The 57,671-nt window shown below is 42.3% G+C and carries 44 protein-coding genes (2 of these 44 running past the window's edge); 28 read left to right on the forward strand and 16 right to left on the reverse strand.

Annotated features, from left to right (window positions below):
- Nucleotides 1-160: the 3' portion of an HD domain-containing phosphohydrolase gene (locus PNC201_RS19680; RefSeq protein ID WP_102058132.1), read on the forward strand. Its footprint begins 1,163 nt before the window's first position; only the last 160 of its 1,323 coding nucleotides appear in the window; its start codon lies beyond the left edge, outside the window; the stop codon is at nt 158-160.
- 267 nt (nt 161-427) lie between these two features.
- On the opposite strand, the gene ydiJ is transcribed toward PNC201_RS19680, so the two are convergent.
- Nucleotides 428-3,466 carry a D-2-hydroxyglutarate dehydrogenase YdiJ gene (gene ydiJ, locus PNC201_RS19685; RefSeq protein ID WP_102058133.1) on the reverse strand — a complete coding sequence of 1,013 codons (3,039 nt, stop codon included), beginning with the start codon at nt 3,464-3,466 and terminating at the stop codon, nt 428-430.
- A gap of 139 nt (nt 3,467-3,605) precedes the next feature.
- Here ydiJ and PNC201_RS19690 point away from each other — a divergent pair, with 139 nt between their 5' ends.
- Complete coding sequence (locus PNC201_RS19690; RefSeq protein WP_102058134.1) at nt 3,606-3,812, forward strand: hypothetical protein; 207 nt, start codon at nt 3,606-3,608, stop codon at nt 3,810-3,812.
- Between the two features lie 34 nt (nt 3,813-3,846).
- Here the strand turns inward: PNC201_RS19690 and ppsA are convergent, their stop codons facing one another.
- Nucleotides 3,847-6,222: a phosphoenolpyruvate synthase gene (gene ppsA / locus PNC201_RS19695; RefSeq protein ID WP_102058135.1), complete on the reverse strand. Its 2,376-nt coding sequence runs from the start codon at nt 6,220-6,222 to the stop codon at nt 3,847-3,849.
- A gap of 143 nt (nt 6,223-6,365) precedes the next feature.
- On the opposite strand from ppsA, the gene ppsR reads away from it, so the two are divergent.
- Complete coding sequence (ppsR, locus tag PNC201_RS19700) at nt 6,366-7,175, forward strand: posphoenolpyruvate synthetase regulatory kinase/phosphorylase PpsR (protein ID WP_102058614.1); 810 nt, start codon at nt 6,366-6,368, stop codon at nt 7,173-7,175.
- A 31-nt stretch (nt 7,176-7,206) separates the two neighbouring features.
- Here the strand turns inward: ppsR and PNC201_RS19705 are convergent, their stop codons facing one another.
- A complete protein-coding gene (locus PNC201_RS19705) occupies nt 7,207-8,562 on the reverse strand; it encodes a class II 3-deoxy-7-phosphoheptulonate synthase (protein ID WP_010605527.1) in 1,356 nt (451 codons plus the stop codon).
- A 2,251-nt stretch (nt 8,563-10,813) separates the two neighbouring features.
- Between PNC201_RS19705 and PNC201_RS19710 the strand changes: the two genes are divergently transcribed.
- On the forward strand, nt 10,814-11,680 hold the full coding sequence (locus tag PNC201_RS19710; RefSeq protein ID WP_010605528.1) for a DNA replication terminus site-binding protein: 867 nt from the start codon (nt 10,814-10,816) through the stop codon (nt 11,678-11,680).
- 803 nt (nt 11,681-12,483) lie between these two features.
- Here PNC201_RS19710 and PNC201_RS19720 read toward each other — a convergent pair.
- Entirely contained in the window at nt 12,484-13,698 is a 1,215-nt protein-coding gene (locus PNC201_RS19720) for a hypothetical protein (RefSeq protein ID WP_010605529.1), read from the reverse strand.
- 702 nt (nt 13,699-14,400) lie between these two features.
- Here PNC201_RS19720 and PNC201_RS19730 point away from each other — a divergent pair.
- The 6 genes from PNC201_RS19730 (at nt 14,401) to rmuC (ending at nt 22,816) form a co-directional block, all read left to right on the forward strand.
- Nucleotides 14,401-15,633: an AAA family ATPase gene (locus PNC201_RS19730; RefSeq protein WP_102058137.1), complete on the forward strand. Its 1,233-nt coding sequence runs from the start codon at nt 14,401-14,403 to the stop codon at nt 15,631-15,633.
- Between the two features lie 13 nt (nt 15,634-15,646).
- Entirely contained in the window at nt 15,647-16,609 is a 963-nt protein-coding gene (locus tag PNC201_RS19735) for a ParB N-terminal domain-containing protein (protein WP_102058138.1), read from the forward strand.
- Between the two features lie 170 nt (nt 16,610-16,779).
- Entirely contained in the window at nt 16,780-19,872 is a 3,093-nt protein-coding gene (locus tag PNC201_RS19740; RefSeq protein WP_102058139.1) for a DEAD/DEAH box helicase, read from the forward strand.
- 504 nt (nt 19,873-20,376) lie between these two features.
- A complete protein-coding gene (locus PNC201_RS19755) occupies nt 20,377-20,580 on the forward strand; it encodes a hypothetical protein (protein ID WP_010605534.1) in 204 nt (67 codons plus the stop codon).
- A 5-nt stretch (nt 20,581-20,585) separates the two neighbouring features.
- Entirely contained in the window at nt 20,586-21,272 is a 687-nt protein-coding gene (locus PNC201_RS19760; RefSeq protein ID WP_010605535.1) for a response regulator, read from the forward strand.
- A 62-nt stretch (nt 21,273-21,334) separates the two neighbouring features.
- Nucleotides 21,335-22,816, forward strand: coding sequence for a DNA recombination protein RmuC (gene rmuC / locus PNC201_RS19765; protein ID WP_102058141.1), 1,482 nt, complete (start codon nt 21,335-21,337; stop codon nt 22,814-22,816).
- Nucleotides 22,817-22,891: 75 nt separating this feature from the next.
- On the opposite strand, the gene PNC201_RS19770 is transcribed toward rmuC, so the two are convergent.
- Nucleotides 22,892-23,377, reverse strand: a complete 486-nt coding sequence (locus tag PNC201_RS19770) for a hypothetical protein (protein WP_102058142.1) — start codon at nt 23,375-23,377, stop codon at nt 22,892-22,894.
- A 356-nt stretch (nt 23,378-23,733) separates the two neighbouring features.
- On the opposite strand from PNC201_RS19770, the gene PNC201_RS19775 reads away from it, so the two are divergent.
- Nucleotides 23,734-26,277 carry a TonB-dependent receptor plug domain-containing protein gene (locus PNC201_RS19775; protein ID WP_102058143.1) on the forward strand — a complete coding sequence of 848 codons (2,544 nt, stop codon included), beginning with the start codon at nt 23,734-23,736 and terminating at the stop codon, nt 26,275-26,277.
- Nucleotides 26,278-26,326: 49 nt separating this feature from the next.
- Here the strand turns inward: PNC201_RS19775 and PNC201_RS19780 are convergent, their stop codons facing one another.
- Both PNC201_RS19780 and PNC201_RS19785 read right to left on the reverse strand, forming a co-directional pair.
- On the reverse strand, nt 26,327-28,375 hold the full coding sequence (locus PNC201_RS19780; protein ID WP_102058144.1) for an ATP-binding protein: 2,049 nt from the start codon (nt 28,373-28,375) through the stop codon (nt 26,327-26,329).
- A gap of 488 nt (nt 28,376-28,863) precedes the next feature.
- Nucleotides 28,864-30,468 (reverse strand): isocitrate lyase, encoded by a 1,605-nt coding sequence (locus tag PNC201_RS19785; protein WP_102058145.1) that lies wholly within the window; start codon nt 30,466-30,468, stop codon nt 28,864-28,866.
- Between the two features lie 247 nt (nt 30,469-30,715).
- On the opposite strand from PNC201_RS19785, the gene PNC201_RS19790 reads away from it, so the two are divergent.
- Entirely contained in the window at nt 30,716-32,893 is a 2,178-nt protein-coding gene (locus PNC201_RS19790; protein ID WP_102058146.1) for a malate synthase G, read from the forward strand.
- Between the two features lie 95 nt (nt 32,894-32,988).
- Here the strand turns inward: PNC201_RS19790 and PNC201_RS19795 are convergent, their stop codons facing one another.
- Nucleotides 32,989-33,504, reverse strand: coding sequence for a cysteine hydrolase family protein (locus PNC201_RS19795; RefSeq protein WP_102058147.1), 516 nt, complete (start codon nt 33,502-33,504; stop codon nt 32,989-32,991).
- A gap of 102 nt (nt 33,505-33,606) precedes the next feature.
- On the opposite strand from PNC201_RS19795, the gene PNC201_RS19800 reads away from it, so the two are divergent.
- From PNC201_RS19800 to PNC201_RS19850, 11 genes are all read left to right on the forward strand, one after another.
- Nucleotides 33,607-34,518, forward strand: a complete 912-nt coding sequence (locus PNC201_RS19800; protein ID WP_102058148.1) for a GlxA family transcriptional regulator — start codon at nt 33,607-33,609, stop codon at nt 34,516-34,518.
- Between the two features lie 304 nt (nt 34,519-34,822).
- Nucleotides 34,823-35,323 (forward strand): hypothetical protein, encoded by a 501-nt coding sequence (locus PNC201_RS19805; RefSeq protein WP_102058149.1) that lies wholly within the window; start codon nt 34,823-34,825, stop codon nt 35,321-35,323.
- Nucleotides 35,316-35,528, forward strand: coding sequence for a helix-turn-helix transcriptional regulator (locus PNC201_RS19810; protein WP_045988593.1), 213 nt, complete (start codon nt 35,316-35,318; stop codon nt 35,526-35,528). The genes PNC201_RS19805 and PNC201_RS19810 overlap by 8 nt, the downstream gene beginning before the upstream one ends.
- 214 nt (nt 35,529-35,742) lie before the next feature.
- On the forward strand, nt 35,743-36,594 hold the full coding sequence (locus PNC201_RS19815; protein WP_102058150.1) for a substrate-binding periplasmic protein: 852 nt from the start codon (nt 35,743-35,745) through the stop codon (nt 36,592-36,594).
- Nucleotides 36,595-36,893: 299 nt separating this feature from the next.
- On the forward strand, nt 36,894-37,484 hold the full coding sequence (betI, locus tag PNC201_RS19820; RefSeq protein WP_102058151.1) for a transcriptional regulator BetI: 591 nt from the start codon (nt 36,894-36,896) through the stop codon (nt 37,482-37,484).
- Nucleotide 37,485: 1 nt separating this feature from the next.
- Entirely contained in the window at nt 37,486-38,949 is a 1,464-nt protein-coding gene (gene betB, locus PNC201_RS19825; protein WP_102058152.1) for a betaine-aldehyde dehydrogenase, read from the forward strand.
- Nucleotides 38,950-38,958: 9 nt separating this feature from the next.
- Nucleotides 38,959-40,626 carry a choline dehydrogenase gene (betA, locus tag PNC201_RS19830; protein ID WP_199539721.1) on the forward strand — a complete coding sequence of 556 codons (1,668 nt, stop codon included), beginning with the start codon at nt 38,959-38,961 and terminating at the stop codon, nt 40,624-40,626.
- 151 nt (nt 40,627-40,777) lie between these two features.
- Nucleotides 40,778-41,995: a choline transporter gene (locus PNC201_RS19835; RefSeq protein WP_102058154.1), complete on the forward strand. Its 1,218-nt coding sequence runs from the start codon at nt 40,778-40,780 to the stop codon at nt 41,993-41,995.
- Nucleotides 41,996-42,007: 12 nt separating this feature from the next.
- Entirely contained in the window at nt 42,008-42,709 is a 702-nt protein-coding gene (locus tag PNC201_RS19840; RefSeq protein WP_010605551.1) for a TorF family putative porin, read from the forward strand.
- Between the two features lie 106 nt (nt 42,710-42,815).
- On the forward strand, nt 42,816-43,199 hold the full coding sequence (locus tag PNC201_RS19845) for a VOC family protein (protein WP_102058155.1): 384 nt from the start codon (nt 42,816-42,818) through the stop codon (nt 43,197-43,199).
- 461 nt (nt 43,200-43,660) lie between these two features.
- Nucleotides 43,661-43,969, forward strand: coding sequence for a cupin domain-containing protein (locus tag PNC201_RS19850; RefSeq protein WP_102058156.1), 309 nt, complete (start codon nt 43,661-43,663; stop codon nt 43,967-43,969).
- A gap of 12 nt (nt 43,970-43,981) precedes the next feature.
- On the opposite strand, the gene PNC201_RS19855 is transcribed toward PNC201_RS19850, so the two are convergent.
- Entirely contained in the window at nt 43,982-44,917 is a 936-nt protein-coding gene (locus tag PNC201_RS19855) for a LysR family transcriptional regulator (protein WP_102058157.1), read from the reverse strand.
- Between the two features lie 122 nt (nt 44,918-45,039).
- Here PNC201_RS19855 and PNC201_RS19860 point away from each other — a divergent pair, with 122 nt between their 5' ends.
- The 3 genes from PNC201_RS19860 to PNC201_RS19870 are packed head-to-tail and all read left to right on the forward strand — an operon-like array spanning nt 45,040 to nt 48,955.
- A complete protein-coding gene (locus PNC201_RS19860; protein ID WP_102058158.1) occupies nt 45,040-47,034 on the forward strand; it encodes a ligand-gated channel protein in 1,995 nt (664 codons plus the stop codon).
- Entirely contained in the window at nt 47,034-48,125 is a 1,092-nt protein-coding gene (locus PNC201_RS19865) for a PepSY-associated TM helix domain-containing protein (RefSeq protein ID WP_102058159.1), read from the forward strand. The genes PNC201_RS19860 and PNC201_RS19865 overlap by 1 nt, the downstream gene beginning before the upstream one ends.
- Nucleotides 48,126-48,127: 2 nt before the next feature.
- Nucleotides 48,128-48,955, forward strand: a complete 828-nt coding sequence (locus PNC201_RS19870; protein ID WP_102058160.1) for a DUF4198 domain-containing protein — start codon at nt 48,128-48,130, stop codon at nt 48,953-48,955.
- A 75-nt stretch (nt 48,956-49,030) separates the two neighbouring features.
- On the opposite strand, the gene PNC201_RS19875 is transcribed toward PNC201_RS19870, so the two are convergent.
- The 4 genes from PNC201_RS19875 to PNC201_RS19895 form a co-directional block, all read right to left on the reverse strand.
- Entirely contained in the window at nt 49,031-50,083 is a 1,053-nt protein-coding gene (locus PNC201_RS19875; protein ID WP_158299144.1) for a DNA topoisomerase IB, read from the reverse strand.
- A gap of 117 nt (nt 50,084-50,200) precedes the next feature.
- A complete protein-coding gene (locus tag PNC201_RS19880) occupies nt 50,201-51,736 on the reverse strand; it encodes an ATP-binding cassette domain-containing protein (RefSeq protein ID WP_233525294.1) in 1,536 nt (511 codons plus the stop codon).
- A 613-nt stretch (nt 51,737-52,349) separates the two neighbouring features.
- Nucleotides 52,350-53,105: a DUF3307 domain-containing protein gene (locus PNC201_RS19890; RefSeq protein WP_102058162.1), complete on the reverse strand. Its 756-nt coding sequence runs from the start codon at nt 53,103-53,105 to the stop codon at nt 52,350-52,352.
- 38 nt (nt 53,106-53,143) lie between these two features.
- On the reverse strand, nt 53,144-53,752 hold the full coding sequence (locus PNC201_RS19895; protein ID WP_102058163.1) for a hypothetical protein: 609 nt from the start codon (nt 53,750-53,752) through the stop codon (nt 53,144-53,146).
- 315 nt (nt 53,753-54,067) lie between these two features.
- On the opposite strand from PNC201_RS19895, the gene PNC201_RS19900 reads away from it, so the two are divergent.
- Both PNC201_RS19900 and PNC201_RS23325 read left to right on the forward strand, forming a co-directional pair.
- Nucleotides 54,068-56,197 carry a winged helix-turn-helix domain-containing protein gene (locus PNC201_RS19900; RefSeq protein ID WP_102058164.1) on the forward strand — a complete coding sequence of 710 codons (2,130 nt, stop codon included), beginning with the start codon at nt 54,068-54,070 and terminating at the stop codon, nt 56,195-56,197.
- Between the two features lie 13 nt (nt 56,198-56,210).
- Complete coding sequence (locus PNC201_RS23325) at nt 56,211-56,372, forward strand: hypothetical protein (protein ID WP_158299145.1); 162 nt, start codon at nt 56,211-56,213, stop codon at nt 56,370-56,372.
- A 56-nt stretch (nt 56,373-56,428) separates the two neighbouring features.
- On the opposite strand, the gene PNC201_RS19905 is transcribed toward PNC201_RS23325, so the two are convergent.
- The 3 genes from PNC201_RS19905 to PNC201_RS19915 all read right to left on the reverse strand — a co-directional run.
- On the reverse strand, nt 56,429-56,803 hold the full coding sequence (locus tag PNC201_RS19905) for a PH domain-containing protein (RefSeq protein ID WP_010605565.1): 375 nt from the start codon (nt 56,801-56,803) through the stop codon (nt 56,429-56,431).
- A gap of 344 nt (nt 56,804-57,147) precedes the next feature.
- Nucleotides 57,148-57,516, reverse strand: coding sequence for a nuclear transport factor 2 family protein (locus tag PNC201_RS19910; RefSeq protein WP_010605566.1), 369 nt, complete (start codon nt 57,514-57,516; stop codon nt 57,148-57,150).
- A 25-nt stretch (nt 57,517-57,541) separates the two neighbouring features.
- Nucleotides 57,542-57,671, reverse strand: partial view of a glutathione S-transferase family protein gene (locus PNC201_RS19915; RefSeq protein ID WP_102058165.1) — the 3' end only. It continues 506 nt past the right edge of the window; the window shows 130 of its 636 coding nt (coding positions 507-636); its start codon lies beyond the right edge, outside the window; it ends in the stop codon at nt 57,542-57,544.

Consider the following 57,671-nt stretch of genomic DNA (forward strand, 5'->3'; position numbering starts at 1 on the left):
AAAACTCAAGCCAGGCATGACATTAGGTTTAGCGCTTCACAGTAATCAAGGTATTTTATTGCTACCAAAAGGTCATACCTTTTCTGATAAGTCGATAGATAAACTTAAACAGCTGGAAACACAACGGCCAATCCCCTTTCGAATTATGGTCAAGCGATAATAATAGCTTACCGACTTATCGGCGACGGCACTATCGAATACTCGTTTGCTGGTGTTGTGTAGATGATAGTAAATATAGCTTTTAAGCCTTTAATTGGATCAATGTTATTGAGCGGTCAAATTATACTGGCTCGAGAATAACTGACTTGTATTCGCGCAACACACCACAAGGAACACATCATACTATAAAGTCAATTAGCTTAGTTTATCTTCAGCTAAAACTATTAATAAAAAAAGCCCAGCAAACTGGGCTCGTTCAACTACTAAACTAATCTAGTAGTTTATTAAGTGCTTGAAGCGGGTGTTTTGGTTTTTCTCCACTAAAGCGTTTAACCTGACACCGACAAGAGAAGCCAGTCACTAATATTTCATCTTGAGCTGCGTTATCAATATGATGCTGCCATGAGGATTCGTAGAGCGCTTTTGAGTTTTCTTGATTTTGCGCTTCGTGGCCATAAGTTCCCGCCATGCCACAACATCCTGTATTAACCGCTTCTAAATTAGAGTTCAACTTATTAAAAATACCTTGCCAAACATTTTTAGATTCAGGCATCGCTGTTGTTTCTGTACAGTGACTTATCAATGTAAATTTTGATGGACTGATTGTCGCAGCCGTTGGGATATCGACTGTTGCAAGCCATTCATGTGCTAATTGTACCTTAAAGTCTCCCCTGCTCTCTTTGAGAATATCATTATATTCATCGCGATAGCACATCACCAAAGAGGCATCGAGCCCAACTAAAGGTCTGTTATACTCACTGACAGTATTTAAAAACTCTGCGGCAGTCTTCGCGGTCGATTTAAATTCCTTTAAAAAGCCTTTAACGTGTTGTGGCTTACCGTTCGGTTTGAATGGTAACACGAGCGGATAAAACCCAAGCTTTGATATAACTTGCACAAAGTCCGATACTAGTTCTGCTTCATAGAAACTAGTAAACGGGTCTTGAACAACAAATACCACGCTTTGTTGTTCTTCATCGCTTAACATTTCAAAACTGTGTTCTGAATAAAAGTGTTTGCTTGAAACTAATTTGCTAAGTTGCACCTTACTTAGCGATGGGGAGTCAATATACCCAATCAGCCGTTCAACAAAAAAGTTGGATATGCGATTACTTTGTAGAGCGTTAACTAAATTTGGAAACTTAGCCATGGTAGGCAGTGCTCGCTCAATATTCGCAACTAAGTAGTCTTTAAATGGACGATTGTAACGGCTGTAGTAAAAGTTTAAAAACTTAGCTCGAAACGTAGGAACATCCACTTTTATTGGGCAAGCCGTTGTGCATGCTTTACAGGCTAAACATTCATCCATTGATGCTTTAACTTCATGGGAAAAGTCATATTCGTTTTTCTTTCGGGTATTGAGAAAGCGCTCCCACCAAGTAGTATCATTTTCATGATTGATTAATTGCTTTTCTGCAGCAATCAAATCTACTCCTTTATTGTTTTGGAGTCTTAACCACTCTTTAAATAACCCAGCGCGTCCTTTTGGAGAGTTTCTACGATCTTTGGTTACCTTGTACGATGGACACATTGGTGAGTTGTCATCATAGTTAAAGCAAAGTCCGTTACCATTACAATTGATTGGCGCTTCGTAGTTTACTTTTACTTCAGTTGGTATTGTACGGTCAAACCAAGCTCTTTTCTGTGCATCGACTGACACTAATTGATCGCTTGAATCCAGTGGTGTACAAATTTTTCCAGGATTTAGGCGATTGTTTTTATCAAACAAACTTTTAATTTTACGAAGTTCATTAAATAGTTGCTCACCGAAAAACTCTGGTCCATATTCACTTCGGTAACCTTTTCCATGCTCACCCCACATTAGTCCTCGGTATTTTGCAGTTAACGCTACTACTTTATCGGAGATCACACGTAGTAATTTTTCCTGTTCGGGGTCGCACATATCAAGCGCAGGGCGCACGTGTAAAACACCGGCGTCAACATGACCAAACATGCCATAATCTAATTGGTAGCTATCAAGCAACTCTCTAAACTCAATGATAAAATCAGCAAGATTTTCAGGTGGAACGGCTGTATCTTCAGCAAAAGCAAGTGGCTTTTTATTACCCTTTGCGTTACCCAACAAGCCAACTGATTTTTTACGCATCGCATAGATCTTAAGGATATCCGCTTTATCATTAGTAAGTTGATAACCAATAACCCCCGCTTCTTTGTTCGCAATAAGCTGATCTAATCGTTGACATAAACTATCGACTTTAGACGAAATTTCATCTTCGGATTCACCATTAAACTCAACCATGTTAAGACCTTGCATCTCAACACCTTGTACATCTTGAATTAAGTCCGATACTGAATGCCAAATGATGTCCTCTTTGGCAAGACCTAGAACTTTACTATCTACAGTTTCGACCGATGTAGCATTAGCGGAAACCAAGAAAGGGCTGTTTCTAAGCGCTGATTCAAATGAGTCATATTTGATATTGATTAGGGTTTTATATGGCTGAATTGGCGTTAAATTAAGTTTTGCTTCGGTTACAACACCAAGCGAACCTTCAGAACCCGTAATAATTCGAGACAAATCAAAAGTAGTTAGTGAATCGTCGAATACATTTTCGAGGTCATAACCGGTTAAAAAGCGGTTTAGTCTTGGAAATTTTTCAAGTATAAGTGCTCGATTGTTTCGACAGATCTCGATGACATTCGCATAAATGTGAGAAGTCTTTGAGTTTTGCTCAGCTAGTAGCTCCGCTTTATCGATCGCTAACTTCGAGGTATTTAACTCTGTTCCATCCACTAAAAAGGTTTTAAGCCCAAGAACATGATCGCTTGTTTTGCCATAAACGAGTGAACCTTGGCCCGACGCATCAGTATTTACCATACCACCTATTGTTGCTCGGTTACTGGTGGAGAGATCTGGCGAAAAGAAATAGCCGTAAGGTCTTAGAAAGTCATTAAGCTGATCTTTGATCACACCCGACTGAACTCGAACCCAGCCTTCTTGTTCATTGATCTCAAGAATTTCTCTCATGTGTCTCGATAGATCAATCACAATACCGGGTGTAAGTGATTGACCATTCGTACCAGTTCCCCCGCCTCTAGGGCCAAAAGTGAGAGACAAAAATGGGTCTTGTTGGGCGATTTCAAGTGCAAGTTGTACGTCTCGATTTGTTCTAGGAAATAATACTGCTTGAGGGATTTCCTGATAGATACTATTGTCGGTTGACGTAACAAGACGAGTTGCATAACTCGTATCAATGTCCCCACTAAAACCTGCATCAGTTAGTTTACTTTGATAGAGGTTGATAAGTTCGTTTGCAGAATCCTGCTGACTAATATTTGCGATCATGACGGTATATTTTACTTGCTTTGAATTAATTGTATCACGAAGGATTAATGATCAACTTGAGAATTTTATGGTTTGTTACAATTGGAAATAGTTTATTTCACCACACACCTTATACTCATATTGTATAGGAGGAAATAACATGAAAATTATTTACGACCTTGCTGGTATTGTGTTTTGTATTCTAGCATTGATCTTCTTTGTTGTGCCCGGTCCATCGGTTATCTTTTTACTTGCGGCCTTGGTGTGTTTCTCGATGAATCATGAAGGCGCAAAGAAGCACCTAAAAAATATGCAGCGTCTGTTTAAGCTTGGCTGCGAAAAGTTAGATAGGACATTTCAGAAATGAAATAGCCCCAATGTGTTGCATTGGGGCCATTAAATTATTTGGTAAACTTTTCAGCTAGATAAAGCCAAGTTTCAAGTACTGTATCTGGGTTAAGTGAAACCGAGTCAATCCCCTCTTCAACTAACCAAGCAGCAAAATCTTCATGATCCGATGGACCTTGACCACAAATACCTACATATTTGCCTTTCGCTTTAGCAGTTTGAATTGCCATTGAAAGTAGTTTCTTGATAGCTGGGTTTCGCTCATCAAACAGATGCGCAATCAGACCAGAATCGCGGTCCAGACCAAGTGTTAACTGGGTAAGGTCATTTGAACCTATCGAGAAGCCGTCGAAATATTCTAAAAACTCTTCGGCAAGCAGGCAGTTTGATGGAAGTTCACACATCATAATGACTTTTAGACCGTTCTCGCCACGTTTTAGACCATGAGCTTCAAGAATTTCAATAACTTGAGCTGCTTCTTCTAGGGTACGAACGAATGGGATCATGATTTCAACGTTGGTTAAATCCATCTCGTTGCGAACACGTTTAATGGCTTCACACTCTAATGCAAAGCACTCTCTAAAGTCTTCAGAAATGTAACGAGATGCGCCGCGGAAACCAATCATTGGGTTTTCTTCTTCGGGCTCATACTGCTGACCGCCAACCAAGTTTGCATACTCATTTGACTTAAAGTCAGACATACGAACGATTACACGCTCTGGAGCAAATGCCGCACCTAGCGTTGAAATACCTTCAACTAACTTGCTGATATAGAACTCTACTGGTGATTCATATCCTGCGATTAGCTCTTTAATTTCAGCCTGTAGCTCTGCATCTTGCTTATCAAAATGAAGTAGTGCTTTAGGGTGAATACCAATCATACGGTTGATGATAAATTCAAGACGCGCAAGACCGATACCTGCATGTGGTAACTTCGCAAAATCAAACGCGCGATCTGGGTTACCTACGTTCATCATTATCTTCATCGGAATAGCTGGCATTGCATCGATGCGAGAAGAAATAACATCGAATTCAAGTTCACCTTTGTAGATATAACCTGTGTCGCCTTCAGCACATGAAACTGTTACCGTGTCGCCATTGGTGATCAAATCGGTTGCATTACCACATCCAACCACTGCTGGGATCCCCAGCTCACGTGCAATGATTGCAGCGTGACAAGTACGTCCACCACGATTCGTTACGATAGCAGAGGCACGCTTCATGATAGGTTCCCAATCAGGATCCGTCATATCAGTAACAAGTACATCGCCTTGCTTTACCGAGTCCATTTGATCAATTGAAGACAAGACTTTAACTACGCCTGAGCCAATCTTATGACCGATTGCACGACCTTCAACAATAACTTCAGACTTTGATTTTAGCTGGAAGCGTTCCATTACGTTCGCATCTTCATTTGAACGGACGGTTTCTGGACGAGCTTGAACGATATAAAGCTTGCCGTCGTTACCATCTTTTGCCCATTCGATATCCATTGGACGACCGTAGTGCTTTTCGATAATAACAGCCTGTTTTGCTAATTCTTCTACTTCTGCGTCTGTAATCGAGAATTGGTTAGATAGTGCTGAGTCTACATCAACAATCTCAACTTGCTTGCCGTGAGACTCATCACTTGAGTAGATCATTTGGATTGCTTTTGAGCCAATATTTCTCTTAAGAACAGCAGGCTTTGCTTTTGCAAGCGTTTGCTTATGAACATAAAATTCATCTGGGTTTACTGCGCCCTGAACTACCATCTCGCCCAAACCATAGCTAGAAGTAACGAAGACAACGTCTTCGAAGCCTGATTCGGTATCGATTGAGAACATAACACCAGACGACGCTTTGTCTGAACGCACCATACGCTGAATACCAGCAGAAAGCGCCACGCCTCTGTGATCATAGCCTTGGTGTACACGATAAGAAATTGCACGGTCATTGAATAGCGAAGCAAAAACATGCTTGATAGCGACCATTACGGCATCAATGCCACGAACATTTAGGAAAGTTTCTTGTTGGCCAGCGAAGGAGGCGTCTGGCATATCTTCTGCTGTTGCTGATGAACGAACAGCAAAGGAGACATCTTGGCTTGCGTCACCGTGTAACTGGCTATACGCCTCACGGATTGCTTTATCTAATTCTGGTTGGAATGGTGTATCGATAACCCATTGTCTAATCTGGGCGCCGACTTTGGCTAATTCGTTGACATCGTCAACATCGAGAGTATCTAGGATTGAGTGGATTTTTTCGTTGAGGCCTGATTGCTCAAGAAATTCATTAAACGCATCGGCTGTTGTTGCGAATCCACCAGGTACTTGTACACCAGCGTTAGCAAGGTTAGATATCATTTCACCTAGAGAAGCGTTTTTACCACCAACTCGAGGTACATCTTGCATACCCAACTCTTGATACCAGAGAACGTAGTCTTGCACGGAACTGTCTCCAAAACAAATTGTATTAAATGTGAGAGATTAATTGACCTTTCCACTTGGTCAAGGGCATTCTACAACGGTAAGGCAGTCTTCGTAAACCGCGATGGCTTATTTTCAACAATTTCTGAATGAATAATAGCAAAATGAGAACAGCATTCTATATTTCCGATGGTACCGCTATCACCTCTGAAGTGTTTGGTCACGCAACGCTTTCAATGTTCCCTGTAGAATTTAATCACCAAACGATACCATTTGTAGAAACAGTAAAAAAAGCACATGAAATCAAAATATTAATAGACTCGGTTGCTGAGAATTCAGGTGAAAAACCATTGGTGTTTTTTACATTCGTTAATCCAGAATTGTCCGATATTATTTTATCGTCGCAAGGGGTTTGTTACGACTTTTTATCTTATGCGAGCGAAATAGTAAAAAGAGAGCTAAAAGTTCAGCCGGTGCCAAAAATGCACCGCACGCATAGCATTCACGAATCTTCTTATGATTTTAGAATAGATGCAGTTAACTACGCACTTGCAAATGATGACGGCGCAAATATTAAAGATTATGACGAAGCAGACATCATATTGGTAGGTGTCAGCCGCAGCGGTAAAACGCCGACAAGCTTATATTTAGCATTACAATATGGGATAAAAGCCGCGAATTATCCGATGACAGAGGATGATTTAGAAAGTGGAAGACTGCCTAAATGTCTAGATAAATACAAAGGTAAGCTCTTTGGCTTAACCATAGATCCCGAAAGACTAGCCGCAATAAGGCAAGAGAGAATGGCAAACTCCAAGTACGCATCAATCAGACAATGCCGTATCGAAGTCAAAGAAGTAGAGATGCTATTTAAAAAGAATAGAACGCCTTACTTAAACAGTACACGTTATTCCGTTGAGGAAATATCAGCAAAGATTATTTCTGAAACTGGGTTAAAGCGCCATAAATACTAAAAAGGCCGCAATGCGGCCCTTTGTTTGTTGTTTATACTGTTTTACGAGCGTCTTTTAGTAGATCAGCAACTAAAAATCCTAGCTCTAAAACTTGGTCTGCGTTTAGACGCGGATCACACTGGGTGCGGTAACGCTGAGATAAGTCTTCGTCTGATAGACCGTAGGCACCACCAACACACTCAGTGACGTGCTGCCCTGTCATTTCTAAATGCACACCACCAGGATAGCTCCCCTCAGCTTTATGCACTGCGAAGAACTGACTGATTTCTCTCAAGATATTGTTAAAACTACGTGTCTTATATCCAGTCGTCGCTTTTTCTGTGTTTCCGTGCATCGGATCCGAAGTCCAAATAACTTTGCGGCCTTCTTCTTGAATTCTACGAACTAATTTAGGCAGTTTTTCCGGCAGCACATCTGCACCCATGCGTGTGATAAGTGTTAGACGACCAGGAATATTATCAGGGTTAAGCGCATCGACAAGTTTAATTAACTCATCTTCTTGCATCCCTGGGCCAACCTTTACGCCAATAGGGTTTTTAATACCACGGAAAAATTCGATATGAGCGTGATCTAGCTGACGCGTACGTTCACCAATCCAAACAAAGTGAGCAGAACAATCGTACCAGTCCCCCGATAAGTGGTCTCGTCTAGTTAACGCTTCTTCATAACCTAACAATAGCGCTTCGTGTGAGGTATAAAGCGGAGTTTCCTTCAGGCTTGGTGCTACTGTTGAATCAATGCCACAAACTTCCATAAACTCAAGTGCTTCTTGAATACGCTCTGCGAGTTGTTGAAATTTATCTTTTAACGGATTTGCAGCTACGAAACTCATATTCCAGCGATTTACCTGATGCAGATCTGCAAGACCACCCTGCGCAAATGCGCGAAGTAGGTTAAGTGTTGCTGCAGACTGATGATACGCTTTCATCAACCTATCAGGATCTGGGATACGCGCTTCTTCCGTAAACTCAAAACTATTAACGATATCACCACGGTATGAAGGTAAAGAAACACCATCAATAGTCTCAAAATCTGAAGAACGTGGCTTAGCATACTGCCCTGCCATTCGAGCGATTTTGACTACCGGGCATTTACCACCATATGTTAATACGACAGCCATTTGCAAAAGCGTCTTGAACGTATCACGAATATTAGCGGCACTAAAATCTGAAAACGATTCTGCGCAATCACCACCTTGCAATATAAAAGCTTTACCTTCGCAAACATCTGCAAGGCTTTTATACAAGCTTCGCGTCTCTTCTGCAAAAACGAGCGGCGGTGCTGAATTTAGTTCTTTTTCAACTGATTTTAACTTCTCTGAATTTGGGTATTCAGGTTGCTGCAAGATAGGTTTATCTCTCCAGCTATTTGGGCTCCAATTAGCCATTGTATTTTCCTCATTCCAATATGTGTTACCACCATTGAACAGTACCCCAAGCCCCCTTATTCATCAAGGAAAAACTTTAGTTTGTTTTTAACGAAGAACACATCATACATCTTTAGCTTTTAATAACCTGATACTTTAGCTAAACTGTTCTAGAACTTAATCAAGATATTAGACTTCTTAAGATATGGTGGTTTTTAATACATCTTTCCAGCTAGCAAAAAAGCAGACCTAAAGTTGGCGACTATCAGACTTGGAAGATCTGATCTTTAAATCGCTATAATGAGTATCATCACCCATTTTGAGTGAATTGAAGACCTTGGAACCTATACCAGTATCAAACATAATCTTGTCGAAGTCTTGTTTTTCACTTTGAGTGCCTTGATTAGAAGTCAATTCAAGAATTTGTGATCAAGCAGGACCCCACCTACCTCTTCAGAAAATCATCTTACAGAGCATTTATATACAAAGATGACACACTGACTTTAGCCTATTATTATGTTAAATTGATGTTTATTTAAGTTCAGACTAGTAATTGCTGTAGTGACTCGTCGTATTTTATGAGTAGGAAGGAAGCAAGAAAAAATGAGTCTATAGTGATTGCTATGAGTACTAATCACATGTGCTATATAGTATTTGGAAGTATTAACACGTATAGGTACTTCCAACAGCTAACTCCTCCAATGAGAACTCAATGCTGAAAAATTGGGGAGATTTCTCTTCAGTGATCTGGGTTATTAAAATAAATTTTCCTGATTAAGCTATCTTATTGAAACGGCGAGAACGCCGAACAATCTATCACTAGATAAAAATAAAACTCTACTGTCAAAAAGGTGATATTGATTACGTAGTACTACTGAGTTTACTCTTGCCCCTCATTCTTTTCTTGATATCTAACACAACGACTTTTATTCTTACAGTATCAAGGGGTAGTCACTTTGCCTAATATAATTGGGCATAAGGTTACTCGCTTAATAGCTATTTTCATTTCCAAAACTCTCGCTAGTTTCTGGCCAGTTAGTTTCAGAGATATTTTTCCATGAACAGTTAGCTAATCTAGCTTGACTCGTTCGCAAACAAGCTGTTCAGACGCTTGAAAAGATCTCTGTCTACTTTGCTCTTTGACGATCAGACCATGAATTCAGGTGTAAAAACTATATGATATTTAAATAATAAAAGCACAGGAGACGTGTCTTCTATCTACTCGTTTTTTCCGTTATTTTAACTTCGCTACAAATCGAGTACGGCATTGACATTAGTATTTATTCCGGTGAAGTTTGAATAATAGTAAGCAATCACTGAAGTAGCTGGTTTAGTTATTATAAAGTTAGTACTAGCATTGCAACTCCGAACTGTACATGTGCATGTGCATGTGCATGTGCATGTAGCAAAAGAAACTTGTGCTATAACCGTCTTCGTGTTTTAGTCAGGTACGACTACAAAAGTGCGGATGTTACTCGAAGATTCATAGCCAAGAAAAAGAAGTGGTACGATTGTTCTCTTTGAAAGTGCAAAATTAAACTCAGTGTTCTACTCTACAATTTAGCCAATCCCTTTAAAGGATCCCAAATGATGCTTATTGCAAAGTGAGTACACACTTACTAACCATCTATCACCTTCCCTTTTCGGCCTAACTAGAATTTATTGAACCTTCATGCCTACGGAAAAGTGCTCGGTCGAAACAAGGTAAGTGAACACTTACTATTGTTTTTCAACACTAAAATCTTGAACCAGAAGAAGACTCTGTCAGTATCAAAAGTTGACTTTAATTTATAAAAAAGAGTATTATCGCGAGGATAAAGGAACACATCATACAAAGTGAGATAAAACAATTTCAACTCTACAAAACTAATTAGCAATTTCATCAAGACGACATAGAATCACTTTTCCTATTTTAAAATTCACTAGCAGATATTTTATTTCTCTAAAACCTAGACGCTCCAAATAAAAGCTTAATAAGTGAAGATAAATATGAGCTAACAGAATATTTCTGATATAATTTACATATATCTCAGGGAACACATCATACTTACAATATCAATAAAAGTATGCATCATCACAAAATACCCACAGCTAATTGATCAAATAACTAAGTTCTCAACAACGATCGACTAAAACGATACTTAGCTTAATTTAGCAAACGGCAAGTGATATGGTTAGTTTTTGTTCCATTAGATACTCATAATAAAATCGCTTAGCGAGATTTCATTATTTTTGATATAATTCGAGAGAGATAACAAGAACACATCATACAATGAATAAATTTAATATACGTTCAACTTTCGATATTCTTAATGAACACATTAACCAGCTATGCCATGAACTGACAGAAGCCGATATAAAAAAGGCAACATTTTATGAACTGCCTGATATCAAAAAACAAGATGAAGAAACCGCTCCAACAAATATAACTGTTAAAAAAATAGAAGGTGAAAAAGCACTCTCTAAATGTTTAGATGCTTATCGCGACCTCTACTTAAACGACCGAGAAAGCGGAAAGTTGTTGCAAAGGTTTCCTGGTCTTTTGTTAGTTAATGACCCTAAAGAAGTTATCAACTCTAGGGTGAATGCAGTGAATCTTGCCAAAGAAAATTTTAAAAATGCTATTCTGGAAATTTCTAACAATGATGCCAGATTCGAAGCTGTTCATAGTGCAGTTCCTAACTTAATGACTTTGGCTGCCTATCGAAAAATACATAGCGAATCCGAAGCTCCCTATTCCGTTCGATTTACCTGGATGAAAAAACATGCAACCAGAGTTTTGAGTAAAGAACTTGCTATGGAGATGTTGAATCGCTCTTCACTATATTCAAATCCGAGGATGATAGATCAGGAAAAGTGGCAACAGCTAGTAGAACAAGAAAAATATAGAGTTTCTAGTCTATCAGAAAATGCAAAGCTCAGAATTAGAAGGCCAACCAGAGTAACACCTGAGGTGAATGTGAGATATACAGCTCAAAATCGCTATCATGTAAGTGCCGCACTTCCATTTATACTCTTTAACCCGCATCCAGACACTAAACTTGGAGAGTTAAGTCATTTTACACAAAAAGATGATCATCCAAGAAAGCGAGAGTACAACTTTCTAGTCGATAGAATTTATTTAGAAAGATTTGAGTAATAGTAAGGTATAATTCATACGGAATCTAACGATAGCACGCAATTTAACATAATCTTGTTGAGTTAGTATAGTCCATACAAGTGCTAACTGACTTGTCCTCATTATAGTATGATGTGTTCTATCCATTTTAAAACTTATACCAATTAGCTTAATTAAGTGATCTCTTCTGAGGCGAAGAAAATCTTGTCGATAACACCATTACCGCATCCAGCTATCGCCAAGTTACATCCATATAGGCAAGGCGAAAATTTTTGCTATTTAGTTGTTCTAAATGAGAAATTTTTAACGCAGTTAGCATCAGATTTGCTCCTTCAAATTGAACAAGTATCAAGGCTAATTGGTATTATAAGACTATGATGAAATCGTTATCTTCACAGATTAAGTACTAAATTTCTTCAGGTTAAATTTTGATTTATCATTAAATTTTAAGCTCTGAAATAGCTTATCGACCACGGACTCTTATCTAGAAATCACTAATAAATCATCTACTGTTGGATAACAAATTTTTTCTATTTGATTGTTCTAAATAGGAAGATTTGAATTATTGATATACTTCTCCCCTCTTCCAAGGATTAGAGAATTAATTTGATCCGCTGATGTAGTTTCAAGATTTATTTATGTCAGTATTTTCCACCACAGAAAATTTTTAAGAAGGCTTTTAGCTCTTTAGACTGCATCGTTTTTAAGAATTAGGTAGTAATATATTTCGGTCAGAAGTACCTTCAGTAGCAATAGAAATCAGCTTTGATGCTAAAGTTCTTTGTCTTGGCTAGAAATACTATTCTAGCCAAGACAAAGAAATTTTATTTTTTAACGATTTCTTCTAATGTATCTTCATCAATTACTTCAACATTTTCAACGATCCGTTTTCCGCCTTGAATTTCGATACGTTTATGGTGTTTATTGAGAGCCAATATTTCATCACAGAACTGAGCTGATGGGTGCATTTCGTACACATAATCAACGATTTTCCCGGACTTTTCATCCTTAACATTTGAAATATTGTATTCGGATATCGCCCCTTTCTCGATCAAATCTTTCATTGTTGTGGTCATATCACGACGAAGTGCCTTCAATTTATTCTCTGTTATTTCATCATCAGAATAAATTGAACCATACTTTTCCATAATTGAAATTAGGCGAAAATGATAAGTTTTACCTGGAGCTGCGTAACGCCATAGATGATACAAACGTAGCATCATCCAACGAGACAAACCGCGTTTTAACTCTTGAGCACTGTTGAAATAATAGCCTTTATACTCCAAGTTATCGATCATGTTATGAACAAATGCATTTAAACATGCAACACATTTGATGTTCCCACCCTGCCCTTTTTTACCACTAAAGTGTAGCGACGACAGAAAGTTCATGTTTGATTCGTAAAATGAATCATCAATACTTGGGTTTTTAGTATCTGTAGCCGTATATTTGAACGAAAGTTTAGAACCTTGAAGAGCTTCCAAAGATTCCTTAATTTGCGGATAAGGCATTGATTGACCAACAGCTTTTAATTCTTGAGCAAGCTCGTTCATCGAAAAAATAACCGCGTATTGAATACCGGACTTAAAATTTATTTTAACAATCTTACCTTTAGAAGCTAGGCGGATCAGTGCGCGCTCAACTTTTTCTTCTCGGTCAGATGGCCAAACTAAAAACTCTTCGTCATCACCATCTCTTTTAGTACTAACAACAGCAGGGGTAATTTTTATCTCACCTTCGTATAGAATACCATCTACTTTTTCTGATATTTTTCTCGTTACGATTGTTTTTTTGGGCGCTTCTTCTAATGGTAATTTTTTATGTCCAGAACGAACAAAGCGTCCCCATAAATCGTAATGATTAAAGGTGTTAGAATAAGCTCTTAACCCATGGGCTGCATTTTCTAAAGATACTCGAACATCTTTATTGTCCGTAAACAACGCCAAACTTTCGTTATCGATTGCACTTTCTACACCATGGATCTGTCCACGAAGTGAATCGGGCAAATTGTCAACAGAGATGTTCACCTTCCGGCTCATTGTTTTACTTCCAAATTTTCATGACGTCTAATAACAACATATTCGACAGAAAAAGTTAATGATTAAAGTTAGTAAAAAAGTGATCCGAAGTAACTTTTTTTGTTGGGATCATTGTTTTACTAAGTATGGCTCATTTTCAGATCAAGTTTTTACTAACAAAGGTAAAATGAACGCTGAAAAACCTTTGTTTAAGGCATATTTAGCGGATTTACAACGGCAAATCCGACGCCCTTGTGGAAAACTAGGTCCTTAATTAGTAAAGATCTGATCTATGCTAGGTAGAGATCAGATCTATACATACCTTAAAGCACTTGATCTTATATCACCTGTGCATAACTGTTTGATCTTACTTGGTAAAAAATCGATCCCAACCACCACAACTGTGAGTAATTCTGTGTATAAGCTGTTTATATATAACTTTTTGAAATAGTAGTTAGTAAAATTTCGATCTGGGAGTTATAAGAGATCAGATCTTAACCTAGTAAAAAGTAGATCTATGAAAATTAAAAAAAGTCATGTAAAACAGTTGGATAGAATATAATTTCTTTGCCTTAGCCTTTAATACCTATATATCTAACCATATCTAAACTTTCTTATTTATACTTAGATGTAAATCAAAATTACAAATGTCTTTGTTTTTTTGTGTTTACAGCAAAATATATGGACATTATAATAATCGTTATCAAATAAAGGATAATGTGTATGTCTATAAATAACAATGCGCTATCAACGTACCGGCTGTTGAAAGCTACAGCAGAAGTAGCAGAACAATCACTTGCTGGTCGTATTCAACATTATAGAGCTCATCTTAAAACTGAAGAAAAAGAGCTTAGAACTTACACTCAAAAAGCTGCTGCAGATCTACTTGGTGTGAATAATAGAACACTCAAAAGACGTCATGACCAAGGTGACTTTGATACCATCAATATAAAGAAAGGCGCAAACGGTCATTATGCATACACATTAGCAAATATCTTTGCGATGGCAGATGTTCTGGGTGTAAATGCTGATCAACGAAAGCCTAGCGATAAATTACAAGTCATTGTGATTAATAGTTTGAAAGGCGGTTGTGGTAAAACAACAAGTTTGGTGAATATCGCAGCAGCTCTAGCTACAACTAATATTAAGCGCTATCGCATCGGGATCATTGATCTTGATCCGCAAGGATCATCATCAAGCTTTTTTCCATCTAATGATCATGAACCGATCACAGTTGGTGATCTGATGAGAGATTGCATCGAATTAGATGAAGGTGAAACATGGAAAGATCTTGTCTCTAATTCATTCCAAGAAACCCACATTCCAAATATTCGCGTATTACCTTCTGGTATGGATGACTTTTACTTTGAACACGAAACAGCAACAGAGTTAAAAGAAAGTTCCAGCTACGAAAAGACACGTCATTACCATAAGCTTAAAGAGAAGGTTATAGAGCCCGTACAAGACGAGTTTGATATTATCCTAGTAGATACCGCGCCTTCACTTAATTTTATGTTCTATAACGCATTGATGGCGTCTACGGCTATGTTAATACCTGTACATCCAGAGGCCGTAGACTTCGACGCTAATAATAAATATCTGAAACGTCTTGGTGAGATATACCATACCGTTGCTGCTCTTGGTCACGAAGGCTGGGACTTTATGCAATTTTTAGTCACTAACTATGTTAAAGGCAATCATTCTCAGCGCGATATCGTTAAAGATGTACGTAGTGCTTTTGGCCGTCAAGTAATGAGTTATCCAATCAATCACAGCTCTGCAATTACGGCGAGCTCTTCATCGTTTAACACTATTTTTGATCAAAAGACTTCTGATAGTTTAGCAAGTCGCGAAGCATTGCTAAAAGCGCAAGAAAATATCAAAGACGTGGTTGATGAATTAGAAATGCTGATCCGTTCAAATTGGCCTTCAACACAGTCTTCGCTAGCAGAATAAAAGGGTATTAATAATGGCTAGAAAACGTAAAAATGACACTCGAATAGATCCTTTTGCTACTGCGGTTGAAGGCAGTAGCCTCGACGATCTTTTAGATCAGGCGAAAGTAGGTGATGTGGTTACTATGCCTGCGCCAAGCGATCCGACAAAAACCATAGTACTGACCTGTGAAGTGGTACCGTTTAGCGAAATTGAGAGTAAAACCACAGTTTATGGGCAGAATCGCCGTGAGCAATCCCTATTAAGCGAAAAAGCGGTCGCAGATATATTACCTGCCATTAAAAAAGATAAACGTAATCTCCACCCTGCCCTATGTTGGCAGCACAATGGCAAACTTCACGTTTTATCGGGTTCTAGACGCCGTAAAGCCTGTATGCTGGCCGAAGCGGATTATGTGGTGTTGAGCTCGAAAGACTTTAGTGATGAAGATGCAAAAACATTAGCGGTATCTTCCGATCAATACATCGCCCCGAGCCTTTGGGAATTGGGTAAAGCCTATTTTGATACTAAGCATAACTTGATCAAACAAGGCCAAAAAGGATCGTATCGAGAAATCGCTGCCGTGGAAGGTGTTTCTCACACAGCTATCGCAGACGCGTTGAAAGCTTATGAAAGTATTCCGGTCGAAGTATTGCAGTTGTATCCAACGGCAAATCATTTAGGCCGTGAAGCAGCTAAAAAGCTCATCACAGCAAAACAAGAACAGCCTGAGCAGTTTTCAGAGCAAATTGCCGCACTAAAAGCGCAAGACTTTATGACAGAAGAGATGTCGGACGAGAAACGTGCTGTTCAGATCACTAAATTCTTGACCACATTCGGAAGTAGCGATTCACGTGTCGAATCCATGCTAGAGAACGACTACATTCGAGTACAGAGAAATCTAAAGAGTGGTGATGTTACCGTGAAAATAGATAATCGAGTATTGACTGATAAGCGTCTGGAACAATTGCAAAAGCTGCTAAGTAGTTATAATTAAGGTTCGTTCAAAAATTGCCGCGTTGGTTGAATTATCAAGCAACTCGGCGCTTTTTCTAGTCAGTTGACCTCCAACCAGTCCTTTTTTAGCGAATTTCTTACATTTCTCTCTTTAGCTCAAATCACTAATTTCATATACTGGCTTTTTATTTTAATTTTGACGTGCACTTAATGTCTTCGCAGTTATCTAAAGAGCAACTTTTCGCCTTATTTGAAGAAATCAAACAGGAGCAGGCTAATCAATTTCCTTTGTCTGAACGTTTTCTTCGTCAATACTTCAATTCAGCTTTACTTGCGAAAGCTAAGGAGTATTTGAAAGACGAGCAAGTCTGTTACCTTCAACACAGCGAAAACTTCGCGCAAATTGATGCACAGGTATTGGGAAATTACGGCAATACCTTCACCCAGCACATCAAAATAAACCAAACGCAAAGTAGCGTTTCGGTCGAAGCAAACTGCTCGTGTTCAAATAACCCTAAATGTCGGCACATTGCTGCGGTATTACTCAAACTTAAAATTGAACATTCTGGCGGCTTTGGTGAGGCTTATTTAGTTAATGACTGGTTTAACGAACTAGGGCAGTTGCAGCAAGTTGATAAAGCAGACGCAGAAAACGTCTTACTCTTCGTGTTAGAGCCTCGAGCAAACGAAATCCTTGTAAGTCCAAAGGTCTCGCCAAATAGGCCCGACGGTGTTTACCCCTTAGGCCGAGTGTTAACTGAGCAACAGCTCAATAGTCAGGTCGCTCCAGCTGGTCTATTAGAAAACGATTTTCGCTTATTTAGCTGGATCCGCTCGCAAAATACACCGGGTCATTTTGAGTTATTTGGCGTCTGGGGCTTTAATGCACTCACACAACTTGTGCATACCCATCGCTGTTTTTATCGTAACCAGCGCCAACCTTTGGAGCTAGGGCATAAGCAAACGCTTGATTTTTACTGGCATCAAGAAGGCAATGAATACCAACTTAAAAGCCGTCTAGCGAATGTTGAACACTGGCGCTTGATTAAAACCGAACCTCCGGTGTATCTAGATACTGAAAACTTGGTCGTTGGCAGAATTGAGTCAGAGCTTACCGCGCAGGAAATCGCCCATCTTCATACTATGCCTACCATCACGGCTGAAAAGCTAGAGCAGGTGATGGCGCGTTTCCAAGATATCTTTACGGATGATGTCATTGCGCCTCCTGCTGGGTTTTCGCAGTTAGCGAGTAAGCAATCTAATGTTGCTAAGCTTATAAAACTAGATAGGCCAAATAAAATTCGCTTTGCAATTGAGCCGCTTGGAAAAGGCGCGACGAAAAAGCAATTAGCAAGGCTGGAGCAGGTACTCACTGGTCTCGGCTTTATCCATGAGGGCGACGAATTTTTATTACCAACTGAGGATGGCGTTGAAGTCCATTGGTTTAACAGGGAGATCAGGCCGCTTTTGCAGGGTAAACGTTGGATTGTTGACGAGCTGCCAAGCAATGGCCTCGTTGTTACACCAAAAGTGCTGTTAAGCCTTAAGAGAGATAAGCAACATCATGTGCTTGGAAAGGTGATGTTAGATGACAAGCCCGTTACGCTCAACTGGGATAAACATCCGGTTCATGAGCTTAACAACCTCGCCCATGAATATCGCTACGTCGAAATTGGCGAGCAGTTCTATGCCATTAGCAAATCCATATTTGATGAATTGCTGGAGCTGAAATCTCGTTTTAGTTATTACCTTTCGAGCTCACAATTTAAATTTCCGTTGTCGTATGCCAAAAAGCTGTTTGAACTGACGCATATTCATGCTGACTCAGACGATCAAAAGCTACTTGAGTATCTCGCTGAGCTAGATAAACCGATAGAAAATCTTGACGTGATCCCTGCCAGCGAGGGACAGAGCTTCACCCTACGAGATTATCAAGCGCAAGGTGTTAACTGGCTTAAGTTCCTTAATCGTCACCAGTTAGGTGGCATTCTTGCCGATGATATGGGCCTTGGAAAAACGCTTCAGGTTATTGCTTACTTTATTTCTCAGCACAATACGCTAGTGACACAACCAAGTTTAATTGTCTGTCCGACGAGTTTAGTGGGGAACTGGCGTGACGAATTTAAACGTTTCGCACCGCATCTACCTCTCACTATTATTCATGGTTCCAATAGAGATGAAGCACTCACTAACTTGTCAGGTGCACGATTTATTCTAACGACGTATCCGCTACTTAAGCGCGATGTGGCGTATTATAAAGGACTAGATTTTGATTCCATCGTGTTGGATGAGGCGCAATATATTAAAAACGAAAGCGCACAAATCTCTAAATGCGTAAAGAGTCTATCCGCGCGTTTCAAACTTTGTTTAAGTGGCACACCAGTAGAGAATAATTTACTCGAACTTAAATCGCTGCTCGATTTTGTCATGCCTGATGTGTTGGGCACTAAGCAGCAGTTTAAGCAACACTTCCAGATCCCAATTGAAAAAGAACAAGATCGCCCTAGAGCTCGAGAACTCAGATCGCTGATCGCACCTTTTATTCTTCGTCGTACCAAAGCTGAGGTAGTGAAAGAGCTACCCAATAAGACAGAACTCATCAAAGAATTAGAGTTCTCTGATGAACAACATAAGCTATATCAAGGTGTTCAGCACCAAGTAGAAAGCAAATTGCTCAATCTATTTCAGGAGCAAGGCGTTGAAAGAAGCAAGCTGGCATTTCTTGATGCCTTGTTAAAGTTACGTCAGATCTGCTGTCACCCACAATTGGTTGATAAATCACTGACCGACCAACATGGCGCTAAATTTGAGTGGCTTGCACAACACCTGCCTGTGCTACTCAGTGAGGGCCGTAAGATAATTATCTTCAGCCAGTTTACCAGCGTGTTAGATCTCATTGCTGAGCAGTGTCAACAGCAACAGTTGAAATACACTATGCTGACAGGGCAGACCAGACAACGGGATAAAGCCATTGAGGCGTTTACTCAAGGCAAGTGCAATGTCTTTTTGATAAGCCTAAAAGCAGGGGGAACTGGTTTGAATTTGACTCAAGCAGATACGGTTATCCATTTCGACCCTTGGTGGAATCCTGCGGTAGAAAATCAAGCAACAGATCGCGCCTATCGTATCGGACAAGATAAGCCGGTGTTCGTGTACAAGTTGATTATGGCGAATTCTATCGAAGAGAAAGTGTTTAAGATGCAGCGCGATAAGCAAGCCCTTGTTGACGCCCTATTTGCAGACTCTGGAGTCAATCTTGGTCAGTTTGATGAGTCGCAAATGCTAGCGCTGATAAAAAATTAAAAATAATTTGGAACTAATCAACAAAGGTGAAGGTCTATGATAGTGCTTGTTGTGACATTGTTGAAACAGTAGGCATATGTTGATTTTCCCCCTTTGTTACTGATTGTAATAAGCCAGCTTAATTAAGTTGGCTTTTCTTTTTTCTGGCTCTAGGGCCTGTTTATCTTTCAAGTTTGTTTTTACAGCAGTTTGACTGGTATTTATACAAGGCAGAGCCTGCGTAGCATAGTCATTCTATGTAAGTCTGGCGATAACATAGTAGAAATGCCAATCAAGCGCTGCCCTTTGGGTTCACCTGAGTGCGCTTTGGTCATTGTTGCTCAACTTTTGCCTAGATTACTAGGCGGCAAGTCGAGCGTCGCGATCAAAACACACTCAGAAGAACAAAAATCAAACAGCAAAGGTCAACAGGCCCTAAAACATCTTTCACTCCATTTTTATTCCATAATCTCGCGCTTTAATAACTACAACGGAGAAACGCCATAGACCAATTAGGATAACGTTATGCTTTGCTACGACGCGACAATTTCACAATTAAACTTTATTGAGACGCAATCAGAATCTGACTATGATCTACTTAATGAAGTTGCGAGTTCAGAAGACTTGTCTAGTATACTTACCATGTTACTGTTCGATGACACGCTTTCAGATAAGTTAAAGCGCCAAGTTAGACAACAATTGAAGAAGTTAAAAGCAAAGAGTAAATAAATCCTATGTCTACCTCATCAAGAATTTTGCTTGTCGAAGACGACCAAGATATTGCAGAGCAGGTGCTGTTGTTTTTTAGAGCATCCGGTTTTGAAATGTTTCATATTGCAGACGGTGCCGAAGTTGTACCTTGGGTAAAGTTAAATCAACCAGATGCAATCTTGATGGATATAATGTTGCCGAACCAAGATGGCGTAGAGTGTATGCGTCAAATTCGAGCATTTTCTGAAGTACCAATTGTGATGCTGACTGCCAAAGTGGCAGAAGCGGATCGTTTACAGGGCTTAGAAGTCGGCGCAGATGATTATGTATGTAAACCTTTTAGCGCCGCTGAGTTAGTGATGCGCATGAAAGCGATCTTACGTCGTTGTGTGAACACCAATGCGTATCAAAAGCCTATCGAAGTAAATCGGGAAGAATTAACGGTTAAACTGAATGGCAGTACATTAGGCTTAACCAAAGTTGAGTTTGACGTCTTTGCGCTTTTATATGACGCACCAAACCGTGTCTTTTCAAGACAGCAAATTCTTGATTATATTCAGCCTGATAACTTTGATATTTCGGATCGCGTAATCGACAGCCACATTAAAAATATCAGAAAGAAAATCAAAGGATTAGATTTATCTCCGAAAATTGTAGAGTCGGTATATGGCGCCGGATATCGCTACAATGGTCAACAGATCACTGAATGACTAAGTGATTGAAATTTATATCTAAGGTATTATCAAAGCAGAAGAACCGATGAGATCTCAATATGCTTTGGTCAATGCTCTCCAATACGCCTGCATGGTATAGTCTTGCGCTATTTGCAGGCGGTGCGGCTACCCTACTCCCCGTCGTTTGGGTTATGCGCAGCACTTTCAAGAATCAACTCAATAATCAACTCGCCTCCGAGCAAGCACTTAGGTCGCAACTAAGCCAAGCTGAGCAACTCGCTGAGCAATTAAGAGCGCAGCAACTACAAAGTCATGGCCAACAGCAGCAATTGCAAGCGAGATTAGCTGAGCGTCAACGGCAAGCCGCTGAATATCAGCAGCTGTGGCAGCGAGAGCTCGATGCCAAGGAAGAAATTCAAGTGCATGCTCATGGGCTAGAAGTTGAAATGGCCAATCTGCAAACCTTGCTGGAGCAAAAGCAACTGAGCTTTGAGCAGCAGCTCGCGCAGCTTGAGCAAGCGAAGGGCCAGCTGAAAGAAGAGTTTCACAATCTCGCGAATCAAATATTTGATGAGAAAAGCGAGCGCTTTAGTCATCAAAGCAAAGAAAAAATCCAGCAGTTGCTGCAGCCAGTACAAGGTGAATTAAAGGGCTTTAGAGATAAAATGGAAGCCATTCATAGTGAAGAGCTGAAGCAACGGGCGTCATTAAAAACCGAATTGCTGCACTTACAAGCCAACAATAAAGCCATGACCGAGCAAGCAGATCGTTTGACCACGGCGTTACAAGGGCAAAAGAAAGCACAAGGCAACTGGGGCGAACTCATGCTCGAAAATGTGCTAGATAGCGCTGGGCTACGTCCGGGTTACGACTATCAGCGAGAAGTCAACTTTAATACCGACGAAGGCAAGTTTCGCCCTGACGTCGTGGTTTACTTACCGCAATCTCGTCACCTGGTAATTGACGCTAAAACCTCATTGAATGCCTATACAAGGTATATTAATGCCACAACCGATAGTGAAGCGAATCAAGCCATTGTGGCACACACCGAAGCCATCACTGCACGGATCAAAGAGTTGGGTAGTAAATCTTATGAGCGCTTACCAGGTCTTAACTCCCCAGAGGTGGTCATCATGTTTATCCCTGTGGAATCTGCATTTGTTGAGGCGGTTAAGCATAAGCCAACGCTTTATCAGGACGCTTTACAAAACAATGTATTGGTGGCAACGCCAACAACGCTTTTAACCAGTCTTAATATCGTTAAACAGTTATGGCGTTTTGAAGAGCAAAGCAAGCATACCAGAGAGCTGGCGCTTCGAGCTGAGAAGTTTTATAACAAGCTCAATAGCTTCTTACATAGTATGGAAGGGGTGGGTAAGCAGCTTGATAAAGCAAAAGAGAGCTACGAGCGAGCATTTTCTCAGTTATATATGGGTAAAGGCAACTTAATTAAGCAAGCTTCTGAATTTAAAGAACTAGGCGTTGCCGTAGTCAAGGAGCTACCCGAAGAACTCGAAGAAAAAGCTAAACTTGAGCTCGAGCCGGTAAGTCAGCTTGGCAACCACGATAGCTCGAAATAACGCTTGAAATCCAAAAAAACAAAAAAGGCCCATTGGGCCTTTGAACGAAAGATAAAAGAATTTAACCTGAAATGATTAAGGTGTCTTGCACTTGGCATAGTCACTGTGGCGTGGCGTATCCGAATACAAGTGCATATAAAGCGCAAACTGGCTGACATCACGCCAAACATTGCTATTGGCCGGTGGGCATAGTGACTGCTCGATATAACCCTTCAGTGCCTGTCCCGTTAATGCTAATTTAGTCGGGATACGGATAAACACATTGATGTCATCTTTACTGGTTTTTAAATGTGAGAACTGCCAGCTTCCAACCATATACTGTTTGGTAAAGTAGCGGTTGATACGCATTTGGGATTCTTTACTAAGCTGCTGAGTGGGTGCCTCAGGCGTTTCGGTAACAAATGCCCATGCACTTATCAGTGAAATAATAGTGGCTAGTACAAAAGTCCAAATCACAGCTGGTGATAGTTTATTTTTTGGCTTTATTTGAAGTTGCTGCTGGTTCGCTCTAGATTCAACAATTTTCAACCATTCAGCATGTTTTAGCGTCCGTTGTGTCATTGGTACTCTCCGTTTCTGCATATTGGTATTTAAGCGCTTCAATGTGGAGTAAAGATGGAGTGAGTAAACATCAGACCAGTGCCCTTATGAGGTATAAGTTAGATCTAAAAATTCTTTATTGTCGATGAAAGAATAATTCTAAAATTCGCATCTTTTCTGATGAGATTTGCTTAATCTTAGGGTGGTATTGAATTAGTAAGTACCAACATTTTAGTCTTAAGTCTAATGGGGGTCGTACCGAATTTGTGTTATTTACTTGGGTACCTATTCAGTCTTGATTTATCTTCATATCGACTAAATTAAGTAATAATCGGTCTTTTACAGACTCTGCGTTCAACATATTCACGGGACAAACTATGCAATTTATTAATAACAAGCTGGAAAACGCTGTTCGCAAGCCAATCTCGTTGGCTGTCGGTGCTGCGCTTCTTTCAACTATTTCAATCCATGCGCAAGCAGAAAGTAACAACACTGAAGCCAAAGAAAGTGTTGAAGTCATCGAAATCACGGGTACACGAAGAAGTCTTCGTAGTATTGCCGAGAGCACGGTGCCGGTAGATGTGATTTCTTTAGAAGATATGCAAAGTACCGGTCAGCTGGAGCTGAGCCAAGTACTCACTACGCTCGTGCCAAGTTTTAACTTCCCAAATTCAACGCTGGCGGATGGTACGGATCACGCCCGTCCGGCAGTGCTTAGAGGTTTAGCACCGGATCACACCTTAGTGCTGGTTAATGGTAAGCGTCGTCATGCTGGCGCATTATTGAATTTAAATGGTACCGTTGGTCGTGGTTCAACGGCGGTTGATTTAAATACTATCCCAGCTGCCGCGATTAAGCGTATAGAAGTACTGCGTGATGGCGCTGCTGCTCAATACGGCTCAGATGCCATTGCTGGCGTTATTAATATTGTGCTTAAAGATGCCGAAGAAGGCGGCAGTATTAGTGTGACCTATGGTGAGCACGATACGCAGATGGCAGGTGTCCCTGACTTATTACAAACCCGTGCAAACGCTGCGGGCGATTTAGACTTTGTGCTTGGAGATGACCGCAAGCGTAATGATGGCGGTACTACAACAATTGGTGCCAACGTTGGTTTTGCTTTAGGTAATGAAGGTTTTATTAATCTGTCTGCCGAATATAGAGATAAAAAACCGACTAATCGTTCAGGCTTTGATCCAAGAGAGCAGTATGCTCGTGATGAAAATGGTCAACTTGACTCAAGAGAGTTTTCATTTGATCGCTACAACCACCGTTTTGGTAAAGCTGAAGTGGAAGACTTTGCACTATTTTATAATGCGGGTTACAACCTAGATGCGGAAACCGAACTTTATTCATTTGGTAGCTACTCAACACGTGAAGGTAACTCCGGTGGTTTCTATCGTCGCGCAAATGACAGCCGCAACTTAACTGCGGTATACCCAGATGGTTTCTTGCCTCAAATCGTCAGCGATGTAGATGATTACTCTTTTGCGGTTGGTGTAAAAGGCACTCAAGGTGAGTGGGATTACGATATCAGTACAAACTATGGTGTGAATGACTTCGCTTTGGGTGTCGTAAATAGTTTGAATACTTCGATGGGGGTAACAAGTCCGACTGAGTTTAATAACGGCGCTTTAGTCTATTCACAGTGGCTTGTGAATGCTGATGCTAAAACGGCATTGGATTTGGGCTTACCGGATGACGTATTTTTCACGATTGGTGCAGAATATCGCCGCGAAACCTATGAAATTGAAGTCGGTGAAGAAGCGTCTTACCTCACCGTGCTTGATGCAGAAGGCAATCCCGTTGCAGCTGGTGGTGCGCAGGTGCTCGCTGGTTTCTCACCAGCAAGTGCTGTCGATGAATCTCGTCATAACATCGCTTTATTCGCAGAGTTTGATACCTACTTAACGCAGGACTGGAATGTCGTCTTGGCGGGTCGTTTTGAAGATTACAGTGATTTTGGCAGCACTTTCACCAGTAAACTGGCATCGCGCTATGTGGTGTCGGATAACTTTTCACTACGTGGTGCAGTAAGCACAGGCTTTAGAGCGCCTTCATTGGCTCAAACGTCCTATAAATCAATTGCTACGGTATTTGAAAATGGCGTACCGAGTGAAGTTGGCCACTTCCCTGTTGATACGCCAGCTGCAAAAGCGCTGGGTGCTCGAGAGCTTGAACCGGAAGAGTCGGTCAATATGACGGCGGGCTTTGTCTACACACTAGACGCGTTCTCATTTACTGTGGATGCCTATCGAATTGACATCGACGATCGCATCGTCCTTTCTGAGAACTTGGGCGGTCCTGAGGTCATTAATATTTTGCAGCAAGCGGGTGAGCTTAATACGCAAAGTGTAAGGTACTTCACTAATGCTATCGACTCGCGCACTCAAGGTGTGGATATCGTAGCAACGTACAGTTTTGATCTTGCCGACTACGGTAATCTGCGTTTAAGTGCCGCGGTAAACATCAATGACACTGAAGTGACGCATGTAAAAGCAAACCCTGCTGAGCTTGAAGCCCTTGGTGACAGCTATGAGTACTTTGCTCGTCGTGAAATTGCACGATTTGAAGATGGGACACCAAAAGACAAATGGAACCTAGCTGCAATTTGGCAATTTGGCGATTGGCAGACGACATTACGTGCCACACGCTATGGTGAAACGGTAGATTCTTCGAGCGCAGTAGAGGGCGATGAAGTATTAGATGCTAAATGGATCACTGATTTAGAAGTGGCTTATAACCTAGGTGACAACTGGAAGGTTGCTGTAGGCGCTAACAATCTATTTGATCAATATCCTCAAGATACTGTTAGTAATATTGGTTATACAACGTTTAACCAGATCTTCCCTTACTCTGCGTTCTCGGCATATAACACCGATGGTCGTTTTGTGTATGGCAATATCAGCTACCGTTTCTAAGCAAGCTCAGAAAGACAAAAGGCCAAGCATCTGCTTAGCCTTTTGTACTTTATGCTGGTACATCTACCGCGTGAGGTAAGTTTATCTGAATACACAAACCGCCATACTTCCCGGACTTCACTGTGATTTTTCCATTCATCGCTTCAATTAAGCTCTTACAAATAGATAAACCAAGACCTGAGCCTCCTGTTGCACGACTTCTCGATGCCTCGACACGGTACAAGCGTTCAAACAGTTTGTTTTGCTCGGCTTCAGATACGCCTGGTGAGCTATCATCTACTTGTAGGAATAGTCCTTGTTTATTGACCACGGCTTTAAACCTTACCTTGCCGGGTTTATCTGTGTATAAACATGCATTCTTAGCAAGATTATCGATAACCCTATCCAGCTTTGGTTTATCAATGTAAATACTCATATCATCGACGTGAATGTCGGCGATAAATTGCAGCTGATTACTAGTTACTAATCTTTCAATATCGTACACATAGCTTTGGATAACCGTTTTCGCGCCATGCTGTTGGGGGTGGATCACAAGCGCGTCATGATCAGCTTGAGACAATTGATATACGTTCGAGATCAATTCATTTAGCTGATTTATCTTGTTGTTGATCTTGGCATATGCAAGTGTGCTGTCATCAATAAGATTGTGTTCCATCGCTTCGATATGGAGTTTTAAGACACTAAGTGGCGTACGTAACTCGTGGGAAATATCGGCCAGCATTTTATCTTTATGCTCAATATTCAATTGATACATTTTTGCTTTTAGCGCCGCATTTCTATGCTTGACGACAAAAAATCCGACTAGAAATAATCCAGCTAAAAAGGTCGAGATTGCAGTGATCACCCACATTTGTGTGGATAGCTTGGCGTTTTGTAAGTTAACCTCGGTTATGGCTTGTGCAGAGCGTGCTTGCTCCAGTTGTTGAGATTGAATAAGCGCGTCAATACTGGCTTTATAGGTACTTACTTGTTTTTCTAGTAATGTTTCATGAAGTTGAGTCTGTAGCTTTGAAGTCGACTTCATAAATTGAAAAGCTTGGGCGTATTCATGATGTGCAGCAAGCGTTATCGCTTTAAGGCGATGATATTTTTCGAGCAGCACCTCTGCCGTTTCTATTTCGGTTAGGGCGTCCAGCTTGGTGAGTAGTGTTTTTGCTTTGGCTAATTCTTTACGTTTTAGCCTAACTTCTAACTCCGTCAAGTAGGCGTAAAATTGTTGCAGTGTTGAACTGGTTTGAGTGGCATATTCAATGCCTGCAAGTGCATCCGACAGGGCATTGTCTAAGTCTGCCTTGGCTATATGGATCAATGCGGAGTTTCGATATGCCCTAGCGAGTGAAACCCTAGCATTGAGTTCTTTTAGAAATTCAATGGCCTCTTTTGTTTGCGCTAATGCTTCGTCCGTTTTACCGTTCTTAAACTTCAGCTCTCCCAAGCGAAGGGCCGTGCCTGCGACGTTGCGTAATTCTTTTGAAGCTTTATCTGCAACGAGAGCTTGTTGAAAGAAATACTCTGCATTTTCCTCATCCCCCATACGCACAGAAATATCACCGAGATTATAAAAGTTAGCCCCTTGCTTTTCGTACTGATCAGTTCCTTTTAGTAATTCATAGGCTTTTAAGTGATATTGCATAGATTGCGCAAGCAGATTTCTATGGTCGGCAACAACACCTAGATTATTATAGGTTTGCGCCACTAAATTTGATTTATCCATTGCCTCGGCTGAAGCGAGCGCTTTTAAGTAAAAAGACTCGGCCTGCTCAAGCTGGCTTAAGTTACGATAGTTAATGCCTATCTCTCTGTATAAATCATACTTGCGCGCTTCGGTAAGGAAAAACTGCTTTTCGATATAGCTAAGAGTAGATATTGATTTCTCATATAAGTCTTGCTTTCGATAAATCATGGCCTGCAAATAAATCGCTTGATATCGCGTTTCTTCTTCTTCACTGACGCTGGCCGTTTCAATTTTAACTAAGGCTTCGGTGTATTTCCCTGCCTTTTCTAAATCTTCTATTTCCTTGATAACTGTATTCCCTGCCAGGCAATGCATCGCTGTAAGCAGTGCTACTGCTTTTATTAAGTTCTTAATGGGGGTCATGTATCAACTTCAATGTACTGTAATCAGTTTTATAGTTTTACATGGAAAAGTGGGGTAAATATGGAAAGTGTAAAGGGGGTTTACAGCAGAATGAAGTGCTTATAAATCTGAGGTTAGTCATATTTTGATTTTTAGTCAAAATAAACTCAGAACAAAATTTTACTAAGTAAGTTAGTAAAAATGTGACCTGTCGCTGGTTTAGTTAGTAAAATTTTGGTTTGTGAAAGTGAAAAAAGTCACAAATGCGCTCTTTTTTGTCTGGATCTTAGATCTTTACTGTAAAGATCGGGATCGTTAGGTATTGAGTTAATAAAATTCTGATCTCAAATAGGTCTAGGTTAGTAAAAATATGATCTGAATAACTGGCGTTGGTAAATACGTGATCTCAGTTACCAGTGGCTAGTAAAAATCTGATCCACAATAGATAAAAGGGCCTGACGGCCCTTGCTGATTAAGGAACTATATAAGTCGTTATCTAAATCCAGTGTTTAGAACTGGTTCATGGTGTTGGCTTCACCGCCTGCTTTGAGTGCGTTCTCACCAGAGAAATACTCTTTGTGCGTGTCACCGATATTAGAGCCTGCCAAGTCTTGGTGTTTAACTGATGCTTGTTCGCGACGGATTTCTTGTCGTTGCACATCGCGCACATAGGCAAGCATACCCGCGTCACCAAAATAGCCTTCAGCCAGAATATCAGTGCTGAGCGCTGCTGTATGGTAAGTTGGCAGTGTAATAAGGTGATGGAAAATTCCCGCTTCTCTTGCCGAGTCACGCTGGAAGTTTTGCACCAGTAAATCGGCTTCGGTTGCCAACTCGGTTGCGTCTAACTCTGGCGCCATCAATACTTTTGCATCCGCGCTTGGATTTGGGTATACCGATAAGTCTTTACCTTGCTCTTGCCATTGTTGGTATACCTGTTCACGGAATTTTAATGTCCAGTTGAACGATGGCGAGTTGTTGTACACAAGCTTAGCGTTAGGCACTTGTTCGCGAACTCGGTTAACTAGCTCGGCAATTTGCTCGATATTTGGCTTTTCGGTTTCAATCCACAATAGATCTGCGCCTGATTGAAGACTGGTTACACAGTCTAGTACCACACGATCTTTTTCTGTGCCTGCTCTGAACTGGTATAAACCGTTGTCTAAGCGAACTGGCTTTTGCAGTTCGCCACTCAATTTAATTGCCATCTCACCTTCTTGTAAGTCAGCGGCCGAGGTAACTGGCGTAGTGTCTAAATAGCTAGTGTATTGACTCGCAAGGTCGCCCTGCGCTTTTGATACTGGCACTTTTTGCGTCAAACTTGCACCCAATGAGTCAGTGCGTGCGACGATAACGCCATCTTCAACACCAAGCTCAAGGAAAGCATATCGTACAGCGTTAATCTTGGCTAAAAAGTCTTCATGAGGAACCGTTACTTTACCTGCTTGGTGGCCACACTGTTTTGCGTCCGATACTTGGTTTTCGATTTGAATTGCACAAGCACCCGCTTCAATCATTTGTTTAGCTAATAGGTAGGTTGCTTCTTCGTTACCAAAACCGGCATCAATATCAGCAATGATAGGCACGACATGGGTTTCGAAGTTATCGATTTTGCTAAGGATCTCTGTTGTATCTTGGCCTTTTGCTCTCGTTGCATCAAGATCTTTGTAGAGATGATCTAGCTCTCGCGCATCGGCTTGCTTGAGGAAAGTGTAGATCTCTTCAATCAAAGCTGGAACCGCTGTTTTTTCATGCATACTTTGGTCTGGTAGTGGGCCAAACTCTGAGCGCAGCGCAGCAACCATCCAGCCACTTAGGTAGACGTAAGAGCGTTTTGTGGTTTTATTGTGACGCTTTACTGCCATCATCATTTGTTGCGCGGTAAAACCGTGCCAACAACCAAGCGATTGCGTGTATTGGCTGCTATCTGCGTCGTACGCTGCCATGTCTTCACGCATCACTTTTGCCGTGTATTTTGCAATGTCCAAACCGGTTTTAAAACGGTTTTGTAGGTGCATACGGCTGGCATACTCAGGACTGATAGACTGCCAAGTTTTTCCTTGGCTTTGGCATAGACTAGAGAAATGATCTAACTGAGTTTGATACTGAGACATAATTAGCTTCCTTTGAACGGGTACTATAAATCAAATTAAATTCTGGTTGTTTGTTACACGAAACCAACTGGTGTGAGAGTGGTTGGCTGCGGGCTTAATTAAACACTAGGCCGATAAATTAGATTTTTTAAATTTATAGTTATTATTACGAGTATATTTTTTGTGAATGGGAAAAGGGGTTCGTTTTTCCAAAAATTGTTTTATGTTTGACCTATCCCGTTCAAAAAATGTTAATCAAGGACTCTCCATGAGCAAGTATGTCACTCATTCAGGCTTCCAAATTGCGATTCCACTGGCGCAGTTTGTTGAGCAATCTCTACTTCCCGGTACGGGGATCGCGGTCAATCAATTTTGGCAAGGCGTAGCGGATATTTTTTCGGAACTTGGGAAGCAAAACCAAGCGTTACTCAACAAACGCGATACCCTGCAACAGCAAATTGACGATTACCATCTCTCTCATCCTGATTGGCAGTCGGCAGAATATCGGACATTTCTTGAATCTATCGGTTATTTGCAGCCTGAGCCTGAAGATTTTGCCATCGAAACCGAGCATGTGGAGCCTGAAATTGCGAGCGCAGCCGGTCCTCAGTTAGTGGTGCCTGTCAGTAACGCTAGGTTTGCGCTCAATGCGGCGAATGCGCGCTGGGGCTCTTTGTATGATGCGCTCTATGGAACGGATGTTCTTGGCGAAGAGGATGGTGCTGAGCGTACTCAAGCCTATAATCCGAACCGTGGGTTTAAAGTAATGGCTTATGCTAGGCAGTTTCTCGATAAAGCACTGCCGTTGGCTGAAGGTTCTCACATAGAAAGTACGAACTACGCGATTCTAGACGGCAATTTGGTGATTACACTCAACGACAGCACCCAAGTTGCACTGCAAAAGCCTGAGCAGCTAGTGGGTTATCAGGGGGAGGCACAAAATCCAAGCGCGGTATTGTTGCGCCACCATGATCTGCATATTGAGATCCAAATTGATCCACACCATCCGATAGGACAGGCAGACAAAGCCGGGATCAAAGATGTCGTCCTTGAGGCTGCACTTACGACAATCATGGATTGTGAAGACTCAGTTGCGGCGGTGGATGCACAAGACAAAGTATTGGTATACCAAAATTGGTTAGGCTTGATGAAAGGGAGCTTGAGTGAGACCTTTGAAAAGTCAGGCCAATCGCTGACTCGGACGCTAAATGCCGACCGAAGTTACGTAGATACACAAGGCCAGCGTATGACACTAAAAGGTCGCTCTATGATGTTTGTGCGCAATGTTGGCCACCTAATGACAACGCCAGCGATACTGGATGCAGAAGGAAACGAGCAGTTCGAAGGGATCTTAGATGCCATCATGACAAGCACGGCTGCGCTGCATGATTTACAAGGCAATAGTCCGTTTAAAAACTCGACGGCAGCAAGTATCAATATCGTGAAGCCAAAGATGCACGGGCCTGAAGAAGTCGCTTTCACTGATACCCTATTTAGCCGAGTTGAAGCGCTGCTCTCGCTACCCAAAAATACCATTAAAATGGGGATTATGGATGAAGAGCGCCGTACTTCGGTAAACTTAAAAGCGTGTATTGCTGCCGCTAAGCAGCGTGTAGTATTTATCAATACTGGCTTTTTGGATAGAACAGGCGATGAAATTCATACCTCAATGCTGGCGGGCCCTGTATTGCCCAAAGTGGCAATTAAAGGACAGTCTTGGATAGCGGCCTATGAAGATCAAAATGTGGATATTGGCCTTAAAACCGGTTTTAGGAAAAAGGCACAAATAGGCAAAGGAATGTGGCCAATGCCAGATAAAATGGCGCTGATGATGGAGCAAAAGCAAGGCCATCCTGAGTCTGGTGCTAATACTGCATGGGTGCCCTCTCCTACCGCAGCAACGCTCCATGCGATGCACTATCACTATGTGGATGTGTTTGCACGCCAACTTGAGATAAGAACACGTCAGCAGGCATCGCTCGATAACTTACTTACGCCCCCGTTGATGTTAGAAAACGATTTGTCTGCGGAGGATATTCAAGCCGAATTAGACAATAACGCGCAGGGTATTTTGGGCTACGTGGTGCGCTGGATAGATCAAGGTGTAGGTTGCTCAAAAGTGCCTGATATCAATCACGTTGGATTAATGGAAGACAGAGCAACGCTTAGGATCTCAAGCCAGCATATCGCTAACTGGTTATATCATGGCATTTGTAGCGAAGAGCAAGTGGAAAAAACTTTTAGGCGCATGGCGGCTGTAGTAGATGGTCAAAACGAAGGTGACAGCCTTTACCAACCAATGCTCAACGACCATAAACCGCTTAGTGAAAACCTTGCTTATAAAGCGGCGTTGTCTTTGGTATTTGAAGGCCGAGTACAACCCAATGGTTACACCGAGCCGCTACTTCACGCCTATCGACAAGCCTATAAGCAGCAGGCTAATTAGTCTCTTTTCATTTCGATGTCACTCAAATCAAGGCTGGTCAATCCAGCCTTTTTGGTTTTTCTGCTTGTGTCGTGATTTATCACGACGAGCATGGGCTATATTTGCGACACGGCAATCAAAGGTACTCGTGTTGAAACACCGTTGAGTGCAATTTTGTGGATCATTTCATCTAGGGTAGTGCAGCAATCACTGAGAATGTAGACATTGTACTGCTCCGCCGATTTCGATAGCGCGGTATGGGTTACACAGTTTTGTGTCATCATGCCGCAGATATATAAAGTGTCGATACCTTTAGATTGGAGCAAATCGTTTAAGGAGGTTTGCTCAAAGCTGTCGGCATAGGACTTTACGATATGGTGGCCGTTTTCTTGCGCTTGGCGTAGGCCATTATGAAGCTCGACACCGCTAGTGTTGGCATTGAAAAATGGTGCTTTTCCTTGCTCTGGATTAGCTATGTGCTGGACATAAACGACTTCCATGTTTTGCTCTGCTGCTTTTTTGATAGCAGTATTGATGTTTGCTAGTGTATTTTCGGTATTCCATAACGGGAAAAGCCCTCCAGGAAAGTAGTCATTTTGAATATCGATCACCAATAGTGCGCTGTTGTTCATTTTTTTACCTCGTTAGTTAATTTGCAGAGGTATTGTGCTGGAGTTGTAACTTTGACTGGAATGTCTAAAATGACATTTTTGAGTTCAAATTCGACAATGTAGATGAAACCAATAAAAGTGGCGATTTGTCACTATCCTCACGCGATGAAGTCGGCTGTGTATGGTCTAGAAGAGCTGTTTTTTCTAGCTGATAGAATTTGTATCGAAGAGTCACAGGATACCCGCTTTACAACACATGTTGTCACCTTTAGTAGTGCTGTAAAGGGGGATTACAATATTGTGTTATTGCCGCCGAGTGTTAGTTCTGATTATTACCTCAAACCTGAACCTCAATTACTTGCTTGGTTAACCGAGCAGCACCAACAAGGTGCAGTTATCGCCTCTGCCTGTGCGGGGGCTTTTATACTTGCGGCCTCGGGGCTAAGTCATCAGCGCTTACTTACCACGCATTGGGGGTTAACTGAGGCATTTAAACGGCACTTTCCTAACCAGCCTATTGATACACGAAAAATTTTAATCGATCACAATGATATTATGTCGGCTGGCGGTATGATGTCATGGCTTGATCTTGGATTAGAGCTAGTCAAAAAATATAGTGGTCACTTGGTCATGCGCAAGTTAGGCAAAACGCTTGTCGTAGATACGGCTCAGCGGGAGCAGAGCTACTATCATCAATTTCAGCCAAACTTTCAACATGGTGACGATGCTGTGCTGCGCGCTCAGCAATATATTAACACCCGTTATGGTCACAATATTTCAATTACAGAACTAGCTGATATCGCTCTACTTACGCAAAGAACCTTACAGCGACGTTTTGCTAAGGTGCTCGGACTCAATCCAAATCAATATCTGCAACGGTTTCGGGTGCAGAAAATGTGTGATTTATTAGAAAGCACGAGCAAGCCATTTGATTGGATTGCGCACCAGGTAGGATACGAGGATACGACAGCCTGCCGTAAGGTGTTTAATAAATGTATGGGCTTAACGCCAAGCGAATTTCGAAAGCGTTTCTAGTTAACCTGAACCCGGGATAACAACTTGTTCTCTAGCAGCTGTTACCCCTTACTACTGCGTTAAATTTGCTTGCAATAGGCCAGCTATTGACGCACAAATTTGCCTTGTATTAAGAAATAACTTCTGGCTAGAGTGATATTACACTTTTGAGCTTAGGGATTTTAGTTTAATAACTAACTTCTTATCTCGAATTTAGGTTGGTTACTTAAACTTGACTTAAAGTAAGAAATATTTGACTTGTTGTTGAGCAAAGTTTACGCTTTTAATGTTAAAAATACTTAACCTTGAGTAAAGTGAGGATAACATGGAAAGCAACAATAAGATTAAAGCGTTTTTAGACTCGTTGAGTTTCCGTGACTTAACGATTGCGATAGAGTTTTTGGTAACAGGTTATATCTTGTATTTTTATTTAGGCGAAATAACAGCGGCTACAGAGCAGTTACGTCAAGATCCGAGTTGGGTATCAGGATTGTTGCTTAAGGTGATTGTTATTTCTATCGTGACATCTATTGCAGGTCAGCTGCTACTGAGCTTTGTTAGCGATAAAGATATGGATAAGCCGTTAGATGAGCGTGAAAAATTGATTGCGCTATCTGGATGCAAACCTGCCTACTGGGTGCTTCAGGTTGGTGTGTGTATCTCTATTTTCCAGTATTCTGCTGAAGCGCAAAATTGGTCGCAAGCGCTTCCTTTTGAACTACCATTTTCACCACTTCATATTTTAGTGATTGCATTTTTGCTGGCTGAATTGGTCGGTTATGGAACTCAGCTCGTCAAAGCTCGTTTGGGAGCTGTGTATGGCTGATTTACCAATAAAAAACAAAATCAGAATGCTACGTTTTATGAGCGGTGAAATGACACAAAAAGAGCTTGCTGAGCGAGTGGGTGTTACGAGACAAACGATTATGGCGATCGAGGCTGCAAAATACTCCCCTTCGCTTGAGGTAGCATTTAAGATAGCGCATGTATTTAATGTCTCTATTGAAGAGGTATTCGAATATCAGCCATAAAGTGCCAAAACAAGCGTGATGTAAAGGGGGTTTACGTCACGCTTTTTTGTTTCTGTGAGCACCGATACGTTTTTTGACTTAAATAGTTTAATAATTAGGCATTGTAATCTAGGCTTTAGGTAAATATATTGTTACTACTAAAGATAGTGCCTATGCAATGAACTGAGTCGTCATGTTATAAGGCCGATTGTCATAGACTTGCTCACGAGGTGTCATGGTTAAGCAGTACATATCAGTGAATAACTTGATTGGCATGGCTATATTGGTGTGGGGTTTGGTATTTCCCCCTGTCAGTGCGAGCGAATGCAGTAAAACGGTGAATATTGGCGTTGTTGCCGATTGGCCGCCATTAACTGTGTTTGATGAGCTTGGGCCTTGGGGCCTAGACGTAGACATTGCCGAGATGGTGTTCCAGCATGTTGCCGTGTGTACCACCTATATTCGCCTCCCTTCCAGCGCTCGCACTTTTGAAGAAATGTCAAAAGGAGTGATAGATGTCGCGGTAATGGTTAGCTACACTAAAGATAGAGAAGCATACGGAGATTTCTCTCTGCCCTACCGTTTTGAACGTATGCGATTATTTTCGTTATCACCTCCCACAGCGCTTGCCGATTTAGCTTCATTACTAAAGCAATCGAAAACCATAGGGTTGAGCATCGGATCTTACTATGGAGAGGAACTTGATAAGCTTAAACAAGATCCCCACTATAAAGATCAGTTTGTGAGTATTGCCAGTGCGCAACGGCGGGTTGAAATGTTAATGAAAGCGCGCGTTGATTTTATTGTGGATGATGTGATCACGGGGAACTATTTTATCAAAGAGCGAGGGCTTGACGCTGCGCAGGCTTGGCCTTACGTGGTACATGATAACCAAGTACACTTTTTGCTGCGTAAAAATGTTTTTAGTGCGAGGCTGAAAAGTAAAATTGATGAGGCGATCTTAGCGCTTAAACCTAAGATTGAATTGTTAGTAGCGAGTTATCAGTCAAACGCGTCTTTTGGGGTTTCCACTGTCTCAAATAGGTTTCCTAGTTACCAACCGTTACTGCTTTCAAATCTTGACTAGCAAGGATGTTTAGTCGTACTCAGTTCCATCATTTGGTTCGGTTTTGGTTGTTTTATAGTCAAACCAAACTTAATCAAATTGTCACATCAAAACGGTAAATTATCGCAAATACCTGCAAAATCTCAGATTTTTTAAAATTTTTTAAGATTTTTTGTAATCCTTTAAAACCCCTTAGCTATCATGGGATTAACCTAGGTACAAACGTCAAAAATTTGGCTTTTTACAAAAAGTCAACCTTGAAGTCTCATCTTTATCACCCTAAGCTTTATTTTAATTGAACGGTCAATTAATAAAAAGCTATGCCAAAAGTCGGAATGGAACCTGTTCGTCGTCAGCAGCTAATTGACGCCACTTTAGAGTCAGTTGCCGAGTTAGGATTACAAGCAACCACTATTAATAGTATCAGTAAAAGAGCGGGTCTCTCATCGGGGATCATCAGCCACTATTTTGGTGGTAAACAAGGCTTGATCGAAGCAACCGTGCGCTATCTATTAAACAACTTGAAATACAGTTTGTTGGACAAAACCTGCGGTGGTTGTAGTGCCGAGCAGCGACTCATGTATATCGTAGAAGCTAACTTTGCCATGGTACAGCAGCAGTCAAATACGACGCGTACCTGGTTGAGTTTTTGGGCGCAATCTATGCACGATGATGAACTTCACCGACTACAGCGCGTTAACAGTCGCCGTCTGCAGAGTAACCTAGCGACTTCGTTTGCTGCTTTTATGCCGCGAGCACAGGCAAAAGAAGCGGCTGAGCTTGCCGCCGGTATGATTGACGGACTTTGGTTAAGAGCTGTGCTAAGCAAAGCTGACCATCATGCGTTTCATCACAGTGAAACGCTCGCAAAACGCTACATTCAATCACTTATTAAGCAGTTTGGAGGATAATGTGACAGTCCCTGTATATCAAAATTTTATTCATGGCCAGTTCTTGGCAAACCACTCAGGCGAAAAGTTTGCAGTAAAAAATCCAGCAACGGATGAAGTGATCTACGAGGTAGAGGTTGCTGACAGTCATGTTCAGCAAGCTGCGATTGAAAGTGCCAAAGCGGGCTTTGCATTATGGTCAGCGATGGCACCAATTGAGCGTAGTCGTGTTTTACATAAAGCGGTATCTCTGTTGCGCGAGCGCAATGATGAGCTTGCCAAGATTGAGGTGTTAGATACAGGTAAACCTTGGCAAGAGGCGGAATGTGTAGACATTCAAACTGGCGCTGATGTGATTGAATATTTTGCAGGGTTGGCTCCCGCTCAAGTTGGCACTCAGCAGCCTGTGGGAGGGGACTTTTTCTATACTCGTAAAGAGCCCCTTGGGATTTGTGCAGGCATTGGCGCGTGGAATTATCCACTGCAAATTGCGTGTTGGAAATCAGGCCCTGCACTTGCCGCTGGTAACGCCCTCATTTTCAAGCCATCGGAAGAAACACCACTAGGCGCGATTAAGCTGGCCGAAATCTTTATTGAAGCCGGTGTTCCAGCGGGCGTATTCAATGTGGTACAAGGTGCCGCTGAGGTGGGCCAATGGCTAACTACCAGCCCTGATATTGAAAAAGTATCGTTCACCGGTGAAGTGGGTACTGGCAAAAAAGTAATGCAAAGTGCGGCAAGCAATTTAAAAGAAGTGACGATGGAGCTAGGCGGCAAATCACCGCTTATCGTTTTTGAAGATGCTGATATCTCTCAAGCGATAAGTGCCGCGATGTTGGGCAACTTTTACACCCAAGGTGAAGTGTGTACCAACTGCACACGCGTATTTGTACAGCGTAAGGTTTACGACGCCTTTTTAGCTGAGTTAAAGCAGCGTACCGAACAAAATATCATCGCGGGCGATCCGCTCGATCCAAACGTAAATCTTGGTGCCCTAATCTCAAAGCAGCATCACACACTGGTGATGGATTACATTGAAAAAGGCAAAGCTGAAGGTGCAACCGTACTGACCGGTGGTGAGGCACTTAGTCCTGAAACCGCGCCAAACGGCTACTTTGTCGCACCGACCGTATTTATCGACTGTCATGATGACATGACCATAGTGAAAGAAGAGATCTTTGGCCCAGTGATGTCGGTATTGGTATTCGATGACGAGGAAGAAGTCATTCAACGTGCAAACAACACCCACTTAGGTTTGGCCGCGGGTGTATTTAGTAGAGATATTCAACGTGCACACCGTGTCATCCACCAGCTAGAAGCTGGCATTTGTTGGATCAATAGTTATGGCAACTCACCCGCTGAAATGCCCGTTGGAGGCTATAAGCAGTCGGGCATTGGCCGCGAAAATGGCATCGAGACGCTAGATCAATATACCCAGACTAAGTCTGTGTATATTGGTATGAGCGATATTGAAAGTCCATTTTAATCGAGGAGTATGATGACTGATTTTGATTATATTATCGTAGGTGCAGGCTCTGCAGGCTGTGTGCTTGCAAACCGCCTATCGGAAAATCCAGCGCACAAAGTGCTACTACTCGAAACTGGCGGTAGTGATAAGAGTATTTTTATTCAGATGCCAACTGCGCTATCTATTCCAATGAATACCGATAAATATGCTTGGCAGTTCCATACTGAGCCAGAGCCGCACTTAGACAATCGCGTTATGCATTGTCCTCGCGGCAAGGTACTTGGTGGTTCATCGTCAATCAATGGCATGGTGTACGTTCGAGGCCATGCTAAAGACTTTGACGAGTGGCAAGACAGTGGTGCTCAAGGTTGGGATTATCAGTCTTGTTTACCTTACTTCAAGCGCGCTGAATCTTGGTATTTAGGTGGCGACGAGTACCGTGGTGAGCAAGGTCCGCTTGGCACCAATAATGGTAATGAAATGGCAAACCCGCTCTATCGCGCCTTTATTAGCGCCGGTGAGCAAGCGGGTTATGCGTTTACTAAAGACTATAACGGTGAGCAGCAAGAAGGCTTTGGGCCAATGCATATGACCGTAAAAGGTGGTAAGCGTTGTTCATCAAGTCGCGCCTATTTAGATCCAATTAAACATCGCAGTAACCTCACCATAGTCACGGGTGCCTTGGTACAAAAAGTACTGTTAGATGGCAAAACCGCTACAGGCGTTGAATACAGTGTGAAAGGAAACCTGAAAAAAGCGAATGCAGCGAAGGAAGTGATCCTAAGTGCAGGTTCAATCGGTTCACCGCACTTATTACAATTATCTGGCATTGGCGATAAAGAAGCGTTGACTGCCGCAGGCGTTGAAGTAAAACACCATTTACCCGGAGTGGGCAAAAACCTTCAAGATCACTTGGAGTTTTATTTCCAATACAAGTGTAAGCAGCCCATCACCTTGAATGGCAAGTTGGGGTTAATTTCTAAAGGCTTGATCGGTGCAAGATGGTTACTTGATAAGTCAGGTCTTGGCGCGACCAACCACTTTGAGTCTTGTGCTTTTATTCGTTCGAAAGCGGGCGTTGAGTGGCCAGATCTTCAGTACCACTTTTTACCTGCAGCCATTCGCTATGATGGTAAAAGTGCCTTTGATGGTCATGGGTTCCAAGTTCATGTCGGCCACAATAAACCAAAGAGCCGTGGTGAAGTAACGATTAAATCAGCAGATCCAACGGTGGCGCCTAAAATACAGTTTAATTATCTGGCAGAACAAGAAGACATCGAAGGGTTTAGAGCATGTGTCAGGTTGACTCGTGAAATCATCGAGCAAAGTGCGTTTGATGACTTTAGACAGAGCGAGATCCAACCTGGTGAGCATATCCAAACCGATGAAGAAATTGATGCTTTCGTGCGTCAAGCGGTAGAAAGTGCTTATCACCCTTCTTGTTCATGCAAAATGGGTGAGGATGAAATGGCGGTTGTAGATTCACAAACCCGTGTGCACGGTGTAAAGGGGCTACGCGTTGTGGATTCATCTATCTTCCCAACCATTCCAAATGGCAACCTCAACGCGCCGACTATTATGGTCGCGGAAAAAGCAGCGGATATGATTTTAGGCAATTCACCACTTGCCGCTGAGGGAGCAAACGTTGCTATGACACAAAACTGGCAACAGGTTCAACGTAGTTCGGAGATCTAGTTTCGCCACTCGTATGGGAAAGTTCGTGCCCCATATGAGACCTGCAGTGGCACGCAGTGCAAATCGTTTGCACTGCGTTAATGCGGGAATAATGTAAATAAAAACAACGGAGAAAAAATGAGTTACTTCTATCAATTTTGGGAGGGTGACAATGACAGTATGGCTTAGTGCAGGCATCATTTTCACCCTATTGGCAATTGCCTTTATCTTATTGAAGTGGGGGAATTTACAGTGCGTTGGTGTTACACCGGTTAGAACGTTCACTTTTATTGCAATCTTATTTACTTCTGGCCTAGATGTTGGCCTCATCATGTTTCCGCTTACGGAGTTTGCGGGTTACGCAGACATAAAAGCAAGCCCAGAGTATGCATTTACTAATCCGCTGGCCATAGAGTTTGGTTTTTGGGGATTTTTAATCTGGGGGTTCTACTTTCTTACGTGCTTTTATTTCTGCGTAATAGAGCCCAAGGTAAAATTCTTTGAAATTCCTTGGGTTAAATTCATTAATAACCTAGTTATTATCGGTACTTGTGCGTTTACTGCATTCTTATTGTTGTCTAATCTACCTTGGTATTTACCCAGTTTAGGCGACGGTGAGTCGATTATTCCTAGTTTCTATCTGATTGTGTTTGCGGCGATTGCTTTTGCGGTTTACTCAAGCACTAGCCTTAAGTACGTGCGTTTTTTAAGCATCACGACAACATGGGTCTTTATCGGTTTAATCGCCTTTATGTGGGCGTCAGCGTTTGTCTTTGGTGACAGTTCAATGTCGAGCTATACCAACAACTTGGCACTGATCGGCGGTTACTTTACCAATTTAGATCAGTTTGTGTTGCCACTGAATGACTATCACGAGTTTTATCTGTTTTGGTGGTTTGCGTGGAGCATCATGATAGGGCAATTCACATCGCGTTTTGTCGGTGGCTTGAAAACCTATCAAGTGCTAGCGGCGATGTTGATTTTCCCGTCTATTCCAATCGCTGCATGGTTTAGTGTGCTTTATCACTACCATGAGGCTGGGATCCCTACTGCGGGTATTAAAAACTTTGCAATGGTCTTCGTTGGCGTGGTGTTTGTAATTAACTCACTCGACTCTTTGATCCGCCTATATACAGACAACCTAAACCTTACAGTTAGCCGTTTAGGAAAAAGAAACTATATTTTATTTAATATCGTGGCGTTATCACTGCTTACGCTGTTATTTAAACTAAACTTTTTACAGATCCAATGGGTTGGTGCGTTAGTTATAGGCTTGTTCTTCTCATGTTTTGGTTACATTGCTTATAGCAAATACAAAACTGTGAGCAAGATTGATAGCTCGCCAAAAGACAACCTTATCGACTTTAGAAAAATTGAATCAGTAAACTAGGGATACAACTACATGACAACCTTAAAGAAAACACTTTGTGCACTACCACTTTTACTCGCGTCTAACTATGCGGCGGCAGACTGGTCTGCAACCCTAACGGGTGTATCTGATTATACCTTTAACGGTGTGAGTCAAACGCAAAATGACCCAGCCCTACAAGGCAGTATAGATAAAGCCTTTTCAAACGGTGTATATGCTGGAAGCTGGGCGTCTAACGTCGATTTTGGTGGTGACACAGATCTAGAGTGGGACTTTTACGTTGGTCGCTTCGTCGAGCTGAACCAAAGCTGGAGCGTTGACTATGGTATTGCTTACTATTCTTATCATGGTGGTGACAACTCAAGCGACGGTAACTATCCAGAGATCTATACTAAGTTTGGTTACGCCAGTGAATTTGGCCAAACCGAATTTAATTTCTGGTACAGCTGGGATTATTTTGGTACCGAAGCGGGTCACACTATTGCGATGGTAGCACATACTTTTGAAATTGCAGAAGGTCATGCACTAAGAGCAAGCTTTGATATCTCCAATTCATTGGATGGCGATAAATATACGTGGGATGGTAACGATAAATCTTACAATCACTATCGCCTTGCTTATCAAACTGCATTTAAAGGGTTTGATATTGAAGTGGCGGCTGAAAATACGAGCCTAGATTGGGATACGGCAGATGAACGTATTGTACTTTCTGTGTCGAGAACATTTGCTTTGTAACTTGCATTAAGATGTGATGATTGTAATACCAGCCTAATCTAGGCTGGTATTTTTTTACGTTTAAGGCAAAATGTTTAAAAAGTGCACTGTAGTAAGAAAAACAATCATGAACCTCAATCAAGTTACGCTGCCTGTCGATGATATGACTGCAGCTTGTCAATTCTATCGAACGCTCGGCTTTACTCAAATTGTTGATACGCCGCATTATGCTCGATTTGAATGTCCTGAAGGTAATGCAACCTTCTCGTTGTCGCTAGAAGTGCCCCCTATCAGCAATGGTGCAGTTATTTACTTTGAACATGAACAGTTAGATGAGTGGGTCTCAGAGCTAGAGACTCGAGGTATTTTATTTGAGCAGCTCCCGACTGAACAGCGCTACCTGTGGCGAGAAGCGATACTGTTTGATCCTGCAGGAAATAAGATAAAATTGTACTGGGCTGGTGAAAATCGATTAGACCCTCCTTGGCGTGTGGAACTCAAGGGATTTTAGAAAACTCCAAACTTATTCATTTAATGTTAAATTATATTTTACAAATATTGTTGAATTATGTAACTTTAATGGCGACTGTACAGCTAGGCAAGAGGTCCGAGTGGAGTCGCTAAAGTTGGGTGGTTTTCATACCAGTTGTATTAAGTAAATGATCTATCTTGAAGCGGGGAAATAGCTTTAGTAGCAAGGCAAAAATTTTGCTATTTAGTTGTTCTAAATGAGAAATTTTTAACGAAGCTAATATGCTATTTCACCCTTCAAATTGATTAGAGAATTAATTCAATTGGTATCACTAATCGCCTGATGGATTGTTTTGAAAGATTGAGAGCGATGTATTGAACATTTCTATCGATCAAGTTGTACCATTCTCCCAATTTGCCGCTACTAGATAAATGGATGTGCTTGTTGCGGCAAATTATTTCTCTATCCTTGACTAATTGCTAGGCCCTAGTTTCAAGCTTATGAACTTTCTAAAAGATATTCCTGCTGATTTAACTGAAGAAGTTTTTGAGACGGTACTTTCTCATTCAAATATTCGTATTGAACGGATAGTATCAAACGGCCATACCTCTCCTAGCTCTGGATATTATGACCAAGATGAAAACGAGTGGGTGCTGGTGTTGCAGGGCTGCGCTGAACTAATCTTTGGTGACGGTAAAACGATAACCTTAAAAGCGGGTGATAGCCTTAACATTCCCGCACACCAAAAGCACAAAGTAAGCTACACAGACACTTTAGAGCCAACTATTTGGCTTGCTATTTTTTACTAATCAAAACTTAGGTTAAATAAAACTAAAGTCGCCAACAAAGACTTGGCTGTCGTTGGAAACTTGGGTAAACCACTCTTTTAGGCTTTCAATTGCAGCGGTTGTTTTTGCTGCAACAGTATTGCGGTGTGGCGTCACGGCATAAACACTATATTCTCTTAATGACCACTCAGTACACAATCTTTTTAGTCTACCTGATGAAAGGTGGTGCCTAATTTCTGGTTCAGGTAAAACACCATAGCCGATGCCATCTAGCGTGAGCTGAATGCAAGCCTGCATATTATTCACCATAAAACGTGCTGTTGGCAGCGCCACTTGCTGATGAGTTTGTTGATGGCTCAAATGATAGGGGTTTTGTTTGCTACTCGAATGACCAATCAAAGCGTGAGGCGCTAAGCTTTCTGGGTGCGATATATTGAGTTGTGCCAATGGATGGTGGCAACTAACGCAGGGGATAAGTTGCCAGTCAGCAAGATGACGAGCAATGAGGTTTGAGTCCTGTAAAGGGCCTATACAGATAGCCAAGTCGACACCTTCAGTAATGATGTCAATGGGCTCGTCAGTCAGGATCAAATCGACTTTTATTTGTGGAAACTGTTCACTCAAATAGCGCAGTGGCATACTGAGTAGCCCTCCTCCAAACCCGATGGGGGCAGAAATCTTCAATATGCCAGATGGCGTATGTTGTAATAACTCAAGTTCATGCTCTGCCTGTTCTGCGGTTTGCAGTATTTGTATCGCGGACTTGTAATAGATAGTACCAGCTTCAGTGAGTGTTAGGCTGCGAGTATTACGATTAAATAAACTTAGGCCTATGTCTTGCTCTAATTTACTGATCTGCTGGCTAACGGCTGAGGTGGTCATGTGCAATAAGTCAGCGGCTTTGCTCATACTGCCCGCTTCTACTGTTTTGGCGAACACTTTAAGTCCGCGAGTCAATTTTTGATTCATTGTTAAGCCTTGCTTAAAATACCTTTAAGAAAAATCGCATTGCTCCAAAATACGCAATCATCATAACATTACAAATGAAAATAATTGTTATTTATCTTGTATTCTATCATGGAGGTTTCTCGATGTTGATGGCCTGTCGTAGTTTGGCGCCACTCTCTTTAGCTGTTGCAGCTGCCCTGCCTTTTTCCTCACTTGCACAAAGTGATGCAAAATCAGAAATAAAAGAAGAGATGGAAGTGATCGTCGTATCCGCTTCTGGATTTGAGCAACTGCTAAAAAATGCGCCGGCGTCTGTTAGCGTTATCAACCAAGAGGAGCTACAGCAGCGCTTTTATCGAGACCTTACCGATGCCATGACAGATGTTCCCGGAGTTGTAGTAACTGGAGGCGGAGACAGGGAAGATATTAGCCTTCGCGGCATGGGCAGTCAGTACACGCTTATCTTAGTCGACGGGCAAAGACAAAGTTCGCGTGAGACTCGGCCAAATAGTGACGGCCCTGGTGTTGAAGGTGCATGGACGCCTCCTGTTGCTGCCATCGAACGTATCGAAGTTGTGCGCGGACCTATGTCTTCGCTGTATGGCTCTGATGCAATTGGTGGTGTAATTAACATTATCACTAAAAAAACGCCTGACGAGTGGCATGGAGAAGTCAGAGTTGACGCCACCAGCCAAGAAAACAGTCGCTCAGGTGATATTTATCAGGCTAATTTCTTTGCTGCCGGCTCGCTAATCAAAGATACCTTAGGGGTACAAATTTACGGCCAAACTACGCACAGAGATGAAGACGAAATCGTGTCTGGCTTTAGAGGTCGCGATGCAGATACGCTGAAGGTAAAACTGGCCTATACACCATCAGATGAACACGAATGGTTATTGGATTATGGTATTGCTTCACAAACGCTTGATGCGACGCTAGGTAAAACGGTAGCACCGCTTGCGCCAGGTGAGCCGTGTGGCCGTCGTGGTTGTCCTGAGTCCACTACAACCGAATACGATAGTGAGTCAATCTCTTTGACGCATAACGGTTATTGGTCATTTGGTAGCTCTCGTAGTTACCTAAAACATGAAGAGTTTGATAATAAATCCCGCGAGATGACGGTCAAAAACGTAGACTTCCAGTCTCTTTGGACGTTACCGCTTGGCGAGTCTCATACTAGCTCAATCGGTGTTGCCTATCTTAATGAAGATTTGACCGACAAAACCAGTAACCGCATTAGTGATTTGCAGCAAGTTGACAACGATCAGTGGTCGGTATTTGCTGAGGATGAGTGGCGCATCGTTGAGCCATTTGCCCTGACTATGGGCCTACGCTACGACAAAGACGGTAACTTTGGCGGCCACGTTAGCCCGCGCTTATACGGTGTTTATACTGCATCAGAGGCGGTGACGGTTAAAGGTGGGATCTCAACCGGCTTTAGAGCGCCGAACTTGCGTCAAAGTACTGCGGCGTGGGGCCAAGTGAGTCGTGGTGGCAATATTTATGGAAATCCAGAGTTAAGCCCTGAAACCTCAATTAATTACGAGGTAGGTGTATACGTTGAGCTTGCTAAAGGGATCAGCACCTCAGCAACGGTATTCTATAACGAGTTTGACGATAAAATTTCACGGGTTTCGTGCCCACTAACTCAATGCACGGACGGCCCTAACGAGTTTGGCTCGTTACCGACAACCTATGTCAACGTTGATGAAGCCGTAACCCAAGGTGGTGAAATTAGCTTCTCGGGTCAATTGACGGAAAAACTAAAGCTTAACGCAAACTATACCTACACAGATTCGGAGCAAAAAACCGGAGTGTATGCTGGTAGTCCATTAAACCAGTTACCTAAACATCTGTTCCAAACTTCGCTTAATTATCAGTATTCTGATGAGCTGAGCACGTGGTTACGCTTCCATTATCGTGGTGAAGAAAGCCAGCCTGTAACAGGGCCTTCGCAAAGTAGCTTGGTCGCACCTTCGTATAACCTAACTGATTTAGGTGCAAATTATCAACTGAACGAAGCAACTAAGCTTGGATTTGGGATTTACAACCTCTTCGATGAAGAAATTACTGAAGCAGAATACGGCTACTTTGAAGATGGTCGTCGCTATTGGGCTTCATTGGCGTGGAGCTTTTAATGACACGAGCTCGCTCAGCGACTAAGTCGTCGAATCGGCGACTTAAAAAGCTGTTTGATTGGCGCACTTGGCATTGGATGAGCTCTGCCGTGTGTTTGGTGGGAATGCTGCTGTTTGCCGTGACTGGGATCACCTTAAATCACGCAAGCCAAATAGAAGCTGCACCTACTACATATGCTAAAGAAGCGGTGCTGCCAAGCGCTCTGTTGACCCAGCTTAACGCGGCGGCAGAGCAAACAGCGCTGCCACACAGCTTTCAATCTTGGTATCAGTCACACACAGGCTCGGCGTTATCTGCACTACAGCAAGTGCAGTGGAGTGAGTACGAATTGTATGTTGCGCTGCCAAGAGCTGGTGGCGATGGCTGGTTTAGCATCGCCCTTGATAGCGGTGAGTTTTATCAAGAGATCACGGATCGTGGTTGGGTATCATACCTTAACGATCTTCACAAAGGACGTAATACAGGATTTGCATGGCGTATGTTTATTGATGTGTTTTCAGTAGCTTGTGTAGTGTTTTCACTCACAGGGTTATGGCTTTTATACAAGCATTCTCGAGGAAGAAAGTCGACTTGGCCGCTCGTAGCAGCAGGCTTTGTATTACCTGTTTTAGTGCTGATGGTACCCGCGCACGCTAAAGCTGATGAAGTTGAAATCACGATCCCGCGCTTAAACGTTGCGGAATATCACCCACCTTATGTAGCTGTATGGCTGGCAGACAGCAAGCAACAGCGAGTTGCCGATATTGCCGTTTGGTATGACGTTAACATGGCCGATAAAGAGGGTGAAAAGTGGTTAAAAGACTTACGCCTTTGGTGGCGTAGAAGCGGTCGTAGCCTATCCATGCCTGTAGATGGCGTGACTGGTGCTACAAGGCGTCCTGGTACGGCAAAGATTGATTTAACCCCTTGGCGCGATGAGTTTAAAGCCTTACCTGCGGGTGAGTACACGCTGTTTGTAGAGGCTGCTCGTGAGCTTGGAGGTCGTGAAGTATTGAAACTGCCAGTGACCTTACCTATCACTGCACCTGTCACTGTGATTGCAGAAGGTAAATCTGAACTCGCTACAACAATTTTAACAATGGAGCCTTAATCGTGAAAATTTCAACGTTAGTTTCTGGTGTCTTAGTTGCCTTAGCCGCATATAGCCCGTTAAGTGAAGCACACCGAGTATGGATAAAGCCAAGTACCACCGTGGTATCTGGTGACAGCGAATGGATCACGTTTGATGCTGCCATCGCCAATGGGATCTTTAACCCAGATCATTATGCTTATCCACTAGAGCGCCTATCTGCACTGTCTCCTTCTGGAAGCAAGGTTGAGTTTAAGAACGCCGCAAAACTTAAGTATCGCAGTGTGTTTGACATTGAGCTCAATCAGCAAGGCACTTACAAAGTGTTTAATCAAAGTCGCTCGCTGGTGGCGCGCTGGACTGATGAAAACGGTGAAAAGCATTACTGGCCAGGACGCGGCAAAGTTGGCTCAGTAGAAGCCTTTAACAAAGAAGTACCAAAAACGGCAAAAGATTTAAGTGTGACCGACGTTGCAAGACGATTAGAAGTATTTGTAACTTTGGGCGCACCAAATAACACCGCGCTTAAGCCAACCGGCAAAGGGCTAGAACTAAGCCCGGTTACTCACCCTAATGATTTGTACACCGGTGAACCAATTACCTTGCAGTATACGATGGATGGTGAACCTGCAAAGGGTGCAGAAGTGATAGTGGTACATCAGGATGAAAAGTACCGTGATAACAGTCAACCAAGCAAATATACAACGAATGCCAAAGGTGAAGTGACGCTAACACTATCTGAGCCAGGCATGTATTGGTTTGAAGTGGAATATGAAGACGACAAAGCACAAGCACCCGCCACAAAGCGTGCCGGCAGCTATGTCACTACCCTTGAGGTATTACCGCTTTAACCCATCGTCCCCATGTGGTTTGAGACGTGCAGTCGTCTCAGCCCATTTAATTTAGTGGTCATAACAGAGACGCCACTAAGTGCCCAAAGGGGGAGGCGTTCCTTCCTCCCCCTTTTCTTCTGTTAATACCTTCACGATGAAAGCTTCACAATCGCTGAGCGAGCCATCTAACTGCCAAAAGTCGTTACTAAAATCAGGAACCGTTTGATTTTGGCTGAGTTCACATAAATGGCTTAAGAGCTTAGGGTGGATATAGTAGTCTCGACAGACCTTGGGAGTGTTGCCAAGTGCCTTTGCTACTCGTTTGATTAAATGGGTATCAAAACGCTTTTTATGATTACTTTCGACTTCCGTTGCAACGTCAAATGCGAACTGTACCGCTAGCCGAGAAGCTACCCAAGTGCGGTAATCCTTACTAGTAAATTGTGGGCCGTGTAGCGCGTGGATCTGCGTGTTGACGTCATCGCTGGTTAAATCGTGCCATCGCCCTTGGTAATGATATCGAAATAACCCGTAGCCAGTTTGTACGGCGGATTCACTAATAAACTGACAAAGTTGTTCGTCGAATACGTCAACTTTTCTTTGTTTACCATGTTTTCCCTGAAACTCAAAAGTTATCCCTACTTCGTTATGTTTCAGGTGCTTGCGCCTTAACGTGGTTAGACCACAAGTATCATTGTGTTGATAGTAATGTTGGTTACCAATACGGATCCCTGTGGAATCAAGCACCATAACAGCGAGTGCAGCAACTTTTTCTTGGTTCCAATCATCGTGTTCTAATTGCTCTATACAGCGCGTTCTTGCTTGTGGTAGCTGTTTTGCAAATTGAGCCATACGGGTAAATTTAGCTTGTTGCTGGGTGAGCTGATAACTTGGATGATAGATATATTGCTTTTTGCCTTTGCTATCGAAACCAACGGCTTGCACTTTATCAAAAGCGCAAGCGCTGATTTGAACCTGCTTCCACATCGGCGGGATCACCAACTGCTTTATTCGCTTTTTGATAACCTTAGAGCGAATGGGGTTGTTGCCCGTATCTAAATAGCAAAAACCACGGCCCCACTTTTTTCTGGCAACCTCTAAACGATTACATTCGTGAAACTCTGATCGAATATCCTTGCAGTCCACATTATCTCCAGTGGCAAAACGTTGCATAGAGGTAGAAATGCAAATCCCAAACCAGAAATTAATTATCTGAAATTCTTAACCTTTTTATCTTAGCCTAGAAAGTAATTGGTAAATTTTTCATAATGTTATTAACCTCATCGCTTCAAGTTTACTGAGCTGACTGCAAAAATACTCATTGTGAGAGACCAGTATAAATCCACAAGGAAGCTGATTGAGCATGGCAGCAAGCTCTTCTTGTGCTTCAAGGTCGAGATGGTTATCTGGTTCGTCAAGCAGTAAAAAGCCTTGCGTTTGCACGGCCAGCACGATGGCCGCTTTCATTCTCTCGCCACCACTGAGACTCGTGATAGGTCCTGAAATCTTATCTAGACTCAGACCAACGCTTGCAAAACTGGTGATTATATTTTGATGTGGCGTGTCAAGTAAGCGCTCGGCAATGTCTAAAACGCAAGAGCCCTGTTCAAGCCAAGCGCAGTGCTGGTCTAAGTAAACAGATGTTGTAGGGCGCTGGATTTCTCCGCGCTTTAACTCTAGCTTACCTGCAAGGGTTTTAAGCAAGGTCGATTTTCCGATGCCATTTTCTCCAATTATCCTGAGCTTTTGTGTTGTATCCGCAAAAAGGTTCACTGTCTTTTCTGGTCCAAAGCACAATTCGGCTTCGCATAAGCGGATCTTTTCTTTCGCTCGCAGAGCTGAATTAAAATGAAACTGCTGTTTGTCTTCTCGATAGTAAACTGCATTTTTCTTAACCCTATCTTGAGCTTGCTGAATTTTATGGGTTTGTCCGGCATGACGCTTACTTCCTCTGTCTGACTTAAAGTCAGTAACCAGTTTACTTTGGCTACCAGCGCGCACTTGTGCTTTTCCTTTACTGGCCTGCCGCTGATGTTGCAGATCCGCTGCAATCATGGCTTGTTTAAGTGCTTTTTGTGCTGCGCGATTTGCCAAATGTTGTTGTTTTTGTCGAGCTTGAGTTTGAAGGAGTGTCTCTCTGAAGGCGTCAAATCCAAGCGAGTGATGAGTTAGCTCCCCCTGTTTTATGTGCAGTATATGGTCGGCTGCATCCAATAAAATAGGATCGTGTGTGACGGCAACCACACCATGTTTGTGGTGCTTTAGCTGCTCAGCTAGCCAGTGCTTATTGACGCTGTCCATGTGGTTACTCGGCTCATCCAGTAATAGGATTGCAGGCTGAGATTGTAGTATCTCAATATAAACACGCATTCGCTCTCCTGGACTAAGCCTTGTAAAGGGGGTTTCCAAAGTGAGTTCTAGCGGTGCAAGTGTTGCTTGCCAACTTGATTCTAACTGCCAATCATCTGAGATTAAGTCAAAATCGTGCTCAGAGGCTAACCCCTGATGGGCTCGATGCAGTGCTACTAGCTTCTCTTTAAGCCCGAGTAGTTCAGAAACGGTTGTAAAGCGGTTAGTCGCATCTTGTGGGAGATAGAAGCATTTTCCATGGCTTTGTCGCTCGCCCGAGGTTAGAGGCTGTTCACCGGATAAGACTTTGAGTAAGTGTGATTTGCCCGCCCCATTTGGGCCCGTTATCGCAATAAATTGCCGCTCTATTGTTAAGTCGACATCGCAAAATAAACATTGACCATTTGCAAGCGTCAAGTTTGCTTGCTTTACCTGTATCCAAGGCATCATTAATGCTCCTAGTTGCAGCAGTGCAAAAGGCTAAAGGCACAAAGACTCGTAAAAGCGGTAAAAAGTAAAATAGAAAATGAGAGTCTATAGATTGGTCTGAGAAGCCTCAAAGATAACCATAAGCCTTGCACTGGAAATTAATAATAAGTTCGTCAGTTACAAAGGGCTTAGTTATTCATTGTGATGGCAACTCCTAATGAGGAAATAAAACGAATAGAGGCAAATAATTAGCGATAAATCGTGCCTACGTTTATTTTGCAGGCACAAGGGCCTGTTGATCTTTGCTGTTTGACTTTTGTTCTCCTGAGTGTGTTTTGGTCGCGACGCTCGACTTGCCGCCTAGTAATCTAGGCAAAAGTTGAGCAACAATGAACAAAGCGCACTCAGGTGAACCCAAAGGGCAGCGCTTGATTAGCATTTCTTCTGTGTTGCCCCACAAGGATGTGGGGTAAGGTGACTTTGCAGGAGCACAAAGTCTTTATCGCCTGACTCACATAGAATAACTATGCTACGCAGGCTCCGCCTTGTATAAATACCAATCAAACTGCTGCAAAAACAGACTTGAAAGATACACAGGCCCTAGATTAAATGTCAAGGCGCGGAATTGATTAAATTACAATTGAATGGGCATAAATGGTTTGATTAAGACGCCGACCACAAGGGCCAGCAACACACTGACAAGCGTGCCCAACATCACGTATTCGGTGAGCTTTCTATCTTGGCTTTGGGTTAGATCACCAAAGCGAAATACCGATTTAGCGGCGAGAATAAAGCCGATAGCAGCCCAGCTATCCAGTAACACGCAGCTCAGTAGTAATACACGTTCAAGTTGACCAATTAAACTTCCTGCTTGCGGCAGGCTATCAAGAGCGGAATTATTGAGTTGCCAACGCTCAAGCAGCATGCTGGTGAATATCGATGCAGGATGCAATACCATTAAATAGCCCACAACCAATATTAGCAGCTGGACATTGGCAAAAGGCTTGGTAAAGGCACTGAGGGCAATCTCAGGCTCTGCAATTTGCCAAGTGACGGTCACTAATATAGTGATATGTGCACATTGGTCTAGCACAAAAGGAATAACGCCTTTGCTAGAATAGGATTTAGCTAAGTCGATACAATAGTGGCTAATACCTACCGCTAGCGCAAAGAGCAGCGCATTCCACTGTACTCCCCAAAACAAAGTCGACTGCCAAAGTAGGATGATTGCAAGTGCAGCCCCGCCATGCGCCACACTATGCCACAACAACTTGATGGACTTATAGTGGCGGGTATTTCTGTCATGCACCCAGCTCATAGGTTGGAGGTAAAAGTCAGTGATTGTGTGGCCTATTACTAACCACAATAACAATACTTGCCATTCGTTCATTAAGTCCACCTCGTGATATGTAAGTGTTGAGCATTCGACTATTGGTGCGAGCGTGCAATTGCTAAAAATTGATCTAATAAAGTGTAGTGTGCGCTATTGAGTAATTTAGTCACGTTCACCCGACTGGTGTTGAGTTGTTTTGCAATATCGGCATGGCTCAACTTAGGGTGTGAAATATGAATAAAAGCGGCCTCTGCTTGTTTTTGGGTTAAGTTCGAAAGTAATAAATCCACAAATGCCAGATTTAGTGCAAAGTGGGCATTGCTGCCATTGTTATACCTGAGTCTTGCTTGTCCAATTGCATCCAACCCTCGGCCTGCAAGTACCAGCGCAGCACCTGTTGCGGTTGATAAATCTGCTGCTGTGATATTAACTTCACCGACCGCGAGGCTGAGTCTGGCATCGCTATGTCGGCTAATTAAAAACAACCGTAGCTGTAATGCTACATTGAACAGTTTCGTAGCATCTGGCAACACAAGCTGAAAACCGTCGCCGCGGTAAAAACTATAATAGCCCTGCTCCGCAGTCGCGATTTCAGCTAAGTAATCCTTTAACTCGCTTTGCAGCCTTGTAAGTTGTAGTTGTGACAGCGACTGTGAGCCGACAATGTCTGCTGTGATCACCGCACCTTGAGGTATTGATATCATAAAGGTAACTTAATTTGGTTACATTTAAGTAAGTAACTAATATTGGTTACATTGATTTTGGTATGAAGCTGGATAAAAAGCAAGCAGCCGCTAAGGTTTGTTCGCTTTGGTAGTATTTTACCAAAGCGAACGCAGGTATGGAGGTAGACAAAGCTCCCGCATATGTGAGAAATAGACGTTTATTAACTGTCCTTAAGCTTACAGGTCGCTAAATCTTAAGTTTTTGATTTTGTTTATTTTTACCCTGTTTGTCCTTATACTGATAATTATAATAATTGGCATTGTTAGCGCGTGCGCTAGGCATACTGGGGATTTATGGTAGAACAATATTGGGTTGGTGATTTTTTTGTCGATTTATCACGTAACCAGATTTCACACCAAGGTGAATGTCAAACGCTTGCACCAAAGGCTCTGGCGGTGCTCACTTGCTTGGCTCAGAATCAAGGCAAAGTGATGAGTCTTGATACTTTGCTTGATACAGTATGGCCAGATACAGTGGTCTCTCCTAATACTTTGCAGCGTAGTATTGCGCAATTGAGAAAGGCGCTTGGGGATGATGGTAAGGTGCAAGCTTACATCCAAACGCATGCTAAAAAAGGGTATAGCTTAGAATGTGAAGTACGTTGGGGAGGGCAAACGAGCGAGCTGACGAATGCTGAGCCGCAACTCGAGGTGACGCCAGTTCTTGAACCTGAAGTGCAACAAGATAAACACCTCACTCAAAGTCGGAATAAACACCTTTATGTGTTTGTTTTACTCGCCTTCACTATTTTGCTTGGGGCTATTGGCTATCAATATTTTTCCACCAAAAAACCTTCACCACTGTTCTTTGATACTTTGCGCTCATTGACCGCAACTGACGACAAAGAATTTGATGCAAGCTATTCCCCAGATGGTCAGTACATTGTTTTTCACCGCTATTTAGATAAGTTTTGCGATAATAAGATATGGGCTAAAAAGGCGGATACCCAACAAGAGATCCTGCTCACAGAGCGCTTTGGAGCATACGGCAGGCATAGTTTCTCAAAAGATGGTGAGCAGTTGCTGTTTTTGGCCACCGACGCTTGTAGTGGCGAACCAGTTACACAAAAGCGCTGCTACGACCTTGTAACTCTCGATTTTACTAAGGCATTGGAAAGCCCTCAGCAGCCAAAAGTTATTCTCCAGTGTAAAAACTCGGTGGTTGATAAGCCTATCTGGCTGAATGATGGCAATGTGGTATTGAAGCAAAAACAAGGCGAGCGCTGGAAGCTGATTAATTACTCCATTGACGACGACAGCGGTGTCGATCTTTATATCGTAGAAGAGGGGACGTTGATTGATTACGCCTACTCTCCTCAAGATGATTTAATCGCGGTCAGTAGTATTCATGCCGATGGCCTACATTATATCGATATGCTAAAACCTGACGGTGAGTTGCTCTCTAGTCATCAGATCCAGCGGCCGCCGGAAATTACTAAATTTCACGATATCTACCCAAGTTTTGACCCACTCAACCAGCAATTGATTTTTAGTACCGGACGTCAGCTATTTAGTCTGACTTATGACGGGCTTGTGAGTAAAATTCAATTGCCGTTTTCGGATCGAATGAGGCAGCCTGAATTTCGCCCTGATGGCAAAAGTGTACTTATGATCAAAGGACCTTACGACGGTGATATCGTAAAATTACCACTGACACAGTTAGCACAAGGCGCTCAAACATACACCAGCTTTGCACGAACCAACCTTGGTGAAGATCAGGCTGTTTTTCAGCCTGATGGAGACTTAGTGGCATTTTGGTCGGAACGCTCAGGTACTGAACAGGTGTGGCTAAGCGATGGTAATAACACGCGACAACTGACTAACTTCCCGTTAGATACTTTTATTCGTGGGATCCACTGGGCTGAGGATGGCCAAAGCATATTGGTCAGTGCCAGTGGTGTACTGACACAAATTGCTTTAGATGGCAGCTTGGCATCTTACCCGCACGCCTACCCTGTTTTACGCTTATATCAATGGAAAAGTGCAACACAACGTGCACTAACACAGATTCGGGTAAAGGGAGAAATGAAGTTAGCTGCTTATGATTTTGCTCAACAATCGTTTCAAATATTGACGCAGCAACCTGTGCTGTGGGCACTTGAAAGTGAACACGGTAAAGTTGTGTATAAGGATAGACTTGATCAGTTTTGGCAAATAGGCGCTGTTGAACCTCAGCGGATCAGTGCACTAAACAATCAAGGCGGCAGAGGAAAATCTTTTGTAATGCGCGGCAATGGGATATATGGCGTCAATGAAGACAATCAACTTTGGTCCTATGATTTAGACAAAACGTCGTTTACCATACTCGGCGAAGTGCCTACCAGTGTCGACTATCTCACCGACATTAACGACAACGATGTGCTTTTGATAAATCGAATATCGGCCAAGAAAGAAGTGGTAGAGCTTACGGTTGCGAATCAATAACTGGAGTATCAAAATGAGCAAATTAGCTCTTGGTTTTCTGCTAAACCTCAGTATTTGGCATATTGCATCTCAGTTTGTAGCTGATCCCTTTGTCTCTAACTTTTGGAATCAAGTATTTGTTTCCTTGCTCTTTTCTGCGGTTTTTTGCCTGCGTGCAGAGCGAAAACCAACTTAATTTACTTACTGAAAAGAAAGGCACAACATGCATGTGCCTTTTTACAGCAAGCGCGGCTATAAACAATATTGTGAAATGATCTGATATACTTGGTTGATATTGTCGCCCGCTTTAAATTCTTTACTAATTGGCGTTGGGTCTGAGCCAATCCAGATTTTTAATTCCGCATCAAGGTCGAAGTGACCCGCAGATTCTTTGCTGTATTTTGTGATTTTGCTATACGGAATGCTGAGCATTTCTACTTTGCTGCCCGTCATGCCTTGCTTGTCGATTAAAATTAGACGCTTGTTGGTAAAAATAAACAAGTCGCGGATCACCTTGTAAGCTTGTGCAACTTCTTCTCCAGCAATTAATGTATCTGCTAATAACTTATCTACTTCGCTACTGTCTACTTCGCTTGCATTACCGAGCAGACCACTTAATAGTCCCATTGTTGTTCTCCGTTTTATTTCAATTCGTCCTAGGCTGATCTCAAGATAGTGCTTAGGTCGAAATGAATTAATGATGAAAGTGCAAAACCAGCATAGAAAAGCGCGCTGATTTTGCCAAATTAAAAACCTGAGTTTGGATAATTAATGCCTTTCTAGCAGCCAGTTTTAGTGCTAACTGTGTTGAATTCACTTCCAATAGCCTGCTATTAGTGCGTAAATTCGCCTAGTTATCCCTAAAACTCTCTGGCTAGATAAGAAAGTTATTTAAGGTGAGTTTAAAACAATGAATTAGCTCATTCCTTATCCAAACCTCAGGTTAAATAACCTGAGTTTGGAGTAAGGAGTTAGCTTATATCTCTTATTAAACAAATTTTGCCATCGCGGAACGCAAACTCTGAGCGGCCTTGCAAGGAGATGCTTTGTCCTGCTTTCATGCCATTGGCTAAGTCTTGGGCTAATTTAGCTTTGTAGGTCACATGAACAATAAACAGATCATTGTCTTGCGTGGCGGCGGTTAAAGATTGATTGCGTTCTGAAAATAACTTAGCAGACTGATTTGCTAATTCTGCAAATTCCATTTTACTGGTTGTACGCGTTGTAATTTCACCATTGGCAAGATTCTCAAACACGACATCATCCGTGAGCTGAGCTAGCATTCCCGGAATATCAAAATGATTGTAGGCAGAGATATAGTTTTTCACTAAGGTTTCCATTTTTTCCTCCTTGGTGTAATGGATGCTAATAAAAATTTAGATCGGTTTGTTCAATTTCGCACACTCTTTTTACCACTTTTTGCTGTGCCATCATTCGCATAAATCGGCCCAAATGTGCATAGTCTTTTGGCGCAGTATTAAACCCACTTGCCCAA

The organism is Pseudoalteromonas sp. NC201 (assembly GCF_002850255.1).
Classification (GTDB): Bacteria; Pseudomonadota; Gammaproteobacteria; order Enterobacterales; family Alteromonadaceae; genus Pseudoalteromonas.

Coding starts and splice junctions, on each gene's coding strand:
- PNC201_RS19855 (WP_102058157.1), bottom strand. CDS start 44,917: ATGAATCAAAAATTGACTCGCGGACTTAAAGTGTTCGCCAAAACAGTA.
- rmuC (WP_102058141.1), top strand. CDS start 21,335: ATGCTTTGGTCAATGCTCTCCAATACGCCTGCATGGTATAGTCTTGCG.
- PNC201_RS19910 (WP_010605566.1), bottom strand. CDS start 57,516: ATGGAAACCTTAGTGAAAAACTATATCTCTGCCTACAATCATTTTGAT.
- PNC201_RS19690 (WP_102058134.1), top strand. CDS start 3,606: ATGAAAATTATTTACGACCTTGCTGGTATTGTGTTTTGTATTCTAGCA.
- PNC201_RS19720 (WP_010605529.1), bottom strand. CDS start 13,698: ATGAGCCGGAAGGTGAACATCTCTGTTGACAATTTGCCCGATTCACTT.
- PNC201_RS19865 (WP_102058159.1), top strand. CDS start 47,034: ATGACACGAGCTCGCTCAGCGACTAAGTCGTCGAATCGGCGACTTAAA.
- PNC201_RS19890 (WP_102058162.1), bottom strand. CDS start 53,105: ATGAACGAATGGCAAGTATTGTTATTGTGGTTAGTAATAGGCCACACA.
- PNC201_RS19790 (WP_102058146.1), top strand. CDS start 30,716: ATGAGCAAGTATGTCACTCATTCAGGCTTCCAAATTGCGATTCCACTG.
- PNC201_RS19795 (WP_102058147.1), bottom strand. CDS start 33,504: ATGAACAACAGCGCACTATTGGTGATCGATATTCAAAATGACTACTTT.
- betA (WP_199539721.1), top strand. CDS start 38,959: ATGATGACTGATTTTGATTATATTATCGTAGGTGCAGGCTCTGCAGGC.
- PNC201_RS19735 (WP_102058138.1), top strand. CDS start 15,647: ATGGCTAGAAAACGTAAAAATGACACTCGAATAGATCCTTTTGCTACT.
- PNC201_RS23325 (WP_158299145.1), top strand. CDS start 56,211: ATGAGCAAATTAGCTCTTGGTTTTCTGCTAAACCTCAGTATTTGGCAT.
- PNC201_RS19815 (WP_102058150.1), top strand. CDS start 35,743: ATGGTTAAGCAGTACATATCAGTGAATAACTTGATTGGCATGGCTATA.
- PNC201_RS19705 (WP_010605527.1), bottom strand. CDS start 8,562: ATGGCTAATTGGAGCCCAAATAGCTGGAGAGATAAACCTATCTTGCAG.
- PNC201_RS19755 (WP_010605534.1), top strand. CDS start 20,377: ATGCTTTGCTACGACGCGACAATTTCACAATTAAACTTTATTGAGACG.
- PNC201_RS19770 (WP_102058142.1), bottom strand. CDS start 23,377: ATGACACAACGGACGCTAAAACATGCTGAATGGTTGAAAATTGTTGAA.
- PNC201_RS19895 (WP_102058163.1), bottom strand. CDS start 53,752: ATGATATCAATACCTCAAGGTGCGGTGATCACAGCAGACATTGTCGGC.
- PNC201_RS19805 (WP_102058149.1), top strand. CDS start 34,823: ATGGAAAGCAACAATAAGATTAAAGCGTTTTTAGACTCGTTGAGTTTC.
- PNC201_RS19850 (WP_102058156.1), top strand. CDS start 43,661: ATGAACTTTCTAAAAGATATTCCTGCTGATTTAACTGAAGAAGTTTTT.
- PNC201_RS19785 (WP_102058145.1), bottom strand. CDS start 30,468: ATGTCTCAGTATCAAACTCAGTTAGATCATTTCTCTAGTCTATGCCAA.
- PNC201_RS19905 (WP_010605565.1), bottom strand. CDS start 56,803: ATGGGACTATTAAGTGGTCTGCTCGGTAATGCAAGCGAAGTAGACAGT.
- PNC201_RS19840 (WP_010605551.1), top strand. CDS start 42,008: ATGACAACCTTAAAGAAAACACTTTGTGCACTACCACTTTTACTCGCG.
- PNC201_RS19835 (WP_102058154.1), top strand. CDS start 40,778: ATGACAGTATGGCTTAGTGCAGGCATCATTTTCACCCTATTGGCAATT.
- betI (WP_102058151.1), top strand. CDS start 36,894: ATGCCAAAAGTCGGAATGGAACCTGTTCGTCGTCAGCAGCTAATTGAC.
- PNC201_RS19880 (WP_233525294.1), bottom strand. CDS start 51,736: ATGATGCCTTGGATACAGGTAAAGCAAGCAAACTTGACGCTTGCAAAT.
- PNC201_RS19780 (WP_102058144.1), bottom strand. CDS start 28,375: ATGACCCCCATTAAGAACTTAATAAAAGCAGTAGCACTGCTTACAGCG.
- PNC201_RS19740 (WP_102058139.1), top strand. CDS start 16,780: ATGTCTTCGCAGTTATCTAAAGAGCAACTTTTCGCCTTATTTGAAGAA.
- PNC201_RS19730 (WP_102058137.1), top strand. CDS start 14,401: ATGTCTATAAATAACAATGCGCTATCAACGTACCGGCTGTTGAAAGCT.
- PNC201_RS19760 (WP_010605535.1), top strand. CDS start 20,586: ATGTCTACCTCATCAAGAATTTTGCTTGTCGAAGACGACCAAGATATT.
- PNC201_RS19900 (WP_102058164.1), top strand. CDS start 54,068: ATGGTAGAACAATATTGGGTTGGTGATTTTTTTGTCGATTTATCACGT.
- PNC201_RS19800 (WP_102058148.1), top strand. CDS start 33,607: ATGAAACCAATAAAAGTGGCGATTTGTCACTATCCTCACGCGATGAAG.
- PNC201_RS19860 (WP_102058158.1), top strand. CDS start 45,040: ATGTTGATGGCCTGTCGTAGTTTGGCGCCACTCTCTTTAGCTGTTGCA.
- PNC201_RS19775 (WP_102058143.1), top strand. CDS start 23,734: ATGCAATTTATTAATAACAAGCTGGAAAACGCTGTTCGCAAGCCAATC.
- ydiJ (WP_102058133.1), bottom strand. CDS start 3,466: ATGATCGCAAATATTAGTCAGCAGGATTCTGCAAACGAACTTATCAAC.
- ppsR (WP_102058614.1), top strand. CDS start 6,366: ATGAGAACAGCATTCTATATTTCCGATGGTACCGCTATCACCTCTGAA.
- PNC201_RS19710 (WP_010605528.1), top strand. CDS start 10,814: ATGAATAAATTTAATATACGTTCAACTTTCGATATTCTTAATGAACAC.
- PNC201_RS19845 (WP_102058155.1), top strand. CDS start 42,816: ATGAACCTCAATCAAGTTACGCTGCCTGTCGATGATATGACTGCAGCT.
- PNC201_RS19810 (WP_045988593.1), top strand. CDS start 35,316: ATGGCTGATTTACCAATAAAAAACAAAATCAGAATGCTACGTTTTATG.